The following is a 57,671-nucleotide window of genomic DNA, read 5'->3' as shown; positions in this document are numbered from 1 at the left end:
ACAGGGGGAAAACAATCACGATATATCGCGGTTTTGCATAAAAAAAGCCCGTTGCAGGAATACAACGGGCGCGGTTTTTTATAGGATACGTACAATAGATTATTTACCGTGGGTCACATCCGCCATCACGGGGAAGTGGTCAGAAGGCATGCGGGCCGTGCCCGTATCGCCATCCTTGCTTCGGTAGGTATCATCCAGGATGCCGTAACGCTGTACGGTGAAGTCCTTGGTGAGGAAGATGTGGTCAATGCGGCTGGTGGTGGCCAGGTTTGGCTTAAAGGCGTTGAAAGAACCGGTCAGCGCATAACGCAGCTTCGTGGTCTCGTACGCATCAAACAGCACATTGCTGGTGGCCAGCAATTTGTAAGACTCGCTGGTCTGGTCCACGTTGAAATCACCGGTGAGGATCACGGGGCGGCCATTGGTCATCTCCTTGATCTTTTTCAGGATCAGCTTTGCACTTTCTGCGCGGGCTTTCACACCTATGTGGTCCATGTGCAGGTTGAACATGTAGAAGGTAAAACCAGTCCTGGTCTCCTTAAACAGGCCCCAGGTGCAGATGCGCGGCAGCACGGCATCCCAGCCTTTATTAGGGCGGTCTTCCACTTCAGAGAGCCAGAAATTACCCTGCTGCATCACCTTGAATTTTTCCGTGTTATAGAAAATGGCGGAGTGCTCTCCTGCTTCCTTTCCATCATCACGCCCTACCCCGATGTAAGCAAAACCGGGCAGGCTGTCCTTCAGGTTTTCCAGTTGGTGTTTCATACCTTCCTGGGTGCCAAAAATATCGAACCCGTGAAAACGCAGCAGGTTCGTGATCACCGGGTAGCGGGTTTGCCAGCCGTTGCCGTTCGCAGCATCTTCCTTGTTGTTGTCGTTGCGCAGGTTATACGTGCCTACCGTAAAACGCTGGGCCATGGAGGCCTGCAGCCCTGCGAAAAGGCAGATCACTGCCATCCAGATATTCTTTCTCATGGTTTTCGTTTATCCGTTCAAGATACTAAAGTTTATCCCAACCTTCGTTCTGCGTCAGGTTCGTGTTCAGTTGCAGGGCTGTGAGCGGCAATGGGTACACGTACATGAAGGGCTGGAAGGTACGGGAAGTAGCATCCTGCCAGTGCAGTTCACCATAAGTATCGTTAGACAGGCGCTGGGGGTTGGCTACACCGCCCACGGTGGCGCCTACATTTACATAGGTAACACCCGCTACAGGATTAGCCGGGGCGGTATCCTTGTAGAAGCATACATCCATCACACCGTCGGCATTCAGGTCCATCGGTACATTGAGGGCCGGCACGTACATGCCATTCCATTTTTTCAGCAGCAGGTCGCCATGCGCCCAACGGGTCAGGTCCATCCAGCGGAAGCCTTCCAGGGCAAGCTCAATGGCGCGCTCACGGCGGATCTCCATAGTGGTAGCCTTGGTCACGTCCGGGTAGTAAGTAGATTGCATATACGGATCTATCACGGTAGGCATTGCATTAGCATTGGCGATGCCGGCGCGGGTGCGCAGGGCACCAATGGTCTGCTGCCAGATCGTAGCACTCATCTGGTTCAGTTCATCCATTGCTTCCGCGTAGTTCAGCAGGATCTCCGCATAGCGCATTACCGGGATACTGTTGGTATTGTTTGCACCGGCATCATAGGTCATGTCATCCAGGCACCATTTAATGGGCTGGTAAGCGGTGTAGGTATAAGAGAACACAGGCGGTGCTGCCTGTACCTTACCGCTGTTGATACGCGTGTAACCCGGGGTGCGGATGGTCTGCGCCAGGCGCAGGTCGCGGTTTTGGGTTTCATGTGCCAGGGTCATGGTGTCATGGCCGGCTATGCTGGTAAAAGGTGTACCGTCTGTCATCAGGTAAGTGTTGATGAAATCGCGGGTGAAGCTGAAACGGTTGCCATACGTAGCACTGGTGTAAAACCAGTTGGCATCATTGTACTTGCCCAGGGTGCTGCTGGCCACGTTTGCCAGCATTACTTCACTGGATACCGGCGCAGGGCTGATGAACAGGTTGCGGTAAGCCAGGGTGCCCTGGTTCAGGGAATATTTACCACCATCCATTACCGCCTTGGCAGCGGCAGCGGCCTGGGTAAGCAGGTCTGTGGAGCCGGGCAATGCATCACCGCGGTATTTGCGGAAGGTACCTTCAAACAGGCACACCCGGGATTTGAAGCCCAGGATCACGTTCTGGGTAATGGTGCTGCGGGTAGCATCTTCACCGGCAATGATGTGGCTCGCGGCCCAGTCCAGGTCAGCGATCACGGAGTCCATTACCAATACGCGGGAATCGCGTTTGGCGTACAGCAGGCTGTCGTCTACCGCCAATGGATGACTGATCCAGGGCACATCGCCATAACGTTTTACTTTTTCAAAATAGAAGAACGCGCGGAAGAAACGGGCTATCGCGGTGTAGTTATCGCGGGTAGCCTGCGGTATCGCCGGGTTTACGTTGTTCACGATGAAATAGTTCACATTGCGCAGCGGCTTCCAGTTCCAGTTATCGGCAGCTTCCGATTGCGGGGTGTACACACCGGTACGGATAAAGTCAGGCACGGTGGTCACTGCGCCAAAATCAGACAGGTTACAGTCTGTACGGAAAGGCGTGTTGATGTCCGGCAGGATATCATATAAAGAAGTCGTATACAATTTGAGGCCGGCTTCAGAACCAAATACCGCCGCATTGGTGGCGCTGGCCTGCGGCTGCTGGTCCAGGGCCTTGGTACAAGCCGCCAGCAAAGCGGCGCCAGACAACATCACAGCAGCCCATTGTTTTTTAAAGGGTATATGCATCACACTGAGTTTTAAAGGAAGGATTATAATGAAACTTGCAGGCCAAACGTAAAGCTCTTCAGGATCGGGTAGTTGTTACCATTACCATTGTTGGAAGTGCCAGTGAGCAGTACGTCAGATTTACCGATGTTCTCCACGTCAATGTTGCGGGTCAGCTTATACAGCGGGGACGCCGTCCACAGGTTTTCGCCGGAGAGGAAGAAGCGTGCGCTGCCCAGGTGTGCCCTTTCTACCATGTTGTGCGGCAGGGAGTACCCGATCTGCAGGTTCTTGAGGCGGATGTAGCGCACGTTCTGCAGGTACTTGGTCTGGGCAATAGACAGCTCGTTACCACCCTGTGCTACGTAGCCGCGGAAGCGGGGGAAATAGGCGTTCGGGTTGTCTGCTGTCCATTTGTTGCCTTCCTGGTATTTCAGTGCATAGTTGTAAGGACGGTTGTACTGGCCCCAGAATGCATCTGCTTCCCCACCGGGATACCAATCCTGTTTGCCTACGCCCTGGAAGAAAGCGTTGATGGAAAAGTTATTCCAGGAACCACCCAGGCTGATGCCGTAAGTGTAACGGGGTGTGGTGTTCCCGATCACGCGCTGGTCTCCCGGGTCTTTCAGCGTATTGGAACCATTGGTGATCTTCTGATCGCCGTTCAGGTCCTTGAATTTCAGGTCGCCAGCCAGCCAGTGGCCGGAAGTGGAAGACTTGTATTGCGTGGCCTTCATGGCGCCGCTGTTGTAAGTATCCGCGTCCTTGTCGGTCATGAAGCCATCATTCACCAGGCCCCAGATGTCACCTACGTGCTGGCCCTTGTAGTAATCCGTGAGAATACCGGAAGCATTGTTGTAACGCGTGATCACCGCGTTGTAATCAGACATCCACACGCCTACGTTATAGTTGAAAGGTTTGTTGGCCACGGTGAATTTGTCGTGCCAGTTCAGGCTCACTTCCCAGCCGCGGGTACGCAGGTCAGCATAGTTGCCCTTGGGAGGATCTGCACCGAAAACGTCCGGCAGGGTGGGCCCTACGGTAAACATGTTCAGCGTTTTGCGGGTATACACATCACCGGTTACCGCCAGGCGGTCGTTCAGCAATGACAGGTCGATACCGCCATCCGCAGTGCGCGCGGTTTCCCAGGTAAGGCCATCGGGCAGTACCACCGGGTTATTGGTCTTCTGCGGCAGCACCCCACCGATCACGCGGCCGGATTGTGAAATATTGAACAGCTCCTGGTAAGCATAGGAAGCTACGTTACCATTGCCCAGTGAACCATAGGAACCGCGGATCTTCACGTCAGACAGGATCTTCGGGTTTACATGCCAGAAAGCTTCCTGCGACAGGCGCCAGCCGGCAGATATGGAGGGGAAGAATGCATAACGCTGGTTAGCCGGGAACTTGGAAGAGCCATCGTAACGGCCGTTCACTTCCAGCAGGTAGCGCTCTTTGTAAGAATAGTTCAAACGGCCAAAACCACCGAGGATGGCCCATCTGTCCCAATAGCCTGCCGTGCTGATATTCTGGCCCAGGGCCAGGTTCAGGTTATTGGCGCCGGGGTAGGCCAGGCCATTGCGCAGGGCAGAGAAAGCGGAGTAGGAAGACTGCTCAAAGTTGTAACCTGCCAGTGCCTTGAAGTAATGATTACCAAAATGGTTCTCATATTCACCATAAATGTTGGTGGCAATGTAGTTGGTCTTGGCAGTCAGGTTCTGCAGGTCGTTGTAAGCGGAACCCACATAAGCGATCACACCGGGCGCAGTGCTGTAAGGCACCGGCACACGCTTCTGGGTTTCACCATTGTTCATGTACTGGAAGGTAAAGTCGCCTTTTACGCGGAAGTGGTCGTGTGCAAATCTGGCCACAAAACCCGTGGTGTTGCGCAGCTGCTGGTTGGTGGTATCAATACCGTTCCTGCCATAAACGAAGTCGCCCACGGTGTAAGCGGCAGAGAAGGTCAGGGTACCATCCGGGTTGAACAACATGGAGGAAGGGTGGCCTTCATCCGCCATGTTACGCCAGATGCCGCCGCCTTCCCCCACGTTCAGCGGGTTGTGATAAGTGCGGTAAGCAAAGTCGGTGCTGTTATTCAGCTGCAACCAGGGCAATACCTGGAGGCTGCCTTTAGCGCGGAAGTTGTAGTTCTTGAAGTTGTCGGAATTGTAACGGAACAACCCTTCCTGGCCAAAGTAACGGCCGGTGATGTAGTAGCTGGCCTTTTCGCTGGCGCCGGATACCGCCAGGTTCTGGTCCGTGGAGAAGCTGTGGTTCTTGTACAGCAGGTCATACCAGTTGGTATTGCCATAGTATACATAGTTACCGTTGGCGCCCACTTCCACTTTTGGCAGGGAAGGATTTGCATTGCGGTTCTTGTATTCCGCCAGGTAAGCAGCGGAGAAAGGCTGGGTTTTATTGATATTCTGCGGGGTCTGGGAATAGTCGTTCCAGGCAGACCATGCTTCATTAAACTCCGAGGCGTACTGGTAGCCATTGTCCACGATATCCGGCACGGAGGTAGGGCTTTTCAGAGAATAGTTCGAGGAATAAGTAACGGTTGTTTTACCCTTTGCAGGATTCTTGGTAGTAATGAGCACCACCCCAAATGCAGCACGGGCGCCATAGATAGCCGCGGAAGACGCATCTTTCAGTACGGTTACACTGGCCACATCGGCGGGGTTGATCAGGGAAGGATCACCCTGCACACCGTCTATCAGCACAAGGGCACTGCCACCCTGGCCAATGGAGGTAGTACCCCGCACATTGTAAGTGGGGGACTGGATGGGCTTACCATCGCCCATCACCAGGTTCAGGTTGGGAATGGTGCCCTGCAGGCCCTGGCTGATGTTGGGGATAGAGCGATTGTCCAGCACAGCGCCGGATACCTGCGACACGGCGCCGGTAAGGTTAGCCTTTTTCTGTGTGCCGTACCCCACCACCACTACGTCGTTGAGAGAGGCCACTTTGGTTTTCATTTTCACCAGGCCGTTCTCCGCCTGGATGGCAGGCACGGTGTCGGTGTTAAAACCCACATAGGTAAAGATAAGTTGCGCGCCAGGATCGGCGTTAAGGCTGAACGCTCCTTTTGCGTCGGTGCTGGTGCCAAGACTGGTACCCAATACTTTTACCGAAACGCCGGGTAATCCCTGGCCGGTTTCATCGGCAACCTTGCCTTTTATCATGCGGGACTGTGCGTGAACACTTGCCACACCGCCTGCCAGGCAAAGCATACAAAACCATTTTTTCATGGTGCGTTGGTTGTTTAAGAGATTGTTAGTGACAGAAAAATTGATGGCGCGAAATAAGGAGGCGCATCCTAATGAAGGGGATAACGGAAGATTAACGGGCGGGCGCGGCATTGTCACAGAACAGGCCATGGTAGCTGGTTACAGGTCATTAACCTTTATTAACCCCGGGCATCCGGTCACATTTCTTAAAAATTTGTTAACATTACCCGTACCCAAGCTTGGGTATTTTTGTGCCGTGAAGCGATACAGATACACAGGTTTACTAGCAATATTAATCTTGTTACTGGCACACTTTGCCCATGCTCAGGAAGGATACGGATTAGAGTTCAAGGCCAAGAACATTGTGCCTGAACAGCGCACCGCATTAGCCATCCCGGATGTGCAATTGTCTGCCGGACACGATTTTACACTCTCATTTGATCTCTCCTTTGTTCCGCAGTCTTCTACCTACTTCGGCTACGTGTTCCGCCTGATCGATAATAAGGAGCAGAACATAGACCTTATATATAATGTACATGCCCGCGCATTGCAACTGGTAACAGGCAATGAATTTTCCGGTATTAACGATTACATGGAAAATCCCGGCGCACTATCCCGGGAGTGGCGTAACATCCGGCTTAATATCGGGGTTAACGCCCGCCAGATCGAGCTTTGGAGCGGAAACCAGCTTATAGGTAAAGCCCTGCTGAAAATGACGCTGGGCCATTCCCTGAGATTATTATTCGGGGCCAACCATGATGGCAGTTTTAAAAACATAGACCTGCCTCCCATGCGCCTGCGCGATGTAAAAGTATACCGGGGCGAAAACCTGCAATATCATTTCCCGTTGGCGCAAACAGGCGGTACACAGGACACAGACCTGGTACGCGGCAAGATTGCTTATGTGAGTAACCCCGTGTGGCTGCAACCCCGCTACCACCACTGGCAGCCCGCCGGCAGCTGGACGTTGAGCGGCAATGCCAGCCTGGCTTTCAACAGTAAGCAAGGCATCGTCTATATCATGGGCCAGGATGAATTACTGCAAATGGATGTAGCGCACCGCCACCTGCAGACCATCCCCCTCACCCGGCACACTGGGGCGCCCCCCGGCAACCAGTCGCTCTACGATGAGCAGCACGGCCAGTTGTATAATTTCTTCCCGGACACTGCATCCGTAGCGGTGTTCGACAGCGCGCACCAACGCTGGAGCTATGCGCTGGACAGCAATATCACTACCCATTTCTGGCACCCGGCCCTCTTCTATTCCAACGTGGACAGCGCCATGTACGTGATAGGCGGTTATGGTGATTATCAATACAAAAACCTGCTGCGCCGGTACCATCCCGATACCCGCCGATGGGACACCCCCTCCGTGCACGGCGACCGCTTCACACCGCGTTACCTTTCTGCGGTGGGCATGAATGCGCAAAGCGACACGGCTTACATCCTGGGCGGCTATGGCAGCATCCAGGGAGAACAGCTGCTCAATCCCCACAATCTCTACGATCTAACGGTGTACGATATACGAAACCGCCGCTATAAAAAAATCTATACCCTGCCCAAACCCGCGGCACCTTTTGCCTTTGCCGGCAACCTGGTGATAGACAGCATGCAACACGCCGGCTTCGCCCTGGTGTTTGCCAATGACTGTATGCAATCATCCCTGCAGCTGGTAAAGGTAGACCTGCAACACCCGCAATACCAGCGCCTCGGCAGTGAGATCAGCTTCCCCTTTATCGATACCAAATCCGATGCAGCCCTGTACTACTGCGCACAAACGGGCGAACTGGTAGCGGTGACCTACTATGCAGCAAACAATAAAACAAGCGTAGTAAAAATGTACACCCTGCTCATGCCAGTGAATGTGCCACCACCCATTGCCGTAACATCACGCTGGTGGCGGATTTCCAGTAAATGGAGGGCGGGGGCCGCAGTATTGTTCCTGCTGGTGGCGGGATGGTGTGGCTGGCGGTTTCTGCGGACACGCAAACGTACCGGTGAGATCACTCCCGCACCGGCAATACCTGAAGCACTTCCGGAGATAGAGGCTGCGCCGTTGATGGAAACGCATATGGGGCTTGAACCAGCGCCACCCGCGCAGGCCGCACCGCTCTCGGAAATACCCCCGGTTGCGCACGCTGATACGGAAACCCCGGCAGCTGTTGATGCGTCCTTTAAACCGGTTGCCACCATCACGCCACCACCAGATACGCCGGGACCCGCGCCCACAGCCCATTCCAGTGTGCGATTATTTGGCGGCTTCCAGGTACTGGATGCCAACGGGGAAGATATCAGCCGGCAGTTCAGCCCATTAGTGAAAGAATTGTTCCTGCTTATTTTGCTCCCCAATATCATGGGCAGCCATGGCATCACCACGGAGCGGCTCACGGAACTGCTTTGGCCCAATATGACGCCCGCCGCGGCCAAGAATAACCGCTCGGTGAACATTGCCAAGCTGCGCAGCCTCCTGGAGAAACTGGGCCCTTATGCTTTGGTGAAGGAAAAAGGCAAATGGAAATTGCTGCTGGATGAAGACAACATTCACATTGACGTGCTGTCATGGCAGCGGCTGCCGCCCTTTCATGAAGACCCGGACCAGCACCTGGCCCTGCTGAAGAATGGAGCGCTACTGGACGGGCTGGATTATCCCTGGCTGGATAGCTACCGCAATGAAATAAACTCCCAGGTGATCACCGCGCTGGATACGTATTTGCAGGCCAGGCATGACCAGCTGTCGCCGGCCCTGATGATCACGTTGTGCAATTGTATGCTGCAGTTTGATGCGCTGAGTGAAGATGCGGTGATCTACAAGTGCAGGGCGCTGGTACAGCTACATCAGCATGCGTCTGCGCGGAAGATCTACCAGCGCTTCCAGGAAGAGTACCTGTCGATCTATGGGGAGAAGTTTGAGCGGGATTATGCGCAGTCTTCAGTGTGACCGGGGCCTGCCCCCCCAGGCAACATCCTCCCTCACAACACACTTTTATGCTTCTTCATTCCTTCCTCCCAGCCACTTCCCAGATAGGCTTCTTCATTCTGCACTATCCGTTTTAAAATCGCAATTCCCTGCTGCTGCACTGTCGCTGGCAAAGCGTAAAACGTAGCATCCACGCGGGTTTGCCGGCCCTCATCCAGGTCACTGTCCTGGTGGCGGATAGCGATCTTCTGTCCTTTATAGACCAAGATCAGCTTTAACCGCCCACCATTACCGTCCTCCTCTCCTTTTGTGCTGTAGGCAATGAAAACATCTGCAAGCCCGTCTCCGTCCAGGTCTGTAAAAGCGCAGCTTTTGCTCCAGAACCAAATGGAAATTTCGCCTGCCGTTTTATCGATGAAATCATTGATCTCCCAGTTCTTAGTGTATCCGTCACCGTTAGCAACAACGCAAACTGCTTTGATGGCGCGGTGCAGGGTATCCGCGTTGGGGCCATCGTGGACAATACTATCCTGCGATTCCGTAAGCAGCACATAATTACTGCCATGCCGGTCCTGGAAGGCAAAGGCTTTAAATACCGGAAACTTAATACCCAGGCGGGCTTTCACGGTCTCGGGGAATAACGTGTTCACTTCTCCTTTGGAAAGGGGCGCGGGGTCCTGTGCGCGGGCTGCCAGGCCGGCAAAGGCAAGAGCGCACCATAATAATATGCTCTTCATTGGGCTGAAAATATAAAATACCGTCTGCTGATACGTTTATGCTAAGGTACGGATGAACTGGTCCAGGTTTTCGTCTTTGTCTAATCCCAGTTTTTGTTTGATCCGGTAACGCGCCATGCGGATACTTTTTGCCTCAATGCCCAGGCGCACCCCTATCTCTTTATTAGATAACCCCATTAAAATGTAAGTGCAGTATTTCAGGTCCACGCGGGTAAGGCCGCCCTGGGCCTTTTCCTGCAACTGGATCACAAAGCTGGGGTGGATCTGGGCAAAGTCCTGTTTCAGGGATTCAAAGTCCTCGTCCAGGCGGGTGCGCTCGGTGATAATGCGGCCTACCTTGCGCAGGCGGGGATCTGTCTCTCCTATTTCCGTGATCTTTTTTTGCAGGGATTGCAGCAGGTCATTTTTCTCTTCCAGCTCCAGGGAGCCTGCCAGCAGTTCTTTTTGCAGGAATTGCTTCCGGGCCTCCAGCAGTTGCTGTTCTGCATACAGGCGGGCCGTTTCTTCCTGTTGCAGGCGGGCGCTCAGTTCTGCTTCTTTCTTTTGCAGCTCCAGTTCGCGGGTTTTGCTGGCGGCTACATCGGCCTTTAATTGCACGTCTTCTTTTTCCTTTTGCAGCAGCTTTTGTTTTTCGATGGAGGCACGCAGGCGGAAGTGATAAGCGCGGAACAGGAACAGCAGGGCCAGCAGGCAGGCAATGATGAGCACCACGTAGATCACATTCAGCTTTTTGTTAAAGGCGGCCTGTTGCTGGGCCACCAGCAGGGCGCGTTCCTTCTTTTCCGTTTCGTAGCGGGCTTCCAGCTTTTTGGCGGCGGCCAGCTGTTCCGCGTCAAAGAAGTTCTTATAATACTCCATGTAGGATTTGTAATATTCCAGGGCTTTCGTCTTATCCCCCCGCTGCTCCGCAATGTTGCCCAGGTTCTGCATGATGTGCAGGCGCACCGGCCCGTTGGCAATGGCCTGGGAATTCACTACTGCCAGGGCTTCCAGCAGGTAGCTTTCCGCGCGTTTGTAGTCGCCGTCCAGCACAGCGTAGTCGCTCAGTTGCCCAAAGCAGCTGGCCACCACGGTCTTCTGCCCGGTTTCCCGGGCGGTTTGGAGGGCAATATTAATATAATGGATGGCGCTGTCTCGGTAAGTGGGTGGGTAATAAGCGGCATATACATCGGCCATATTGAGGGCTACCACGGCAATGATGCTCGGGGTGTTCAACTTGTTGCGCAGCTGAAGCGCGGTCGTATAGGCCAGGCCGTTATACTTCATACACTCCTGGAGCAGGGCCTTGTCCGAGGAGTCTTTCCGGAAGCGGTACTCAAAACTGCTGGCCATGGTCTGGTAGCCATTGCACAGGTCATCCGGCAGGCCACTCTTCCGGGCAGCGTCCAGGCACAGGCGGGCATATTTTTCCTGGCTGGCCAGGTCACCTTCATCGCCATAAGTACCGGCCATAAAATAATAGATGCCGCCCAGCGTAGCATAGTCATTACTGCCCTCCAGCAGCTTAATGGCCTTGAGAAAACTGCTCACCGAAGCCTCGATACGGTCCTGGAAATTATCCAGCTTCCCCTTCCGGTACCATACCAGCCCTTGCATCACTTTGTCCCCGCTGCGGTCTGCAAAATAAAGGGCGCTGTCTATGTTCCGGGCCGCAAGGTCGGTGCTGTCCATAGCCAGGTATACCTGTGACAAGCTGACATAAGCACTGGCGTAAGCAAGGTCGCTCTTATCTTTTTTTGCCAGCTCCATGGCCTGGAAGGCAATGGGCAGGCCTTCCCTGGGCGCATTAATAGCCGTGATCCTGGCCAGCTGGCCCAGGGTACGGATGCGCTGGAATGTGGTTAATTCCTTTACGGCCAGTTCGCGCCGCAGGGAATCCATAGCATATTGCTGCCCCCGGGCAACCGGGGCACCTAATAACAAGAGTAATAAAAACAGTAGTGGGTACTTACGCATAGACCTGTAGTACAGTCGGGCCGCATCAATTCGTAAAAGCGGGCCGGGTAAAAGATATGGAATTGCCAGCAAATTACATCCCTTTTTGATAGGACTGTCTACCAATCCGGAAAAAAACGCCTCAGCACTCCATTGCGCAACCAAATTATTATCAATGCCTTAAATATTAAAGTAGACGTTTTGTAGACGCCTGTTTTTCCCCCGGTAGACGAATCATAGGTGCTCAAAATTAGGCGGGGGCAGAAAGCGCCGCTAAGTTTGCAGCATCGAAACCAGGCAACCTTTCCATTAACCTTCAAACATAAAAAACCCGGAATTATGAACAACAAGACTTTAGCCGCCATCTCGTATGTAACCCTTATTGGTTGGATCGTTGCTTACGTACAGTACAAGAACAGCCAGGACAAAAGCCCCCTGGTACGTTACCACCTGGCGCAGGCCCTGGGCCTGGCCATTGCTTCCATTGTGTTGAGCATTGCCATCGTGATCGTCACTTCCATAGTGCCTTCACTTGGTGTCATTTTGTCGTTCGTGACCTTTGTACCCCTCATCTTCGCGGTGCTCGGTATCATTGCGGCACTTAATGAGGCCAGCAAGCCCCTGCCCGTTATCGGCGGCATGTTTACCAACAAGTTTGCCTTTCTCAACTAATCCCTATGCCCGGCCTTTCATCCGTACAGGCAGCATGCGCCGGGGCCCCAAGGTAACTTTCTATCAGGGCCGGGATCCGTCCCGGCTTTGATGAAATACCTTTAATATCTTTTTGTTGATCAAGGCTTACCCCTGACTTACAATTGTTATCTCCCATACACGCTTCCATTTCAATATGCATTGACGGGAAACAAGCTTCAATGTGAACAAGACAAGACTATAAATGCCAAAGGCCGGATTCCTCCGGCCTTTTCCCGTGGAGGGATGTACAAAAATTCACAACGCCTCTGCCTGTTCCACCAGCGCCGCCAGGATAACCGCCGCCGGTGCGCGCAGGCTTTTATTGGCAGACTGTCCCGCCCACATGGCCACAAACTCGTTGTCGTCTGCTTTTTGGGCGGCTGCGCGGATAGGCGCCACCAGGGCGTTCTGTACCGGGTAAGGTAAAATGGGGATGCCCGCTTCTTCCACCAGCTGCATAAAATGATTGCGGATGCCCCTGGCCCAGCGGCCGCTGAAAGCGCGGGTCAGCGCGGTGTCCGTATCGCTGGCAGCCAGCAGCGCAGTCTTGTAAGAAGGAATGGCATTGCTTTCATCACTGGCTATAAAAGCGGTACCCGGCTGCACACCCTGCGCACCCAGTTGCAACGCGGCCTTTACGGTATGGCCGTTGTAAATCCCACCCGCTGCCACTACCGGTTTCCGGGTAATGCCCGCTACCGCCGGCACCAGCGACATTACGCCCACCATGGGCAGGGGCTCATGCTCCAGGAAGGTGCCGCGGTGGCCACCAGCTTCTATGCCCTGTGCCGTAATTACATCTATGCCGCGCTGATCCAGCACCATGGCCTCTTTCGTGCTGGTGGCAGTACCGATCAGCACTACACCGGCGGCTTTGAACGCGGCAATGTAATCATCGTCCGGTATGCCGAAGGTGAAGCTTACCACCGGCACCTGCTCCTCCAGCAGCACCTCCATCTGGTCGCGGTAACTGAAAAACCGCAGGCTTTGCACATCGGTACGTGCCGCGGGCAACCGGTGCTGGGATGCCATATTAAAAAGGAAGTCTGCCATGATGCCGGCATGAATGGGATCCACCGGCGCTATTTCATGCGCAAAGAAATTCACGGCAAACGGCTTGTGGGTAAGGGCCCGGGTCTGGTGGATGAGTGCCCGCACCTGCGAAGGCGGCAAACCACCAATGGCCACAGAACCCAGTCCGCCAGCGTTAGACACTGCGGCCGCCATCTCCGGCGTGCTCACCCCCAGCATGGGCGCCTGTATAATGGGATACTGTACTTTCAATAGGGTGGTCAGCTCGTTTTGCCATTCCATACAACATGGTTTTTGATAAAGTTACGTCACCCGGTAAAAACCAGGTCACAAAAAAAACAATGCGCCAGGATGAAAAACCTGCTGTGATGTACATATCCCGCCGGTTGTTGCCTGTTTGCAAACACGCCCCTTTTCCTACCGGCGCAGCACACCACTCCGCTACCGGGCAGGACCGTCTTTACGCAAAGGTTTACGATTTCTTGACATGGGCCACCACGCTCCCTGGCGGATTTACCCTAACTTTGCGCGGCATCTAACAAGTACATGAGTAACATAACAGCATACCGCAAATTATTGGGCGTTTCCAAGACCACGCCTGTACAGGAATTAAAAGTGATCTACCGCAACCTGATGAAAGAATGGCACCCCGACAAGTTTGCCACCGCTGAAGAAACAGCCCGGCTGGAAGCGGAAGCCCGCAGCAAGGAGCTCATTGAAGCCTATAATTTCCTGGTAAGCGTAGCCCCCGAAACCATCGAGGCCGCGCTGCCCCAGTACACGGAAACGATCAACGCCTCCCCCCTCTCAGACTTCAACTATTCCAAGACCACCCTCACCCTGGTATTCCAGGACGGCAGCAGCTACGAATACTTTGAAGTGCCCAAAAACGTATACGTAAAACTCATTAACTCAGATACGCCCGGCCGTTTCTGCCGCCGCCACGTATTCCATGAATATGTGTACCGCAAAGTAAGCAGGGCAATGGAGGTGTAAAATACGTACAACGTACAATGTACAACGTACAATGTACAACGTACAACGTACTTGATCCAATAATTAGGGCGTACCCGGCAGGTATGCCCTTTTTCGTTTAAGCTCCACCCGTTGGAGCCAAAGTACGTTGTACGTTGTACATTGTACGTTGTACGATTTTTTTGTACTTTAACACGGTAACCTCCAATCCACGGAACATGAAAAAATATCTTTTGCTGGCTATAGCCCTGCTCCTGTTATGCCCCTCCCCTATAAGCGCCCAAACAGGCAAGGTATACGATAACCTTTCCCTGCCCAGTAAGATACTGAAGATGGATCGTAAGTTTGCCATCTACCTGCCGCCCGATTACGAAACGTCAGACCGCAGTTACCCCGTGCTGTACCTGCTGCACGGCGCCGGCGATGATCAAACGGGCTGGGTGCAGTTTGGCGAAGTGCAACGCATTGCCGATGAGGCGATCCGCAATGGCACCGCGGCACCCATGATCATTGTAATGCCCGATGCCAATACCGGCAACCGTGGCTACATTAACCGCATTGACGGCCAATGGAACTATGAAGATTTCTTCTTCCAGGAATTGATGCCTTATGTAGAAAAGAAATACCGCATCCGCCAGGAGAAGCGCTACCGCGCCGTGGCAGGGCTTTCCATGGGTGGCTGGGGTACGTTCCTGTATGCATTGCACCACCCGGAACTGTTTGCCGCAGCCTGCCCCCTGAGTGCGGCCGTGGGCGCCTTAACGCCCGAAGAAGGTAAACGCTGGTACCTGGAAAATGGTAAATACCAGATGCCCGATTCCACGACGTACAAAAATTTCTATAATAAATACAGCGTGCTGCAACTGCTCAATGACGTGCCGGACGACCACAAGAAAGATGTGCGCTGGTACATAGACTGCGGGGACGATGATTTCCTGTTTGAAGGCAACTGCCTGGCGCACATCCTTATGCGCAAACGCGAGATTCCCCACGAGTTCAGGGCCCGTGATGGTGGCCACACCTGGACCTACTGGCGCAGTGCCTTACCCACCGTACTGGAATTTGTATCAATGAGCTTTCACCAGTATTGACAGTTGCTATTTTTCCGCGGCCGGCTGCATCCACACTACTTTCTGTACAGATGCATGCGGCGCTGCCAGCACCTTGCCATACAGTTCCGGCCTGCGCGCGTTGCGGTAGCGGAAACCGCCTGCCAATATTCAGGGCGATAAAAGCGCCGCAGCTCTTTTTGCATACAAACCAGCCTTTGCCGTGTCTCCTGCGGCAGCTGCATATTGTGATGCGTACTGGTAAAACACCGGGTCTGTATTGTATTCCAGCATTACGGCTTCGGCTATACGCTGTATTTGCCGGGCGTCATGCACCTGCTGGTAATGTTCCATCAATGCATCCATGGCATCGTTCCACGACACCCGCTTGCTCACCAGTTGCGCCGCCAGCTTACCTTCCACGCTGCCGTCTATTTTAAAACTATCCGGGATGGGCTGCAGGAAAGGCCATCCTTTTTTCAGCAGCATCACGTCATATTGTCCAAACAAGGTATCCATGTTGGTCAGGGGCATATCCACCAGCAATTGCTCAAAGCTATACGCCTTCCCTTCCATCCCCGGCAGCGCCCGGGCACGCTCCATTGCCCTGTAAAACGCATCCGACAGCAGCGCATAACCATACAGGTTGGGATGCACATGCTCCAGCAAGGTTTCCTCCCCGATGACGCCGTGCGGGCTGTGTTCCACAAACACCGCGTGTGCATCCACCAGGTGCACGCCCGAATAACGTTGTGGCAATTGCCGTAATACTGCGTTCATGGCCTCCGGCGCACGGAAGCGCAACTGATCCAGGTCTTTTGCCTGGCGGAAGGCTGCAGCGGCCCTGGTGAAATCACCGGTGGCATACCATTGCCTGCCTTGCAGGAATAAGGCTTTAGCACTATCTCCCGTAAAAGGTGGCAGGTCCTTTTCATTGCTCACCAGTGTGCTGATAAAAAGCGGTACCTTCCCACGGCTGTACACGCGCGCCAGTGCTTCCATGTTTTCGGAAAACTGGTCCACGCCGGCCTGGTACCCGCTGGAATGCAGGGCTATGGCCTGTTCTGCAGCCATGCGCTGCATCAGGTTCTGGGAAGTATCAATATGCTGCCGGGAGGCAATGCTATTTTGAATAAGCTGTGTAAGCCGCAGATCGCGCAGGCCCAGCATGACGCGAACCAGCCAGCGCTGGTTGCCTAATTTACTGGTGGATGCCACGCCCTGCGCACCATAGTATTCATTGTGCCCGGTGTATACCAGCACGGCGTCCGGCTGGTAATGCAGCACCTCCTTGCCAAATGCCAGCACCGTGTAAGAATTCACCGCTGTGAGCGATACATTGATCACCTCGATATTGCGTGAGGGAAAGGTCTGCATGAACCGGTATTGCAACCAGCGGTGAAAAGAGCCGTTATGCATATACGGGTAGCCCACGGTGGTAGACTCTCCCAGCACAAACACGCGGAAAGTGCCGGGTTGCTTCTGCGCGCGGAATAGCTCGTAATTGCCCATGGTGGCATTATCTGCCGCCGTAAAGAATTTCTCCGATGCATACCGGTTCATCACCAGGTAGCCCGGGTGTTGCGGGTCGTTGATAAACAGGGCATGGGAATGCCCATAGCCAAACAAACGCAGGCCGGCCTCCAGGAGCAGCAGTACTGCCAATGGCAGCAATAAAGCAATGAGCCGGAATGAAAAAGCACGCCAGGACCGGGCCTGGCGCGCTGAAGGGTGGGTTATTTGCATACGGTCAAAAACTTTCTATCATGGATCATGTCTGTCAGGGCGCCACTTTCACGGAGGCTACTTTAGTGGGCAGCCATACTTCCATTTCACCCTTGCCACGGTTTGCCCACGCGTAATAAGGAATAGCCGTCAGCTTTTCCTGTTGCGCCACTACCTGCTCCCCGTTGGCAGCCGGCCTGAACACCGGCACCTGTCCTTCAATGGTCATTACGCCATCCAGCAGGTCCGGGCGGTAAGCGGTGGTAAATTGTGCATCCAGGGGCAGTATCATGTTATACACGCTGCCGGCATTATCCGGGTGCTCCACGCAATACACCAGCGGGCCACGCTGCAGGGCCACACGGTTGCGGTCCTGCACAATGCTGTCATTGGCCACTACCTTGCGCACATCCATAGGCAGGTGCAGCGCTACTACGTCTCCTTTCTTCCAGGTCTGGTTCAGCACCGCATACCCCGCTTCCATATTGTACCGGGCAGGTTTGCCATTCACCGTGATGGTAAACTTCGTCGTGTCCTGGTCCGCGAAACGGTAAGCGTTGCCAGGCACCGGCTCATTCATGGCCCAGCCAGGAATGCGCACGTGCAGGGGGAACGCCATATTACGTACAGGCGTTACCGTTATCTGCACATCGCCCTGCCAGGGATATTTTGTGGCCTGGGCAATGCCTACACTGCCTTTTTTCAAAGTAAGGTCCGTGCTGCTGCCAATGAAGAGATTTACCCAGATATCATTGTCATCCTTTGCATAAATGTAATCCCCCAAAGACTCTACCAGGCGCGCAATGTTGCTGGGGCAGCAGGCCGTACCAAACCACTCGGAGCGTGCATAATTGCCTTCGTTCGCCAGCGGGTTGCCGTAAAAGAAATGATCGCCGGAGAGCGATAGTCCATCCAGTGCCCCGTTGTACAGGCTGCGCTCCAGTACATCCACATATTTGCTTTCGCCGGTAAGCAGGTTCATACGCTGGTTCCAGAACACCATGCCCACAGAGGCGCAGGTTTCGCAATAAGCGTCTTCGTTAGGCAGGTCATAATCTTTTGTAAAGCCTTCATTATGGCCGGAAGAGCCAATACCGCCAGTGAGGTACATGTTGCGGTACACTACATCCTGCCACACGGTTTTCATAGCCTTCATGTAGCCGGTATCCTGCTTTGCAGCGCCTACATCCGCAGCGCCGGTGTACAGGTACATGGCACGCACCGCATGGCCGGAGATCTCTTTCTGGTCTGCCACCGGCGTACCGTCCTGGCAGTAGTCTGCATTGCTGCCGCCTCTCCAGATGCCACCGCGCCCGTAGCCGTGGCCGCGTTGCTGCAGGTACCAGTCTGCCAGGTCCAGGTATTTCTTATTGTGGGTGGTCTTGTAAAGCTTTACCAGCGCCAGTTCTATCTCTTCATGGCCGGATACCCAGTGGCGGTTGGCCAGGCGGAAGGTACTGTCTATATGGTCTGCAAAACGGGTGGCCACGGTGAGCAACTTCGTTTTGCCGGTAGCGTTATAGTAGGCCACCGCCGCTTCGATCAAATGCCCGGCGCAGTAGTCCTCATGCCGCTCCATGTCCGTCCAGCGGTTTTGCAGGCCGCCCAGGGTGTAGTAAGTATTGAGGTAGCCGTCCGGCTGCTGTGCTTTGGCAATGATGTCCGTCCATTGGTCAAATTTGGCTTCCAGCGCGGCATCCGGGTGGTTCTTCAGAGAATAGGCCATGGCTTCCATCGCCTTGTACACGTCAGAGTCATCAAAGTAAATGCCCTCGTGTTTTTCTCCATCGTTACGGGCTACTTTTTCAAAGTTGCGGATGCGCGGTGTCTTTACCTCCGTCTGGTCTATACACACGGGGATGGTCACCTTGGTAACCGTTTCCTGGCGCGGCGTCCAGAAAGCGTCATTGATCTTTACCTGTGAAAAGCCCACCGGCTGCAGGGTATTGATCTGCGCAAAGGCAGGAGCGGTAAGGCTGAATGCGAGTGATGTAAGCAGCAAATGTTTCATGTAATGCATTTTGAAAAGCATCCGCACCGCGCCTGCGCAGCACGGATGCAGGTATAAACAAGGTCCGTTATTGTAGTTTTGGATTGGCGTTCACCACCTGTTGCGGCAGGGGGAAGATGGTCCGGTCGCCCGCATCCCCCGCATGGGAAAGCCAGCTTTTTTTCTGGAACACCCCAAAGCGGATAAGGTCCCGGCGCCGGTAAGATTCCCAGGCAAACTCCCAACCCAGTTCATCCAGGAAGCGCCCGTACGTGATCACATCCTGGTTGCCCGGGTCTGTGATCTTATAGTTCTTCACCAGCCCGTATTGATAAGCGCTGTTCTGTTTCAGCTGGGTCCCTGTCACCGTGGCTTTTGCAGGATCACCCGGGAAGTCCCGCTGGCGCACCTGTGTTACCAGTGCGGCCGCGCCGTCTGCATCACCGGCACGCAGCAGGCATTCGGCTTTCATCATCAGCACCTGTGCGTAGCGGAAGAACGGAAAGTCGTTACTGAGGTCTGTCTTGGCGCCTACTTTCACTTCAAACTTATTCATGCGGTAGCCTTCAGACTCTCCCGTATACATGCCATCAGGAATGTCCTTGGTAAAGTTCAGGGGCTTGCCGTCACTGCCATTGATAGGCTGGCCATTGTCCATTGCATATTGCTTGCCCATCAGCCAGGTGTCCGGCAGGCGCTGGTCTGCAGCATCATAAGTGTTGATGAACTGTGTTACGCCCATGGCAGAACCGCTGCCCCAGGGCGTGGTTTGCAGGTCTGCTTTAGCGCGCAGCGCACCATGCCAGCTGTACATATGGGGCTGGAAGCCACCGGCGCGGTTCTCATCAAACGGGATGGCCCAGATGATCTCCACGCTGTTTTCATTATCGGTCTTGAAAATATCCCGGTACTTCGGCTCCAGGTTATAGTGGCCTATAATATCATTGCACTGCGCCAGGCAACCGGCCCAGTCCGCGGTGCCACTGTACACGCCTGCATTCAGGTAAACGTTTGCCAGCAGCGCCTTTGCAGCCCACTTGTTAAAGCGGCCATAGGTAGATTTATCAATCTTCTCCGTAAGATCCGGCAATGCCGCGTTGATCTCGTCCACCACAAATTTATATACCGCTGCCCGCTTGGTCTTACCAGGATAGTCTGCCGGTGTGGCCAGCCCGTCCAGCGGCTCCGTTACCAACGGTACGTCGCCAAAACTATCCATCAGGATCCAGTAATAACAGGCCCTGGCCACGCGCATTTCCGCGATGAAATTTTCCTTGGTAAAGCCACCGGGTATTTTGATGGTGCCATCATCCAGTTGCTTGATCACGCGGTTCGCATCGCCCACGCCTTTGTAAATGGAGTTCCACATGTTCAGGAACTGTGGGTTCTCAGAGTTCCACGTGTGCAGGTGCATGCGTTTGTAAATGCCGCCATCGTCCCAGCCGGAGGCATTGGCCGGCATCACCAGTTCATCACTGCTGGTTTCCTGTACAATGTTCCAGGTCACGTGACCGTACAAAGAGCGGAAGTTTGCATACACAATGCCCATCGCATTGTAGGGATCATCATAGTTGTAAGTGTTCTGCGACACGCTGCTGTAGGGCTTTTCATCAAGATTATTGTTACACGCGCCCAACCCTACCGTGAGTGCCATGCCTAAATATATTGCAATGCGTTTCATGTCGTTTTGTTTAAAATGGATCAGAAGGAGAGGAAAGCGCCCAGGGTATAGGTGGATGTGGCCGGGTAGCGGTTACGGTCGTCAATGCCCGGTACCAGGGCGTTGCCGCCATAGGAAGTACTGATCTCCGGGTCAATGCCGCTGTACTTTGTGAACGTGATCAGGTTGCCACCGGATACGTACACCCGCACGCGTTTCAGGTACTTGTTCTTCAGCAGAATGTTATAGCCCAGGGTGATGTTATCTATTTTCCAGTAGTTCCCGTTTTCAATAAAATAGCTCACGTAGTTGAGCGACTGGTCATCCGCCACTGCGCGTTTGCCATACACCGGTGCATAGGTGCTGGTAAATACGTTACCACGGCCCAGGCTCACCGGTGTGGCATACCACATGGCCGGTGCATTCACGATCTGGAAACCAAAAGCGCCGCGCATGGTGACGGTCAGGTCCAGGTTCTTATAAGCAAAGCTGTTGTTGAATGCCAGGTAGCGCTTGGGCATACCATTGCCGATCACCTGCTTGTCATCTGCCTGCTGGTCATCAATGGATTTATCCTTGCCGTCCTTTCCCTGGATGATCCAGTGCCCGTTATCATCTATGCCGGTGGTCTTAAAACCCCAGAAATTGCCAATGGGCTGGCCTATCTGGATGCGGGTAAAGTTCTGCTGGATAGGCTCACTGGTAGGCCCTGCATCAAAGTAGCCGCTGGCGATGGAAAATGCATCATTGCTCAGGGATACCAGCAGGTTTTTATTGGCAGAGAAATTCACTGACGTATTCCAGCTGAAGTTCTTTGTCTGGACGGGAATAGCATTCACCTGGATCTCTATGCCCTTGTTCTGCATCACAGCCGCATTGGCCAGGATGCTGCCATACAGGTAAGGGGGCGTGGGCACCGGATAGTTGAAGAGCAGGTCACGGGTGGTACGTTTGTACAGGTCAATGGAGCCACTGATCACATTCTTGAACAGGCCAAAGTCGATGCCCACATTGCCTTCTTCCTTCTTTTCCCAGCGCAGGTCCGGGTTGGGGTTGGAGCTTTGGTTGATGGATTGCTTCCACACCCCGTTCTGGTAGTAATACGTATTAAAGTCCAGCAGCTTCAGGGAGGCGTAAGACTGGCTGGGCTCTGTGCCTGTAATGCCATAGCCGCCGCGTAATTTCAGCACGCTCACCACTTTGGAGGCTTCCAGGAAACTTTCTTTCTTGATGTTCCAGCCCACAGACACCGCGGGGAAGTTGCCCCACTTGTAGTTCTCCCCGAATTTGGAAGACGCCTCACGACGGATGCTGGCCATCAGGAGGTACTTGTCTTTGAACGCATAATTCACCCTGCCAAAGAAGCTCACCAGCTTGTTGTCTGTCTGGTAAGAATTTTCCACCGCTTCTCCCCTTTTCAGGGCCAGGCCGGTCTGCATACTGTTCCAGGTAAAGTTATCCGCCGGGAAATCCCAGTTCTGCATGTAATAATCCTCTTCATCGTAATAGCGCCAGCTGTAGCCACCCAGCACGGTGAACTGGTGGTCTTTGATGGTCCGGTCATACGTGGCGGTAAGTTCCAGCTGGTCATCCTGCTTGCGGCCTGCGCCCCGGCTCGCATAGCCGTTGCGGCTGTCATGCACCGTGGAATACTGCTTCTTGGTTTCATAGTAACCGCGGTCCGTACTCAGGATGTCCCTGGAGCCCAGCAGCCGGATGGCCAGCCCACTGACCGGGAACAAGCTAACGGTACCGTACATACGAAAATCTGTGGTCTTGTTCAGGCCCTGTGTTTCTTCCAGCAGGGATACGGGGTTCATGTAATCTGTTTTCTCCACGTGCTCCACCCAGTTGCCGGCAGAATCCCTGGGCCGGTCTGTAGGATTGTAGGTCAGTGCATTACGGTATACATCCCCCCGGAAGCTGGTGTTGGAGTTCAGGTTACTGGCGCCATCCGCACCGGAGAAGTAGGTTTGCTGGTAGCCGGTAAGGTTACCGTTGAACTTCAGCTTCCCGTCAAACATGGAATGGTTTACTTCCAGGCGGGGCGTGATGAGCTTTTGGTTAGAGCGCTTCATGATCCCATTCAGGTCGCGGTAATTGAGGTTGGCAATGTAGCTGGTGTTCTTGTTGCCGCCCTTTACGCTTACGTTGTACACTGCGCTGAAAGGTGTCTGGGTCACCAGGTCCAGCCAGTTGGTGTTGTAGCCGTAGTCCTTTGTATTAGGCTTGCCTTCTGCCACCAGCTGCCGGTACTGCGCCGCGTTCATAAAAGGCAGGCGCTTGGTGATATGCTGGGTAGTGGCGTACGTATTAATGTCCAGCGTAGGCGGCATTTCCCCGTTCACCTGTTTGGTGGTAATGAGGATCACCCCATTGGTGCCACGGGTACCGTAAATAGCGGCGGCAGAACCGTCTTTCAGTACGTCTATGGATTCAATGTCTTCCGGTGCTACCGTATTCAGGCTGCCGGGGATCCCGTCTATCAGCACCAGCGGCGATACGGCCGCCATGATGGTACTGATGCCCCGCAGGTTTACCTGGGTGGCACCGGCGGGGTTACCATCCGGTGTGGTTACGCTGAGGCCCGCTACCTTACCGCGTATGAGCGCACCAGCATCCTGCGCGGCACCTTTCACAAAATCCTTTGCTTTTACACTGGCCACCGCGGTGGTGATCTGCTCACGCTTCTGCGTGCCATAACCTACTACCACCACTTCATTGAGCCCGCCGTTATCCTGCGTAAGCGCCACGGTGAGGGATTCCTGCCCCGTGTATTTTATCTCCCGCGAGAGGAAGCCGATGTAGGTAAATACCAGCGTGGCATCTGCCGGCACCTGTAGCTCAAAGTTGCCGTCCGCGCCGGTTACCGCGCCCATAGAGGTGCCCTTTATGCGGATGCTTACGCCGGGCAAAGCCTGCCCCTGTTCGTTCACTACCTTGCCTTTCAGCCTGGTATCGCGCAGGGTTTCTTCTTTGGGTGCTATTACTACCAGACCGTTGTCCATCACTTTGTACTGCAGGCCGGGCAGGTAGTTGTCCATAATTTCTTCCAGGGTGGCATTGGTTACGTTAAGGCTTACCATTTTTTCCTTGAGCGCCTTATCATTATAGAGGAAGCGGAAGTTGCTGCCGGACTCCATGCGTTCAAACAACTTTTCCACCGCTACCTGTTCATAGTGCAGGGTAAACCGCTGTTGCCCGAAACCCGCGGCCGATACCTGCAGCAAGGCGCATAAAAGAAACGCGGTGAGGAAATTCATAATGAGGAATATTTTTTTTAACCGCCTGCGGCCAGGCCAAACCTTCTGGTTCTTTTTCATACATTTGTTTTGAGTAGTTAAAGAAGGGAGGGCAATAAACTTCCTGGCGGGCTGAGAAGCCCGCGCTTTAACGTTTTCGAGGGGAAGTGTTGCCGCACTTCCCTTCTTTTTGCCCGTTAAGCATTCATTATTAACTGTTGGTTGCTTTGTTGGACTTGGCTATGTGTTGTTTAGATGAACGTGGAATAAACCAGGATATACATTCGTTGATAAAGCTTCTTCTAAAATTTTGCATTCGGCACATTTGACCGCTATTTGCATCACTGTATGACAACCGTATCTCCCCGCATGCTGTAACGGAAGCTGGTAGTGTATTGCAGCGCTTTCAATGCCTGTGTTACCGTTTCCGTGGTGAAAGACCCGCTCACCAGCTCACTGTGCAATCCCGGCTGCTGCACTACGATGTTCACGTTGTACCAGCGCTCCAGGCGGCGCATCACATCATCAAAAGGTTCCTTCTTAAATTGCAATTCATTGCGTACCCATGCCGTGGCCGTCAGTACAGAATCCGGGAGATGAGGCGCAGCTGTAGCAGCAGGCTTTGCCACCGGCGCCACATCCGCGATGGTGGTTTGCGTACGGCCCAGCTGGTCTACGCGGAATTGCTGCAAAGGCTCCAGCACCACGGGTTTGCTGCCCGGCAGGGCTACGGATATTTTCCCATTCACCAGGGTGGCTTCTGCATACACATCTTCTTTGTAAGCCCGCACATCAAAGCGGGTACCCAGCACAGTAATGCTCATGGCAGGTGTATGCACCACCAGCGGATGCACGGGATCCGTCACTACATCAAAATAGGCCTCTCCATTGAGGTTTACCTCGCGGTGGCCGCTGGAAAAATCATCTGCATAGGTAAGCCGGCTGCCGGCATTGAGCCATACTTTAGTGCCGTCCGGTAATTCTATTTTAGACCGCGATCCATGCCGTGTACTTACTTCCGTATGCGGGGCTTTTGCCGCCAGCGCAGCATCCCGGGCACGTTGCACCCCGAAATAGGCAGCACTAACTATTATACCTATGAAAACCGCTGCCACAGCCCACTTCAGCCAGCGGCGATTGTGCGGCATTGCGATCACCGGCGCTTCCAGCTGCTGGCTTACGGCCGTCCAGCCTTTTTCCAGGAGCTGGCTGCCGCTTTCCACCTGCACAAAAGTAGGTTCCCTGGGCTCAAGCGACTGTAGCAGGGCCTGCAGGTGGCTGGCTTCCGGATACTCCGTTTCCCATTGCGCCAGCGCACGCAGCTCCTCCGGCGTAGCGTCGCCGGAAAGTTTCTTGCCGATCAATTCCAGGATATGCGTAGGTAGCATGGACATAAGTGTTCTACTATTTAAAGACACAGGTTTTTGAAAACACCCTGAAGTGGGAAAAAGATTTTTTAAATATTTTTTACGGGGGGAATTTATCTGCTCATGAGAATTTATCCGGCCACGGGTATTCATCTGCTCATGGGAATTTATCTGCTCATGAGAATTTATCTGGCCACGGGTATTCATCTGCTCATGGGATTTATCTGCTCATGAGAATTTATCCGGCCACGGGTATTCATCTGCTCATGGAAGCCCCTGGCCGCAAGGGCTCACCTGCTCACAGGAATACCGGCCTGCAATAGCAGCTCCTGCAGCCTGCGCAGGGCCAGGGTCATCTGGGTTTCCACGGTTTTTACGGAAACATCCAGCAGGGCGGCGGCTTCACGGTATTTAAGTCCGTCTTCCTTGATCAGTTTAAAAATGAGCTTACACTTGGGCGGTAGCTGGTCTATGCCGCGGCTCAATGCCTGGGCGGTTTCCCGGGAAATGGAGAGCTGCTCCGGGGAAGGAGAAAAGTGGATATGCGCGGCACTTACCTGGTCCAGGTCAATGGTGGCCGCTTGTTGCTGGCTGCGCAGGTGATTGCTGGCCCCATTGCGGCCGGCCCTCAGCAGGTAGGCCCGCAAATGGGTGATCTCCGGTAGTGATGCCCGCTGCTGCCAGAGCCTCACAAAAATGTCGTTGACAATTTCTTCCGCCGCCTGCTTTTGCCGGAGAATGGCATACACGAAATGGAACACCGGGAGGGCGTGTTGGTTGTACAACCACTCAAAAGCCTCCTGGTCTGCATAGCTGGCAATGCGTTGCAAATAGAATTGTTCGTTCATTACGTGGAATCTGACAGCCAATATAAAGGTTTTTTTGATAAGTGTAAAAAATACCCCTACACCGGTCCGGCCCCGGATTATTTTTTCACATTGACCCAAAATCTTTTGCACATCCGCCCATTGCCCCCGTTTCCCGGCTAAATTTGTTGCAGACACATTTATCCTAATACCGAAAGACCATGAAAAACTTGTGCTTGTTCCTGCTATTGCTTTGCTGCATGGCCATGAAACCCGCTTCACCCGCGCCCAGCTTTGATTTTCAAGGAAAACACACCACAAAAAGCAAAAAGCCCACTGCCCGGAAAACGGCCGCAAAACCTGCTGCAAAATCCACCACCGCTGCCGCCACGGCGCCTGCAAAAGAAGCCGTAAAAGAAGCCGTGCCGGAAGAGCTCCAAAGCTTTACGGAAGAAGGCATGCAGGTAAGCCGCTGGCAATACGGCGATCTTGATGCAGACGGCAACCGCCGGGATGCCCTGGTCCTGCTCACAGACATCCGCGAAGAAGAGGCTAACTACCGCGACTATACGCTGAAACCCCGTACCGTAAAAGTGCTCATCCGCGGCAACAATGGTAAGCTGGTAGAAAAGCTGCGCAATGATCATTGCCTGGCTGCCAAGGAAGAAAGCAATCCCGGTGCCGCAGATCCCTTCCGCCGCTTCATCATCCAGAAAGGTGATTTTATGCTGGTAGAGCAAAGCGGTTTCGGCAAGCTCCATTCCGAAGTATATACCACCTTCCACTACGACGGCACCCGCAACTGGAACCTTAACAAACGCACTGAAATAGGCTTCCGCGATACAAAACAGATCGGCAAAAAAATAACCAGCGGCAAGGACCTCGGGAAGACGGATTTTGAACATTACAGGAATGTGTAGGGAAATTGTCTTAGGTCTCAGGTCCTAAGTCTTATGTACCATTTACTATAGATAGGTATCCCTTGTAACACTGTAACTGATTGCCTAAGACCCAAGACCTAGGACCTAGGACCTAGGACCTAAGACCTAAGACCTAGGACTCAAGACCTAAGACCTAAGACAATTTTTGCCCCCACCCGGATATCCCGTAAATTAACGCATGAAAAATCAATTTCGCATTGGACTGATCCGGGAGGCGAAGATTCCACAGGATAACCGCGTGGCCTTTACGCCGCTGCAATGCCACTGGATCCAGCATCACTACCCCCACGTGCAGATGATCGTGCAGCCTTCTCCCCACCGCTGTTTTACGGATGCAGAATACCAGCAGGCCGGCATCACCGTGGCGGAGGAAATGGAAAGCTGCGACATACTGCTGGGCATTAAAGAAGTACCGGCCACACAGCTCATTCCCGGTAAAACGTACCTGTTCTTCTCCCACACCAAAAAGAAGCAACCTCAGAACCAGCGCATGTTGCAGGAGATCGCGGAGAAAAAGATCACTCTCATCGATTATGAATGCCTCACCCATGCGGATGGGCAGCGCATGCTGGGCTTTGGCTTCTTTGCCGGCGTGGTGGGCGCGCACAATGGATTAATGGCCTATGGCAACCGCACTGGCTCTTTCCAGTTTAAACGCGTACACCAATCGCACGACTTCCAGGAAATGATCGCGCACTATTTCGGGGTGATGCTGCCGCCCATGAAAATAGCGGTAACCGGCTCCGGGCGCGTTACAGCGGGCGTACTGGAGATCATGGGCCTTCTCGGTATCAAGTATGTAACGCCGGACGCACTGATCATGCAGGAGTTTGACTACCCGGTGTACACCCAGCTGAAAGCCGGGGAACTTTACCTGCACAAAACAGACAAGACCTACAACCGTCTTGACTTCCACCAGCATCCGGAAAATTATGATTGTAAATTCCGCCCCTTTGTGCGCGCGGCAGACATTCTCATCAACGGTATTTACTGGGACCACCGCATAGAACAGCTCTTTTCATGGGACGATCTGAAAGACCCGCTGTTCCGCATCCAGGTGATCGCAGACATTACAGACGATGCCAGCGGATCCATCCCCTGTAACCTGGGCGATGCCACCATTGAAGACCCGGTATACGGCGTGGACCGTCTTACCCGCGCACGCACAGCGCCGGCACAGCCTCAAAGCGTGGACATGATGTGCGTAGGCAACCTGCCCAATGAACTGCCCCGCGACGCCTCCCAATACTTCGGCGACCAGCTGATGAAATATGTGTTTACTGAATTACTTACACCAACAACAGATCTGGTGAAACGTGCCACCATCATGGATAAGGGCCAACTCACCGCGGAATTTTCTTACCTGCAGGATTACCTTGCCGGTGCATAAGCACTAGAGGTACAAATAATAGTCTTTCAAAAGATCCGTGAAGGCCGGCGAATACTGCTGGCCTTCTCCATGTATAGCCATTTCCTGCACTTCGGTCTCCACCTGGGTATCTCCAAAGATGCCTATGCTGCGGAACAGCGGATGCCCCTCGCGGTGCCGCACCTGTAGCAGCTTTTGCAGGTAAAGCCCTTGCCCTTCCGCCAGCGCTTTAAACACCCCGAACGGCGCGGCGGGTAACAACACGGAGCATTGCCCACCGGGTTTCAGGTGTTTGCGGATCACCTGCAGCAATGCCGGGAAACGCAGCTGTGTAGCATGCATAGCCTGGTTACGTTGCGCATCCCCGCTCTTCAGGTCATCTTCGTAAAAAGGGGGATTGGTGAGGATAAAATCAAACAAGGTGTTGCTTTCAAGAGCACGCGCATCCCCGCAAATGGCCGTGAGCCGGGCTTTCCAGGGCGAAGCATTGAAATTTTCCGTGGCCTGCATACAGGCCTGCCGGTCCAGCTCAATGCCTGTAAAATGCGCATTGCTCTGCTGGGCGCCCATTAAACTCAGCAATCCCGTACCGGTGCCAATGTCCAGCACCTGCTTCACATCAGTGCGCCCGCCCAGGTAATGCGCGGTGTAAGCGCCCTGCAGGCAGGCATCCGTACATACCTTCATAGCCGTACGGTCCTGGTGGATGGTGAATTGCTTGAATTTAAAATAATGGTTGCCCAAGAAAAATTGTATTTAGTAGCAGGTATTACGGGTGCGAAGATCGGTTTTTTATTGTTGTATGCAGTGGCATGCACCCGACACGATACGCACGGACACTTACTACATCATACTTAATACAATATTGGGTAGCCGCATGTCCCGGTGCACAGATACCGGTGCGTGGGGCTGCACTTTGATCATGTGGTAAGCGCCGCTGCCAGTGGCGGTTACAGCGGGCAATTGCTGGCGGTACAATTGCTGTGGAATATCAGGGTCCATGCTCCAGCGGGTATAGGCATGGAAGCGGTTCCAGTACTTTACCAGCAACTTGTTCTTCCCGGGCTGCAGGTGCAGCAGTAATACGCTGTGCTGTACCGTATCCCGGTCAGGGTTATTGTGCACATCCTGCAATGTCCCGTTCAGGAACACCTGCATGCCATCTCCACTGCGGAAGCCTACCAGCACATCCTGAGCGGCGGGAGCGGTGATATCCCGGCTTACCCACCAGCCGTCCATGGGGTGGGTACAGAAACGGTTGGTACTGTCAGCGGCATTGCCGGGGAAAGGCTGCCATGCCTGTTCTTTCATATCCGGCAGGTCATCCAGGCCACACCAGTAAGGACCGTTTATGACAGCGGGGCCCCATTGCACAGCAGATGGATTGCCGGGAAGCGGCACGGGTTGGCCTTTATCCAGTGTGATGGTTTGCGATTGTCCGTCTACGATCATGTCTATACTGCGGCCCTGCTCCTGTGCGGAATAAGTGACGGTTGGCTGCAAAGTCTTGCCAGCCGGCACCTGCAGCGTCCACGACTCCGCTACCGTACTGCGGTAAGTAGCGTTGTAGTCCGCACCGGAAAAGCTGTAGAAGGGCGTGGCATTCCGGCGGTCCAGGGTAGCAGGCAGGGAGGCCACGTGCGTGGGCAGTACCTCGTAAGGCCCGGCCATGGCCAGTTCCAGCACCTTAATATCGTTCCCCACCTGGAAGCCTGCCGGTAGTACGATGGTGATGCCGTCCTTACCTTTCGTTATTTTAGCACCCACGGGCTGGTGATTTTCCAGCAGCGTGATTTTTTTAATACTGCCATTGAAACGGGGCAGGGTAATAAAATTACCTTCCGGTTGTTGCAGCAAGTGCAGGTAGAGCTTACCGGGTTTCACCGTCACTTCCCCCCAGGGGAAACTGGTTTCAAACGGGCTGGCATTAGCGCCGTAAATGGCGTCGCCGTTGCGTTCCAGCCACTGCCCATTGCGCAGCAATACTTCTTTTTCAAACTCCACCACACTCCCGTCGCCCCGCGGGCCAATGTTCAGCAGGTAGTTGCCGCCACGGCTTACTGTTTTAATAAGGCTTTCCAGTTTTTCATGCGCCTTCTCCCCTGCATCGCCATGTTCCTGCCAGGAGCGGTAGCCCCAGGTTTCGCCATAAATAGAAGCCGGTGTTTGCCAGGGCGCTGCAATTTTATAGTCCGGGTAATCATTGTCGCCCATCACGCAAAAGTCGCCCGCATCATTGCCCAAACGCCCGCTCACCATGCATTCCGGCTGCAGGCGGTGCACCAGGTCTGCCAGTTCCCGGCTTTGCGCCGGCGTGTTGGAGCCCATGTCAAACCATAATTCGGAGATCGGCCCGTAATGGGTGAGCAGTTCCGTGATCTGTGCCTTATTGTACGCATGATGTTCCGGCGTGATCGGGTCACTGTTTGAACTGGAAATAGGAGACGCCTGCGGGTAATGCCAGTCTATTAATGAAAAATACAGCCCAAAGCGCAGCCCGTGCCGCTTACAGGCATCCGCCAGTTCTTTCACCACATCGCGCCCAAACGGGGTGGCATCCACCACGTTGTAATCCGTGGTAGCGGTATGGAACATGCAAAATCCATCATGATGCTTGGAAGTGATCACCACTGAGCGCATGCCCGCTGCTTTGGCCAGCAACGCGATGGAGTCTGCATTCCAGCGGGGCGCCTTGAACTGTTCCGCCACAGCTGCATACACGTCGCTGAACACCACCGCGTAGGCCTGGATCTGTTCACTATAGCCCCGCTTTACCGGCTGCCCTTCCCACACGCCTCCCAGGGTGGAATAAATGGCGCCAAAGTGAATGAACATGGAGTATTTCTGCGCCTGCCAGGCCGCCTGCCCGGGCTTTTCCTGTGCATGCACAATGGCGGCAAACAGGAACGCTGCAAGTAAGGTGAGTTTACGCATTGGGTGGATTTTGCGTAAATGTAACATGCGCGAAAGAATAGGTTGATACATTCTTCGCAGAGAAACATAATAAATTTCCAAAAGACTATTTCGGGGGCCCCTGGCCTAGCGCGGGCTGGGCACTACATCCAGGCCCACAAATTCTCCTGCCAGGTATTTGTAATGGGCGGTCATCGCGATCATGGCAGCGTTGTCCGTGCAGTACTCAAACTTGGGAATGAATACCTGCCAGCCTTCCCGCTCACCCGCTGCCAGCATGGCTTTGCGCAGACCACTGTTAGCGCTTACACCGCCGGCAATGCCCACCTGTGTGGCGCCGGTTTCTCTGGCAGCTTTGATGAACTTGTTCATCAAAATACTGATGATGCGCTCCTGTACACTGGCGCAGATGTCGTGCAGGTTATTTTCAATGAAGCGGGGATCTTTCTTCAGGTTATCCTGCAGGAAATAGAGTATCCCGGTTTTCAGACCACTGAAAGAGAAATCCAGTCCCGGGATCTGTGGCTCGCTGAATGTAAAGCGGTGGGGATTGCCCTGCTGGGCATATTTGTCGATCAGGGGGCCGCCGGGATAAGGCAGGCCAAGGAGCTTGGCTGTTTTGTCGAAAGCCTCACCGGCTGCGTCATCCAGCGTTTTGCCGATGATCTCCATGTGCAGGTGGCCCTTACACAGCACGATCTGTGTATGGCCCCCGGATACGGTAAGGCAGAGAAAAGGAAAAGTGGGTTGGGGATCGTCAATGAAGTTAGCCATTACGTGTGCATCCATGTGCTGCACGGCTATCAAAGGCAGGTCCAGCGCCAGGGCCATGGCTTTGGCAAAGCAACTGCCCACCAGCAGGGAGCCAATGAGGCCCGGGCTCTGGGTGAAGGCTACGGCCGTAAGGTCGTTTTGCGTGATGCCCGCTTTTTTCAGGGCCTGGTCCACCACGGGCACAATGTTCTCCTGGTGGGCACGGGAGGCCAGTTCCGGCACTACGCCACCATACTGCTCGTGCACCGTCTGGTTAGCAATAAAATTAGAATAGATCTTGCCGTCCTTGATCACGGCAGCACTGGTCTCGTCGCAGGAAGATTCTATGGCTAGTATATTGATAGACATGGGCGCAAAGGTAGGCAATTATACCGTGCGGATAGCCACCACCGGGTCCAGGCGGGACGCCACATACGCGGGGATAAAGCCAGACAGCACCCCGGTGACCACTGATACGGAAATGCCAAAGATGATATTGCCCGCGGTCATGATCAGCTCAAAGGAGGTGGTCGCATTTACGATCAGCGTAATGATCCAGATCATCAGGATGCCCATAGAGCCGCCTATCACACAAAGCAGCACGGATTCCAGGAGGAACTCCGCCAGGATATTGCCCCGCTTTGCCCCAATGGCCTTTTTGAGGCCAATGATCTTGGTGCGCTCCTTCACGGTCACAAACATGATGTTGGCAATGCCAAACCCACCCACGATCAGCGCAAATCCACCGATCATGATACCGCCGCCGTTTATGCCGGCAAACATTACGTTCAGGTCCTGGCTGATGGAAGAAATTTCATTGAGCGCAAAATCATCTTCCCGCGTTGGCTTCAGGTGGTGCCCCGCCCGCAGTACACCCCGCAGTTCATCTTTCAGCTGGTCTACCGAGGTGCCCTCCCGGGCCTTTACCATGAACAATGGATCTGAATTAATCCGCTCATCCACGATGGTGCGCCCAAAAAGATAAGGCACTACTACGGAGTTATCGAAATTGATGCCGCCCACCAGGGTGGAACCTTTCTTAACCAATGTACCCACCACGCGCACCGGCCGGCCTTCCAGCTGCACGATCTTGCCAATGGCCTGTTCCGGGCTGTTGAACAACGCGCCCCATACATTACCGCCCAGTACCGCCACATTGGCCCCGCTGCTCACTTCCGTAGGGGAAAAATAGCGGCCGGCATTGATCTTCATCTCCTGTACCCGGTCAAAATCCTGGCTCACGGCATCCATCTCTATCTGGTCCACATAGCTGTCGCCCAGCTCCAGTTTTTTGCCATTACTGCTAAACATGAAGGTAATAACCTCCGCTCCCTGCACCTTGGCCTGCAACCCTTTCAGCTCCGTGTATTTGGGCACGGGCCGGTTCACGTATTTCCACCAGGGATACTCCCCGCCCCCGCCCCAGGGCCATTTCTGTATGTACACCACGTCACTGCCCAGTGAGGCCACATCCCGGCGCACATTATATTCCAGGCTGGTGGTCACGGTCAATGCCGCCGTAATACAAAAAATACCAATGGTAACGCCCAACAGTGACAGGAAGGTCCGCAGCTTGGCGGCCCACATTTCCTGCAGGGCCATGGAAAGGCTGTTTGCTACAATTTTCAGGGAGGTGAACATGACCTAAATGTAAGGAAAAATGTACAGTGTACCGTGTACAATGTACAACGTACTGCATACCGTGATAAGATACCTCAAAACCGCTATGGACGGGGCTTTACAAGAAAAGTTTAGCAAGACAACGCTCCGTGTTCGCCATCCCGGCAAAACCCCGCTCCAGACCGGGGGGCGGTACATTGTACGTTGTACATTGTACGTTGTACAACTTTGCCTACCTTTGCACCCTATTTTGCAACAATGAAATACGACCAAGAGATAGACAAAAGGAAAACTTTTGCCATTATTGCCCACCCGGACGCCGGTAAAACCACGCTCACAGAGAAATTCCTGCTGTTTGGCGGCGCCATCCAGACGGCCGGGGCGGTGAAATCCAATAAGATCAAGAAACACACCACCTCCGACTTCATGGAGATCGAGCGCCAGAGAGGTATCTCGGTGGCCACCTCCGTGATGACCTTTGAATACCGCGACATACTGGTGAACCTGCTGGATACCCCGGGTCACAAGGACTTTGCCGAAGATACTTACCGCACCCTCACCGCGGTAGACAGCGTGGTACTGGTGATCGACTGCGTGAAAGGCGTGGAAGAGCAAACAGAACGCCTCATGGAAGTATGCCGCATGCGCGATACCCCCGTGATCATTTTCGTAAATAAAATGGACCGCGACGGTAAAAATCCCTTCGACCTGCTGGACGAACTGGAAGAAAAACTGAGCATCCGCGTACGCCCACTCTCCTGGCCCATCAACGGCGGTACCGACTTCAGAGGCGTGTACAACCTGTATGATAAAAGCTTCGTGGCATTTGCCCCCAACCGCAAGGCTACGGATGAAGACATTGTACAGCTGCCAGACCTTAGCAGTGATTTTGTAGACAAATACTTCAACACCAAAGACGCTGCCCAGCTACGCAACGACGTGGAACTGATAGAAGGCGTGTATGATGAATTTGATAAGACCCCTTACCTGGAAGGCAAGCTGGCGCCCGTATTTTTTGGCAGCGCCGTGAACAACTTCGGGGTAAAAGACCTGCTGGACGCCTTTGTAGAGATAGGCCCCGCCCCGCGTAGCCGGCCAGCCAGCACCCGCGAGATCGATGTGCATGAAGACAAATTTTCCGGCTTCGTGTTTAAGATCCACGCCAACCTGGACCCGCGCCACCGCGACCGCATCGCCTTCCTCCGCGTGTGCTCCGGCAAGTTTGAACGCAATAAGTACTTCCACCACGTGCGCCTGGACAAGGATGTGCGCTTTGCCAATCCATACAGCTTCCTGGCCCGTGAGAAAAACATCGTGGACGACGCCTATCCCGGCGATGTGGTGGGTTTGTTTGATACCGGCAACTTCAAGATCGGCGATACCCTCACCGAAGGCGAAAACTTCTACTTCACCGGCATTCCCAGCTTCTCCCCTGAACTGTTCAAGGAACTGGTGAATAAGGACCCGATGAAGACCAAGCAGCTGGAAAAAGGCATCAACCAGCTTACGGATGAGGGCGTGGCCCAGCTGTTCACCCAGCACGGGGGCAACCGCAAGATCATTGGTTGCGTGGGCGACCTGCAATTTGAGGTGATCCAATACCGCCTGCTCCAGGAATACGGCGCCTCCTGCGTGTTCAACACCCTGCCGTTCTACAAAGCCTGCTGGCTTACCGGCCCCAAAGACAAGCTGGATGAGTTCATCCGCTTCAAACAAGCGAATATTGTAACCGACAAGGACGGGCAACTGGTATACCTGGCCCAGTCAGAATGGTATCTCAACACCGAGCGTGCTAACAACCCGGATATACAGTTTCATTTTACTTCGGAGATACATAAATAAAATTGTACAACGTACAGCGTACCATGTACAACGTATTTATCTAAGCGAAAAAGGCCCGGACATCCTGCGATATCCGGGCTTTTTATTACGTTGGAAAGATTGTGTGTCCGGGCTCGGCTATTTCACATTCACGATCGCCTCTTCTCCGTACATCTGGTGCTTGTACTTCAGGCTTGGAGAGGGCCTGAACGCACCGAGCCCCAGCTTGCTCCATTTCGCATCTACGCTGGCGATGGTCTTGTCGTCTGCTACGATGATATTGGGCCAGTCACGCTGGAAATTGTCGTAGGCTTTTGTTTTGAGGGTGCCATCCAGGCCAATGCCGCTCACCACCTGGCCAGCTTCGTTGGTGAAGCGTACCACGAAGTTGTCGCGCTTGGGGTCCAGGTTATTGCAGAAGCGCCAGAGGGCAGCGGCAAGATCATTCACATCCACGGTGTGCTCTACATACAGGATCATCTTGATGCCCTGGATGGCGGGCATTTTATACAATGCTTCATTCAGCGCGGCTATGTGCCCTGCGCGGTTCTTTTCCACAGCTACCAGCAGGCAGGAAATATCGTCTTTTAACAGGCTGTCGTTGAGGCCCTTGATCTCGGGAAACGCATGTTGCACGGCAGTTGCATCCAACCCACCTTTGTAGGTCACATAGGTTTCATCCGCTGTTTCCTCTTCAAATTTGCGGGTACCGTCTATGCACATTTTACCGCCAAATCCCATCTTGGAGCAGCTGTGATCCAGCACATCCATCGGGCCCTGGCTGAAGTAAATATCGCGGGAGGGGTCCAGGTGGCGGAACATGTATTGCGCCAGCTTTTTATAATCCTGCAGGCCGCATTGTTCGTCCGTTACTGCCAGGATCTTGTTGAACATCATCTGGCCGGCGCCCCACATGGCGTTCATGGTTTTCTGTGCCTGGCCAGCGTAGTCTTTCTGGATCTGCGCTATTACCAGGTTATGGAATACCCCTTCCACCGGCATTTCCATGTCTATGATCTCCGGCACCAGCGTCATTTTAATAGGCGCCAGGAAAATGCGTTCCGTAGCCTTGCCTATCCAGGCGTCTTCCTGTGGCGGAATGCCCACGATGGTGGAAGGATATACTGCATCCTTGCGGTGGGTGATGGCGGTTACGTGGAAGCGCGGGTACCAGTCTGCCAGGGAATAGTAGCCCGTGTGATCACCAAAGGGCCCTTCCCATACCGGGGCTTCACTGGGCTCCACGTAGCCTTCTATCACAAAATCCGCATCTGCAGGCACTTCCAGCTCGGGCTGGGTAATGCATTTTACCAGCTCCACCTTCTTCTTGCGCAGGAAGCCGGCCAGCATGTATTCGTCCACGTTTTCGGGCAGGGGCGCGGTGGCGGAGTAGGTGTACGTAGGATCGCCGCCCAGTATAACGGCAACGGGCATACGCTTATTCAGTTTCTTATATTCGGAAAAATGTTTGGCAGATACTTTATGCTTGTGCCAGTGCATGCCGGTCATGTCTTTTTCAAATACCTGCATGCGGTACATGCCTACGTTGCGAGAGCCGGTGTTGGGGTCTTTGGTATGGATAACGGGCAGGGTAATGAAAGGGCCGCCATCTTTGGGCCAGCAGGTAAGCACCGGCAGTTTGCCCAGGTCCGGGTTAGTCATCACCACTTCCTGGCAGCTGCCTTTGCCGCTGATCACCTTGGGCATCCAGGAGGCAAATTGGCCCAGTTTGGGCAGCATGGAGAGTTTATCGAGGATGCTTTCCTTGGGTTTGGAAAGCATTTTAAAGAGGTTTTCAATTTCTTTGGCTACATCATCCAGTTCCTGTACGCCGAGTGCGAGGCACATCCTGCGGTAGCTGCCCATGGAGTTGATCAGTACCGGGAAGTCGTAACCTGTGTTCTCAAACAGCAGGGCCTTGCCCCCACCGGGCATTTTACTTACGCGGTCTGTGATCTCGGAGATCTCCAGGTGCGGGTCTACATATTCCTTGATCCTTACTAACTCGCCTGCTGCTTCCAGGGTATCGATAAAATGCTTGAGATGCTTGTACGCCATAATGCCGCAAAAGTACGGATTTACAGAGAAAACCGGGTTGGGTACGGGCAATAAAAAACCGGGAGGCTCACACCTCCCGGTCTATCGTATTTATCAGGAAAATTACCATCCTCTGTGACGTCCGCGGCCATAGCCATGTTCCCGGTACACCACTACCGGCGCAGGGCGGTAGTAACGGGGACGGCCGTAATAATAGGCCGGTGCAGGAGCGGCATATACCACCGGGCGCGGTGCGCAATAAGCGGGAGCCGGCGCATAGTAGGCGGGGCGTGGAGCGCAGTAAGCAGGTGCGGGTGCATATACGACCGGCGCGGGTGCTACTACTACCGGAACCGGGGGCACCGGGATGGGCACGTTCACAGATGCATGAATGAATACCTGTGCGGAACTACGGTTACTAACGGCCAAACCGGCTATAAGTGCTGCTGCAAAGAAGAGGATCTTTTTCATGGCGTAGTATTTTTAATGTTGCGTTAAGAGGATGTATCGGTTAATAGAAAATTCGGTTAAAAGGTTCTCGTACCTGCGTACGATCTAGTGGTGATAATGACGCACCGGCTTATGATGCGGGTGATGGTAATGATGATGATGATGATGCGGTACCGGCGGATGCGGGGGCCTTGGCGGATGCCCCGGGTGAGGGTGCGGCGGCAAAGGCGGATGCGGAGGTAACGGCGGGTGCGGTGGCGGCGGAGGCGGCGCGGGCAATCCCGGGGGATGCGGCGGTACCGGCGGCCTACCCTGTGCCTGGCTGGCTACGGCCCCCAGTAACAGGATACCTGCAATGATCAATAAGCGCTTCATGTTTTCAGTTTTAAAGGAATTACAACAGGATAAATGCGACGTTCTGAAAGTTGACCCTAACACTTACTATCTCCGCGATTTCTGCGCTGGTAAAGACTTTCAGCCGATCTCGCATTTCTGTTTTCCTGTCGTTGTCTAGCAATATTCCAAAAGCATGCCAATTGAAATAACGGCACTTAAATCCGGCTTAAAAGCACGTTATAAAAGGTTAAATGCTGTTAACCAGTGTTAACGAAAAAGGACCAGCTGGTGGCCGGCCCTTCCCTTATATAATATGGATAATTTGCTGTACTTCCAGGTGTTACCCGTGTTTAAAACTTAGGACAGGTGGATACCTTTTGCTTGCCCCACCTGCCGGACCCGCCTCCACCAAAACGGTAGGTAACGGTAAGGCCGGAGAAGCTGTACCAGTCCTTTTGCTTGGGATTACCACGGGGGAAGCCATCCGGTGGATAGGTGCCGGGCGTACCATTCTTCGTCAATTCATCGCCGCGGTAAGCCAGCTTCGCCGCAGTGGTGCCTCTTTCCAGGATCAGGGTGTTCTGATCCACGTAGCCCTTGCTCACATCATCAATATAATCCGTGAACGTTTTGCGCAGCCCTACTTCTATACCCATTTGAATATGGTCCGTTACATTCCATTTAAAACCTACCCCAAACGGGATAGACACCGATACCAGGTTGTACATGGAACGGTCCGGGTACTGCGGCAGGCCTTCGCCTTCGGTAGAATAACGGCGTAGCGATACCCAGTTGCCATTTGCCATGCGCGTGCTCGGGTAAAAGCTAAACAGGCCTATACCGGCAAATGCGTACGGTGTAAAACCTTTATCGTCTATATCCAGCAGGTTGCCTTCCGCGATCACCGCACCTTCCCAGATGGGAGAACGGAAACTCAGGTTGCGTGCCACCAGGTCTTTTGCTGTATTGGTACTATCGGCTCCGGATACACGCCCGTAAGTAAGCGAAGCGCGCAGTGTAAAATGCGGGTTGAAATCCCGCTTGATGAGCAGGCCCGCCGCAATACCGGTATAGCGGAAATCCACCCGCTTCTGTACCAGGTCGCCACTATAATTGGCCGCACCCAGGAATATACCGCCCTGCCAGTATTGTGCATACGTGGCGCCGGACATCATTATCAATAACAGGAGTAAAAGGGGAAACTTCTTCAAGGAGTATCAATTTAGCGTGATATGGCTGACTGCCTTAATAAACGTCTTTTTCCACAAAAAAGTATAGTAGCACAGCCCGCTGCAAAATTAAAATAATTCACGTTCAAAAACAGGATGGGCAGGAGCCGTTTTAGCGGTTTTTATAAACGGTTTGGAAATGAAGATCCCGGTTTTTGCGCCCATCGCCCCGTGGCAAGGTGGTCTCCCGGGTGCTGAAATACCGCGCTGTGGCGGTATCCGCAAAAACATTGTTATTTTATTTTATTTAATTATTATTTAATAGATTATTTTTTACTATACTTGTAATAGCGAAAAAGTTGTCCGGTTTAGCGAATTATCATTTCCCTGTAGCCAGTCGGCCTTCCGGCAGTGCCGGCAGGTCTTCCCGGGGCTAAACCGGTATCAGCAGGCCGTGGTGGCCCATTTTAGCTAAACCGGGCATAAAAAAGGATGGAATTGACAACCAGGAAACATATAAATAATGACATATAGTTACCTTGACACATATTGTTTTTGTTTTATTATTTGATTCCAATATGTTTAATTTGTAAAGGAGATTATCAAATAACCCCGGGTCCATCAACCAGTTTGTTTCGTTGCCAGGTTTCATCGGTCAAATTTATGCGCTGCAATCAACGTACGACATCACGCAAATCGAATCCATATGGGGAGCGTTAAGCCCAGTACATTACAACAGCATTGGGAGGTAGTATATAAAGCGATCTGCTATGCCGACAACCATCTGGCAGAGCCAATCACCCTGAAAGATGCGGCTTCGCACCTGTTCATGTCCTATTCTCATTTTTATCACGTATTTGAGAAACTTACAGGAGAACCTTACGGGCATTATCTCAAACGCCACCGGCTGGAAGTAGCTGCTGCCATGCTGCGTTACGGTGGATATAACATCAGCGAGGTAGGTGAACGCTGTGGCTATGCTACTAAAGCCTCTTTCTCAAAAGCATTTGCCAACCATTTTTCATCCTCCGCTACAGACTTCCGCCGCCTGCCCCAGTTACAGAACGAAAAGCGCACCCTGCACCTCACTGCCAGCAAAGTGGCGCCTACCACGCAGCCTTTTTTCGAAAACCAGATCGTGCAGGAAGTGAACCTGCCGGCTTTTATTTTATACTATGACCTGGTGCCCCGGGAAAATGATCCCATCGGGCAGCTGGTCCAGGGCGTGCCGCAGTACGACCAGCGCTTTCATGAAATGCTGGAAAAGATCCAGGTGCCCAATGCCCGTGTGATCACCGGCACGCTGGATTCCGTACCCGTGACCCACTACGAACAACTTTATATGTTCTTTGGCCTGCTGGTGCCCCTGAACGAACTGGCCGCGCACCAATACATCCTCTCCACTTACCCGGACCGCCTGTTGACCAAGGAGCTGCCAGCGGGCCGCTACCTGCAGGTAACAGTGCAAACCAATTTCGTGGTGGCCGGCATGCAGCTGTACGGGCTTATAGAGCGCATCCACACCGAAGGGTATTATAAGATGAGCAGCAACAACTTTTTCCTGGGCATTCTCCGCCCCGGCACGTACGAACTGAACGTACCGGTAGTGTAGCAACCCGGGCAAACGGCACAGATATTGTAAATCTGCCATTGGACGGTTTTCCCCGGGCCAATGGCTTTTTTATTCGTATTTTCCGTCAGTGCTGTTACAATCATTCTCCAATTACACTTTATGAACGAAGTAAGGCTCCCATTCAATGCCCGACTTACCTACACATTATTATCCATTATCCTGATCATCTTTATAGCCCATATGGGCCAGAGCATTATTGTGCCGCTGGTCTTTGCATTCCTGCTGGCCATCATGCTGCTGCCCTTTGCCAGCTTCCTGGAGCACAAAGGCTGGCCAAGGTGGCTGGCCGCCCTCGTCTCCGTGTTTGCCTTTGTGCTGTTACTGGCTGCTGTTTTTACGCTCCTGGGGGCACAGATGTCATCCTTCGCATCTGACTTCCCGCTGCTGCAAAAACAGCTTATGCGCTCCGTGTACAGCAGCCAGCAATGGGTGTGGCGGCATTTCAGGATCGATGTGGCGCGGCAGACCAACTACGTGGAAAAACTGGCCATGGGCACTTTGGGATCTGCCACTACGTTTATCAGCTCCACCGTGTTCTCCATTGGCAGCCTGCTGGTGTTCTGCGTATTTGTCATGTTGTATGCTTTCTTTTTATTGTTATACCGTACCCTCCTGCTCTCCTTCCTGGTAAAGCTGATCAAAGAGCAGCACCGCGACAAGCTGCTGGACATTGTGGCGCAAACGCGCTACATCATTAAAAGCTATGTGAGTGGCCTGATGCTGGAAATGCTGATCGTCGCCATCCTGAACTGTGCCTTGTTTGCCGTACTGGGACTGCGATACGGCCTGCTGCTGGGCATCATGGCGGCCATCTTTAACCTGGTACCTTACCTGGGCATCTTTACCGCCATCGTGATCAGCATGATCGTAACCCTTACCACCGGCAACCTTCTTGGCGCCGTGCAGGTAGGGCTGGCCCTGTTCCTGGTGCACCTGGTTGATTCCAACGTACTGCTGCCCCGCATTGTAGGCTCCAAGGTGAAGATCAATGCCCTTGTGACCATCATCGGCGTGGTGCTGGGCAACATGCTGTGGGGCATTTCCGGCATGTTCCTGGCCATTCCCCTTATTGCCATCATGAAGATCATCTTTGAGCGCATCGATTACCTGAGCGCCTGGGCCATCCTGCTGGGTGATATGCCCCATCCTAAAAAATCGCACCTGCAGCCAGTACCGGTGGACAGAACAAACCTGGAGGCAGATGGAACAATAGAAAAAACGGAGGAGATCTGAGACAATCGTGAATACTTTCAAAAACAGATTGTAAAATAAAAGAGGGCGTCCTGTGTGGGCGCCCTCTTTACATCTAACCAGTTATTTTTATTTAGCAGCAGTGGCAGGGTCATTATCCTTTACCACGTGCCGGTAGCTCCAATAAAATACGATCGGGAACACGAACAGCACAAAGATGGAGTTCGTGATCAACCCACCGATCACTACGCGGGCCAGCGGTCTTGCCGTTTCTGAACCAATGCCATGGCTGATAGCAGCCGGCAGCAACCCGATGGCAGCCATCATCGCCGTCATGATAATCGGGCGGATCAAGGCCTCCACACCCTCACGGATGGCGGTTTGCAGGTCATTGTCATCCGTCATGTGCATGGTGCGCATGTTCTCCTTAAAGCGCGACAGCAGGATCACCCCGTTCTGCACACAAATACCAAACAAGGCGATGAACCCGATACCACCGGAGATACTGAAGTTGATGCCCGTGATCCAGATGGAGAAGATACCGCCAATGATCGCAAACGGCACGTTGATCAGCACCAGGCCTGCATCTTTAAATGAGCCGAACAAAATGTAAAGGATCAGGAAGATCAGCAGCAGGGAAATGGGCACCACCTGCGTCAGGCGTTTGGTAGCGCGCTGCTGGTTTTCGAAATCGCCGGCCCACTCCAGGGAATAACCTTTGGGAATATGGATGGCCGCATTCACCTTGGACTGCGCTTCCGCAATGGTGCTACCCATATCGCGCCCACGTACGGAGAACTTGATGGCGCCATAACGTGCATGCTTATCGCGGTAGATCATGCTGGGGCCCAGCACGTGCTGGATATCCGCAATTTCTTTCAGCGGGATCTTATTGCCACGGATGGTGGGTACCATCAGGCTGCCGATCGCGTTCTCATCTTCCCGGAACGCTTCCGGGTAGCGGATGCGCAGGTCAAAATAACGCTCCCCTTCATAGATCTTGGTAGCGGATTTACCACCGATCGCCATTTCCACTACGCTGTTTGCATCTTCGGTAGTTACGCCATAGAGTGCCATCTTTTGCTGGTCCAGGTTGATGCGCAATTCGGGCTGCCCCAGGTTGCGCAGGATGCCCAGGTCTGCTATACCAGGCACTTTGGCCAGGATAGCCTGGATGGAATCTTCTTTCTCCTCGACGATCTTGAAGTCATCTCCAAACAGCTTCACCACGATGGAACCTTTTACGCCGGATACGGCTTCTTCCACGTTGTCCGTGATCGGCTGGGAGAAATTCAGGGAAATACCCGGCAGGTCAGAGAGGCGCTTGTTCATGCGGTCTATCAGTTCCTGCTTGGAGATCTTGCTTTTCCAATCGTCCTGCGGGTAGATATCTACGTGGAACTCCATGTTGTAGAAGCCGGTAGCATCGGTACCATCGTTCGGGCGGCCGGTTTGCGACATTACCTGTTTTACTTCGGGGAACTCACCCAGGCGCCTGCGGATCACGTTTGCCAGCTTCACGGATTCATCCAGGGAAGTGCTCAGCGGGCCGGTAGCGCGGATATAGATGGCGCCTTCATTGAGCTGGGGCAGGAACTCCGTACCCAGGAAGGAGAAACAGTACAGGCCAATGCCCAATACCACCATGGCCACAGGGAATACCACCTTGCGGTTGCGGAAGCTGCGGTTGAACGTGCCCAGCACCGTGCGGTGTATGAAACGGATAAAGAATGTTTCTTTTTCTTTTACATTCTTGCGCAGTAAAACGCTGGCCAGTGCCGGCACTAACGTAAACGTAAGAATGAGTGCGCCCAGCAGCGCAAAGCCCAGGGTCCATGCCAGCGGGGAGAACATCTTACCTTCTACTTTCTCAAAGGTGAAGATGGGCAGCAAACCAGTGATGATGATCATCTTGGCAAAGAAGATCCCCTTACCATTCACCAGGCTGGCCTTGCGGATCATGCCCAGTTTACTCAGCTTGTTGAATTTCTCCATGCCCTCCTTGTGTGCCCGGTGGTCCAGCATTACGAAGATGCCTTCCACCATCACCACGGCCCCGTCAATGATGATACCGAAGTCTATCGCCCCCATCGACAGCAGGTTGGCAGACATGCCCTTCAGCTTCATACACACAAACGCAAACAACAGCGCCAGCGGGATGATAAGGCCTACGATCAGCGTAGTGCGCCAGTCTGCCATGAACAGGAATACGATCACCGTCACGAAGATGATACCTTCCAGCATATTGTGGATCACCGTGTGCAATGCAAAGTGGATCAGGTCTTCGCGGTTATAGAAAGGCTTGATCTTTACATCGTCCGGCAGGATCTTTTCATTCAGCTCATTCACCTTCAGTTTCAGCGCATCGATCACGTTTGACGGGTTTTCGCCTTTACGCATAACCACGATGCCTTCCACCACGTCATTATCTTTATCACGGCCCACCTGGCCCAGGCGGGGCAGGCTGCTGATGGATACTTCCGCCACGTCCTTTACCAGGATAGGCGTGCCATTGATATTGTCTATAATTACGTTCTTGATCTCGTCTACGCTGTTCAGGATACCGATACCGCGTACCACGTAGGCCTGGCCATTCTTCACGATCACATCGCCGCCCACGTTCACGTTGCTCTTGCTCAGGGCTTCAAACATTTCCTTGGCGGAAATATTGTACTGCACCGCCTTCCCGGGATCCATGGTTACCTGGTAGGCTTTTACAGAACCACCAAAGCTCACGATGTCTGCCACACCGGGCACGGAAAGCAGGTTGCGCTCTACCACCCAGTCCTGCACGGTTTTCAGCTCCTGGGTAGACAGCTTGTTGCTGGCCAGGGTATAGCGGAAGATCTCACCGGTAGGGCCATAGGGCGGCTCAATTTCGGGGTCAGCGCCATCCGGCAGATCAGCCGAGGGCAGGTTATTATTTACCTGCACCCGCGCAAAGGCGTCGTTGATATCATCGTCAAAGATCACTTTCACCACAGACAGACCAAAGAGCGAAGAAGAGCGGATGCTGGTCTTGCCCTGGTCGCGGTTCATAGCGATCTCAATGGGGCGGGTCACAAATTTCTCCACTTCTTCCGCGGAGCGGCCCGGCCATTGGGTGATGATGGTGACAGAGGTATTGGTTACGTCCGGGAAGGCGTCTATCCCGATCTGGTTGAAGCTGATGAAGCCCCACACCGCCAGGCCTAACGCCGCCGCAAAAACGAAGTATTTATTTTTTAGCGAAAACGCCAGTACGGCTTTAATGACTTTGTTCATGTTGCATTGTTTTCTGAAGCCCGTGCGCCATGGGCGCTACAGGCATTTGCATTCCGCGCAGCGGCAAACGATTTACTTTTTCAGCGACTCATAGATGAATACCTGGCGGGAAGCGATCACCTCATCGCCTTCCTTCAGGCCACTGCTGATGTATGCGCGGTCTTCCACGGTGCGGGCCACGGTGATCTCACGGATGGCTATCTTAGGTTCTGCATGGGTGAGCACCAGCACGTATTGCTTATCGTTATCGAAGATGATACCACGGCTGGGAATGCTCACGCCTTCTGCGGCGGCGTGGCGCTGTGCCTTCACACTTACAAACATTTCAGGCTTCAGCAGGAAATCCGGGTTGTCAATGCTCACGCGGGCTTTCATCACTTTATTATCGGGATCCAGTGTGTTATACAATTTCTGCACTTTACCGTTGAAGATCTTGTCGGGGTAAGACAGCGTGGTGATGGCCACGTTATCGCCTTCCTTCACGTTGGCAATGTCAGATTCGTATACGTTGATCATGGCCCACACGGAGCGCAGGTTGGCAATCACAAAAATGGGCTCGGTGTTGTCCGGGCGCCATTGCATATGCTCTGCACCGGAACGGCTGATCACGAAACCAGTGATGGGAGATTTTACGAGGTAGTCAGATTTGGCATTGCCGCCGCCGTTGATAGACAGTACCGTGTTAGCGCGGTTCAGTTCTGCTTCGGCTTTGGCATATTCTGCGCGGGCTTCTTCCAGTTCCTTCTGCGAAGACAGGCCGCTTTTATAAAAAGATTCAGCCACATCGAGATTGCGTTTTGCCGTGGCCAGGGCGCTTTTGTTCACGCTTTGGTCTGCCGTGTAGCCGGCCATTTCCGGGGAGTGCAGCACGGCCAGGGTTTCACCGGCTTTCACCAGGTCGCCGGATTGGGCTTTCATGGAAGTAACCACGCCGCTCACCATCGGGAAGATGCGGGCCACTTCGTCTTCATTGGGCGCGATCTTACCCGTGAGGGATATTTCGCTTTCCACCGGGCGGGCGGTGGCAGTGTCAATGCGCAGGGTATGCAGCATGGAATCAGAGAGCACCCAGCCCTGCTCCTCACCGCTTTCCTCTGTTTTATGAGAGGTGCAGGCCGTGAGCGCAGCGGCCATCAGACCGATACCGAAAACAGAAGTAACAATACGTTGCTTGAAAATATATGGCATGACAATTCTTTTTAAAGTTGGTAAATGGTGGTACCGGTGGCAAAGTTCACGTTCTCCAGCGCCTGCAGCTCGTTGTAGCGGAGGTTATTGAGCTTGAGCACTGTTTCGCGGTAAGAGCCGTACAGGTCAATGAACTCCAGCAGGTTCAGGTTGTGGGCCTGGAAGTTCTTTTGCACTTCTCCCAGCAGGTGGGTGTAGTCGCTGGCAAAGGCGGGATCTACCTGCTGCAGCAGTTGCTGGGTGCGGATGGCCTGCTGGTAGCTGTCCATCACGTCATGTTCCAGCTGGTCCTGGGAGCTTTGCAGCTGCAGCTTGCTGGCTTCCAGGGTGGCGTGGGCCATCTTGATATTACCCTGGTTACGGTTCCACAGCGGGATGGGCAGGGAAACGGAAAGACCGTTGTAGTTGGGCGCAAAGTTGCCCTGGCGGTCGTATGTGAGGCCCACGGCAACATCCGGCACGGCCAGGGAGCGTTGCAGGCGCAGGTTCAGGTCATTATAATTTACATTCTCCTGTGCAATCTTCAGGTCGTACCGGTTAGCACGGGCGCTGTCCAGCAGTTGCGGATAGCTGAAGGAGGCCACATTGGGCGGGGTTTGCGCAGCATCCGGCAGCACGGGTTTTACCGGCGTGGTGGCGGGTATGCGCAGCAGTTGCTGCAGGTCGCTCAGGGTACCTTGCAGGTCCTGGTGGGCCTGGGCTTCATCGCTTTGCAGGTCATAGAGCAGGGAGCGGATGCGCAGTACGTCTTTCAGCGATACGTTGCCTTGTTTGTACTGGTCTTCAAATGCGTGCAGGATCTTTTGCAGGGAAGAGATCTGTTCCGCATAAAGGTTGATGGATTGCTCTGCGTAATAAAGGCGGTAAAAATCATCGCGCAGGGTGAAGCGCAGGGTGCGGAGCAGGTCGTAGAACTGGTACTCCGTCATGCGGGATGCGCTCTGGGCCACCTTCACGGCTTTGTTGCGCTGGCCGGCTATCTTAAACACCTGGGCCAACTGGGCCTGGCGTTCACCTTCGGAAGAAAAGTCAAGTACTTTGTGGTTGGTGGGGTTATAAAGCACATTCTCCAGATAGAGCGTGGGGTTGTCCCACAGTTTGGCGGTAACTTCCGCTGCCTTGGCAGAGTCCAGGCTGTAGCGCTGGGCCAGCAAGGGAATGTTCTTTTGCAGGAGTTGTTGTTCTGCCTCCGGCAATGTCAGGGCCAGGGTGTCGGCCTGCTGGGCACTGCTGCGGGTACAGCAAAACAACAAGGAAAAAACTAATACAAGGCGACAGGTCATACGTTATCCAATTTCGGTCGCAAAGATCATATGCAATAACTTGTGATGTATTAAAACAGGATTAAAAAGCTATTAAAAAAGCCTGTTAGGTTTTAATTAACAGCTAATTCCGAGCGGTGATGATGAATAAATCACAAGTTATGGCTACGGTACATGCGCGGTAAAAAAATGCTACAGGTGGTAAACAGTACAAAAAGAAGGCAGGCTATGCGGGAGTACGAATGTAGGGAGAATGCGGGAGATGGAAAAGCGGGGGATGTGCAACGGTCCTGGCAGGTTAACCCTGGGACCTGCCCGGGTTAGTGCGGCGTGTGGCACAGGGCAACAATTGCAAGGGAAACCGGGACTGGTCATGGTTGCCGGTATGAAGGTGCCTTAATGCGGCCCTTCCTGCCAGAAGGGCCGCTGGTGGTTTTAATGGTTTTGCCCCACTTCTTCCGCCGGCTTGGAACTGGTAAAAATGCCGATCCCGAGCGACAGGGCGATCCAGGGTTTGGCCTGGTTGGACCAGTTATAAGTATGGTTATCGAAGATCACATCCAGGCCGATGGGGATGCCGACCTGCAATTTTTTGTATTGATAGATGAAGCTCACGGACGGCGTAAAACCGGCAGTGGTCAACTTTTCTGTTCCTTCCGGCAATTTTGCATTGTAGCTGCTGAGCTGCACGGTAGATGCGCCGATGGCCCCCAGGATCGTCAGGCTTTTAACATCCCGGTGATTAAAATTGAGCTGAACACCTGCGCCACCGTTCACAGAAAATGAGGGCTCAAAGCTGCCGTCCTGCGGCCGGTATTTGAAAGGAATGGCAAATACGCCGCCGGTTACCCCCCAGGTGCTCAGCAGCGGAGCGCTCAGGTAGTCCAGCTGATCCAGGGGTATGGAGTAATATACCTGCTGGTTATCTGACGTCCGGTTATACAGGGCGTTGTTGGCACTATCAGACCAGTTGCCAAGCTTTACGATGTAGGAATCTGATGTTTTGTAAACTACCCTGAACTTGGTGCCAGTGCCCAGGGTTATTTTTTTTGTAAAATGAGTATCGTTACGAGCAAACCCGGTAGAGCCCGTGGCCGTGATCATATCCGCGGTAATGCCTTTGGCCCGCAGGTATTTTGCCACACTGTCTGCGTTTGTGGCCAGGAATGCTTTGGCCTTATCGGTTGTTAGTCTGGAAACGTCGAGGCTAGTGTCAACTTTGTTGTAAACATCGGCGCCCACAACATTTAGCATCACGCCAGGGTTGTTCTTCAGTATATTCCGCAGGGCGGCCACCTGCTGGCCACGTGGGGCTACAGCGCTGGCATGTGGATTGAACTGGTCCGGCAATTTGTTGGTGTCATCGGAAAATACCGGCATCAGGTCCGTTACTGTTGTAGTGACGCGGTTCTCATTTAATGGTGCTTGTCCACGTAAGATCATACTGAAGCACATCAGGAACAATACTGAAATGTAAGTTTTCATGTGAAAGGGGATTGGGGATTAAAAATGTTTGGGGTTCGGGCCTTGCGTGGGGCAAGGTATTTTTTGGGGTAAATACGATAACCGGGGCAAGATACAAAATGGCACGGACAAACCACCGTTATGTTTTATAGCACACAATATGTCCCGGACCAATCTATCCAGGCCAAAAGCCTTTTTTTCCTTCCCCATCCTTTACGGTTACCCGTAACCCGGATTATCGCGGCCTTTTTAACTTTGTATGGACGTAACAGCAATCAACTGTCCACGTTCCCTGGATGCTAAATAAAATTTGGGTTGTTTCATTTTTTCACTAATTTAGGTCAGCACCAAAATCGCCCGGGTTCCTACCCCTGCCTGGCGTTGATCCCTAAACCATAAAGATGTATACCCCGCTTACCATCTCTGATGCTATCCGTCCGTTGGGTAAAAGAATGCGATTTGCCGCTATTGTAGCGGGAAAGGCACTGTGGTACCTGCTTTGCCTGCGCTGGCGCCCCGGGGTGGATTATCTCTCGTATCCTACCCTCCATCGCTTCTCCAACAGTTATGTGGTCATCGCTTACTGTTTCCGGAATGCACTCTGGTACCGGCTGAAAGGCATCTGCATTACTACACGTAATGGCCCGCTGGTGCTGGACCTGCAGCATGTACGGCCACAACAGGTGTTGTTTACCGTGCAGGGACTTTTTAAACAGGAGCACTTTACCCTGGATCTTACGCCCCAGCTGAAATACCAGCATCCCTATGCATCACTTGGCCTTTCAGGCTTCGATAAGATGCCGCCTGTCCCCCCTCCTGTCAAATTAATATCTGCAAAACCGTGCATCCCAAAACAACCGCTCCGCACCAGGATACAACCGGTGACATGCAGACAGCATTCCCGAAGCATTAAATATTCCCCCTATAAACAATCTGACTTTTTATGAGAGAAAGAGACTATTACGTAACGCCAAAGTCCAACGCTATCATGCGCTTTCTTTGGAAAGCCGCCGGCGGTGACCGTTATCTGCTGGAACGCGCCACTTACAGCGACCAGGTGAAATACCTTTGCCTGGGTGGCATAGTACTGGCTACAGGCGCCATGGCAGGGCTTGCGGGCGGGTATGCGTTCTATACTATTTTTGCGCCAAAGGCTGCAGATGTGCTGGACAAAACCAGGATGGTGGGGCAGGCAGCCAACTACATTCCGTCTGACCTGCATACCGTTATCCTCTCCACGCTATTTGGTGTGATATGGGGATTGATCATCTTCAACATTGACCGCTTTATTGTAACCAGCACGGGTAAAGGTGATGGTACGGAAGCGATCACCTGGGATGAATTTAAAAGCGCCATACCTCGCCTGATCATGGGCACCATTATAGCGCTGACCATTTCCAAGCCGGTGGAGATCCGCATGTTTAAAACAGAGATTGATCTGGCCATTCAAAAACAGCAAGACAAGGAAAAGGAAAACGGCATTATACAGGCAAATGTGAATTTTGAAAAGAAGGTGGCAGAAACTAAAAACAAACTCAAAAAACTTCAGAATGATATCGATCTGAAAGAAGCGCAGGTAGCAAATCTCCGGCAAGAGATCTTAAATGAAACCATTGGGAAAAATGGAAATGGTGCGGCTTATGGCCCGCGTGCAAAAGCATTGGATGATCAAGCCCATATAATCGAAGCAGAAATAAAGAATTTAAAGAACACCCCGGAATATCTATCTGCCCTTGAAGATATCAAACGGTACCAGGGAGAAATGAAAGAGGAAATAGCCAATAGTGAGCAAAAAGCCGCTACACTCGACGGCCTCCTCATCCGTATCCAAAAAGCGCATGAAATAGCCGGTACCACTATCTCCCTTTTTATCACCTTACTGTTCCTCGCTATCGAGCTTACACCTGTCTTCTTCAAACTGATGCTGGTAAAAACACCCTATGACTACCTCGCAGAAAACCGTGATGAAATGATCCGCGCGGAAAATGGCATCGAGGTACGGTACGATTATTATAAAGACAAAAAAGGCCTGGAACGTCACCTGATCATCAACCATGAAGCACACCGGCTGGCCCATGAAAAAATAAAGTTGAGCGAGATACAGCAGGAACTTACTGATTACGCAGTAGAGCAGTATAAGCGCCGCGAAAAGCAGCATATTGATGACAACCTGGACGACTACATCCAAAAACTGGCGCCTGATGAAACAATCCCTGCGTAAGGTCCGTACCTTCCTCTGCTTTTTTTCCGGGGAAGATGCCTATATCATCGGCAAATGCAGTCTCCGTATCCAGTTTTACTTTGCCTTTATCGGGTTGTTCGTGCAGCTGATCTTTGCCGGTTGCCTTGCCAGCGCCGGCTCCTTCACCCACCACCTGTTCCCCGCGATTGGCGTAGGGAGCTACCTGATAGCGGGCTTATGGGCCGCGCTCCTGAGTTGCATTTATTTGTTGTTGCTATACACTATCTCGCCGCTGCTGCTCCCGATAGACGAAGACGCGCGGCAGCGGGTGCAGGCAATTTCCGTGCATCCGCTCCGCAGCGCCTCCATGCTGTTTCGCCTCTTGCTGATCATTTTCATCGCCGTGCTCGTAGCGCAACCGCTGAATGTGATGCTCTTTGGCGATGCCCGGATGATGAAGGATGCCTATACAAAAGCTATCCGGCTCACCATTCATCACGCGCCGGGCGCATGGGCGCTCACGTTGGCTACCTGCGCCATTTTCCTGTTGCCCATCCGGCTCAAATTCCGTATCCGCAACATTCCCCTCAGTGGCAAACGTAACGGCCACCATCAATTACAAAACATCCGGGACATGGTAAGTGACATGCAGGCACACCCTAACTACCCGGGAGCCATCCTGGACGCAGACCTTGGGGAGCTGCGCACCAACGACTACTATTTTCAGAAAACCCTGATCGAATACCGGCTGATATTAGAAGCTTACGCAGATTTCAAACAAGGCTACCAGCAGTTGCTCACTCAAAAAGTGGCAGGCTTTCACCATGAGACCATGGCAAACCTGCACCATGTCCTGCAACAGCTGAAAGCATCGCCCGCACGCTACAATGCAATGATGGAAAAGCTGCAGGCCCCTCCCCGCCCGCAAGTGCTGGAACGCTTTGAGTACTGGGCAGACCCGCCATTTCGCACGGTACGGAAACCAGCCACTTACGTTCCACTGCCGGAACAAGATTTACTCCACCACCTTTACGCCGATCCACATTGATCATCATCATCATCATCATCATCATCATCTTATTATTATTACTGGCAGGCCTTGCCTATTTTTTCCTCCGCCGGAAAAAAACGGCCACACTTGCGCCGGTACAGCCCCTTGCTGCGGTGCCGGCAACGGCTGTGCCGGAAGCACATGATATGGAAGCACATGATACGGAAGCACTTCCCGTGCTTGAAGACGAGCAGGGTGCATACCAGCTCATTGAACAGACGCGGCATGTATTACGTAAAACCGCTATTGAGGGCATACTGGAAGGAAAATATTGGGGAGAGTTGGATATGCTTACGGAGCCTGGCTTTCAGCATTGCCGCTTCTATAACTTCCGGTTATATGAGGCCCACATTTACGATTTGCGGCGTTCGCCCACCAACGCACCGCTACCCGGCACCCCTATATCGAAAGAAAAGCTACCAGACAGGCTCACCGCATCGTTGCAGGGCGATGACCGGCGTTTTAATGCAAACATTCACGAACCGCATGTTGAAGAGGGCGCAATCGTGAGCCAAATGCTTCACCAGCATGATGGGCACGAGGTATTTGGTACCATGCACGCCGTTATCCATGGCTATTTGATCGACTTCATCCCGGAAACATATGTAGAGAAGAGATACCTGCACCAGCACATCAACTTCCCGCCTGAACCCGCGGTGACAAACGCACCGCCCGTCCCTACCGGTTACAACCAGCGCAACGGAGCGTATGTACGCAGCGAACTTGTGTCCACCCATCAACGGCAATGGGGTGCCTGGGAATACAGGCCCCAGCACCACCATACAGATTGGGCTACCGGCTGTGCCGAATTATTTATAGGCATTCCGCTGGTTATGCTAAGCTTCATCCTCATCGGAGTATTAGCACCTTACTGGGGCATTGTATTACCGCTTATTTGCATTTTGCTGGCGCTTCGGCTGGTGCCGGCTGCAGTATGGGAATGGGCAAGCCGCCTGGCGCTGGTGGCAATAGCAGCCGTCATTGTTGCAGGGGTATTTCTTACATCCCATACACATGCGGTGACCGGTAAGGTGCGGCCGCACACCTGGCGCCAAACCATCCGTCCTGCACCAGCCACCGCCGATCAGCCGTCCGCCGACTTTCTCATCAGTCACTATGCTTCCTGGCAGGGTTACAACGGGCAACAGTATGCCGGCAATCTGTCCGTTTACAATAGCGCATACCAGGCTGCCCGCCAATATAAGCACGATCTCACAGTACCATCTTCTTCCCCCCGCGCCTATGATGAAGTATTGTACCGGTTGAAAGTAAAGGACGAAGGCCAGTTAGGCGGTGTCTACCAGTTATTCGATTCCATCCAGCTGCAGCAGCAGCTGTCACGCAAGGCCTTTGCAGAAATGATAGTGTGTTTTGTGCAGCAGATCCCCTATAGCCTGGTATTACCTGATTCCTGTGACCCGGCATTATACGCGGATCACTTTATCCGTGACCAATTGACCCGCCCTGATGCACAGTGCGATGGTAACGAGCGTTTCGGCATCAACACACCGGTAGAATTCATGGCTACGCTGAAAGGCGATTGCGATACGCGCGCCCTGCTGCTATACACAATGCTGGCGCATTATGACTATGACCTCTGCCTGCTGAGCAGTGAACACTACCGCCACGCTGTCATAGCTATCAATCTTCCCTACAGCGGTCAATATTTCGACTATCAGCAAACGCATTATGTATGCTGGGAAACGACCGCTCCTAATTTCCAACCGGGTGTTTTGCCCGCGGAAGTAAGTAATCCTGCATATTGGAGAATATCACTAAAATCAAAATAATTTGTCCATGTACAAGACATTTGCCCTTGCCATTGCCATTATACTACATGTCACATTCCTGCTTGCAGTACTGAAACTGCTGGTGCGTAAACTTCCCGGGCTTGGCATGGGCGAGCTGTCCCGCGCCGGCGGCACCTGGTTTGCCGCGCTGCTTGCCGCAGGCATATTGAATAGCCTGAAAGGTATTGATACACTCAGCAACGCATTCGGGAATATTTATGCCGCCGGGGGCTCCAACCTACCCATGGCAGTGCTAAAAACCTTTTGCAGCTGTACCGGGGTATCCTTGTTATGGTTCTTATTTGTCCAGCTGCTATCAGCCGAGCTATGCGCCATTTTCGTGGGCCGGAGAAAAAACCTCCATGAACTGGCGGCAGATAATTATCCCTATTTCATTATAAAGGGGGCGCTGCTGCTGGCCGTTACCCTCTGCCTGTGGCCCGTACTGGAAAGCATTTTGCTCCTGCTAACACAAGACACCCAGCTCCCCTTCTATCACTAACTACTTAAACTGCACATGAAACGTGCTCCCCTCCCCCTGCACACTCTCCACGCTGATCTTTGCGCCATGCAATTCCAGGATCTTCTGCGTTAACGCCAGCCCTATCCCATACCCATCAAACGCATACGCATTGGGCGCCCGGAACAGCGGCAGAAAAATGTTCTTCAGGTCTTCCGGGGCAATGCCAATGCCCTGGTCTTTGATCTCAATATGCAACTGGGGGGCCATCCGCAACGTAACGGTCACCGGCTTATAATGCGAAAACTTGAATGCGTTCTTCAGAATATTCTGGAAGGCCAGTTTCATCAGCGCCTCATTGCCCATCACACTCAATGCCTCCGGGTCTTCCGGCAGGTTTTCAAAATGCAGCAATACGATCCCTGGCGGCTTCTCCGTGGAAAATTCGGTTTGCAGTTCCATCAGCAATTCATCCACCCGGATAAAATACGGCGCCACGCCCGGCAGGGAAAAGTCTGTTTTGGTCAATTGCAGCAAGCCGTCTGTGATGTTCTTTAATTTCACAGATTCATCGAGTACGGAATGCAGGGTTTCCAGGTAGGCCTGGGGGTCACGGGTCTTTTGCAGGGTCACTTCAATTTCCCCGATGATGGTGGTGAGTGGTGTGCGCAATTCATGCGAAGCATTGCTCACAAAGGATCGCTGCGTGTTGAACGCTGCTTCCAGGTGGGCCAGCAGCTCGTTGAAATTACTGGCCAGTTCATCCACTTCATCATTATTGCGGCCCCTGCGCACGCGGTGATGCAGGTTCGTAGACCGGATGCGCTGCACCTGCCGGTTAATGCTGGCTATAGGCATGAGCGCCCTGGCGGCAAACCACTGGCCGGCGAAGAAAATGAGCAGCAGGCTTAACGCAAAGGTGCAGGCCAGGATCACCAGCAGGGAGTGCAACTGGCGCTTGCCCACCAGGTCTGGGGCCGTAACGATCACCACGTAATTCCCCTGGTTATCGGTATAATAAATCCCCACTGCGGGCTGCCCGTTTGCCATGAAATAAAACAGGCGGTCTCTCCGGATATTGTCCAGCAGTGTGGGTTTCCAGTTATAGTGGGTATTGTCTATGAAGACTGCATTATCCTGGTCGTCGTAAATATTGCTTACTTCGTTAGGGATGGCATTGAGGTATTTTTTCTGGATCTCCTGGAATTTGCGCTTGGCCAGTTCATCTTTTTCCAGGTACACCTGCGCCGTGATCAGTGCACGGTCCTGCAACTGCCCAAAGAAGGCGGAGTCAATGTAATGGCTCGACAAAAAATAAACCAGGCTGAAAATGGCCAGCAGCAACACTCCACAGATCAGGGCAAATTGCAGCGACAAACGGTGACGGATCTTCATACGGGGCTTGGTGTTAAGAAACGGGTCAGGCGTTGGCCGTCTTCACTTTAAGCACGTAACCCATGCCCACCACGGTATGAATGAGACGCTCGCCGCTGAAACCCTTTTCTATTTTATTACGGAGGTAATTGACATACACGTCTATTGTATTGGTCCCGCTGTCGAAGTCCAATCCCCACACGGCTTCTGCAATGAAGGCGCGCGAAAGCACCTTTTGCGGGTTGCGCATGAAAAGCTCCAGCAGCGCATATTCCTTGGCAGTGAGAATGATTTCTTTGCCCTGGCGATGACCGGTCTTGGTTTGGGTATCCAGTTGCAGGTCTTCAAACTCCAGGGTCACTTTTTCCGGGTCCTGGCGGTAGCGGCGGCGGGTGAGCGCCTGTATGCGTGCCAGCAGTTCTGAAAAGTGAAAGGGTTTTGCCAGGTAATCATCCGCTCCTGCATGCAGGCCATCCACTACATCATTGGTGGCGCTCAAAGCGGTGAGCATGAGAATGGGGGTATGGATCTCCTGGCTGCGGATCCTTTTACAAAGTTCCAGGCCGTTCATGCCAGGCAGCATTACGTCCAGGATCAGCAGATCATAAGGATGTTGGGACACCATCTTTTCTCCTGCAATTCCATCATAGGCCACTTCCACGTTGTGCTGTTGTTCCTCCAGCCCACGTTTAATAAAAGCGGCAACTTTAGGCTCGTCTTCGATCAGTAGTATTTTCATGGGTACATCTTCTGTGCTGCTATTTAAAGAACCTGCCGGCAATTTCCAAAAACGATAACGCTTTTTAACAGTTTGTGAGACAGCAATTTACCCCAATGGTTTAGTATTTCCGGTCATTGCCGGCAAATCTAATCCGGCTTTAATTCCGGGTAGCATGGCCGTTACCCCACCATTCTGTTTCAGGATCAGCACCTTGCAAATTCCTGGCAGCATCCATGGCAGGGCGCGCCAAAAACTGTATTTTGAGGATGGAAACTAAATGTGCCACCCCGATGAAAGATCTACCTGTGCTAAAGAACGGGACACTGGTTTTAAGGGCCATCCGGGACGATGACACCGACGCACTCTTCCGGCTGTTCCGGGAAGAGGCTGTAACCCGTTACATGGATATCGACAGTTTTGCCAGCATCACACAGGCCACGGAGCTGATCCGTTTCCTGCGGCAGAAATGGCGCAAGGGCCAGAGCATGCGCCTGGCCATCACCCTGCGCGGACAGGATAAACTGATCGGCACCATTGGCCTCCATCACATT

The 57,671-nt window shown here is 53.1% G+C and carries 40 protein-coding genes (1 of these 40 running past the window's edge); 15 read left to right on the top strand and 25 right to left on the bottom strand.

Going from position 1 to position 57,671, the window contains the following annotated elements; translation table 11 throughout:
* Window positions 1–99 precede the first annotated feature (99 nt).
* From DCC81_RS19025 to DCC81_RS19015, 3 genes are read right to left on the bottom strand one after another with little or no spacing between them, the layout of a single operon-like run.
* Complete coding sequence (locus DCC81_RS19025) at window positions 100–975, bottom strand: endonuclease/exonuclease/phosphatase family protein (RefSeq protein WP_108688153.1); 876 nt, start codon at window positions 973–975, stop codon at window positions 100–102.
* Between the two features lie 25 nt (window positions 976–1,000).
* On the bottom strand, window positions 1,001–2,794 hold the full coding sequence (locus DCC81_RS19020; RefSeq protein WP_205686368.1) for a RagB/SusD family nutrient uptake outer membrane protein: 1,794 nt from the start codon (window positions 2,792–2,794) through the stop codon (window positions 1,001–1,003).
* A gap of 23 nt (window positions 2,795–2,817) precedes the next feature.
* A complete protein-coding gene (locus DCC81_RS19015; RefSeq protein ID WP_205686367.1) occupies window positions 2,818–6,024 on the bottom strand; it encodes a SusC/RagA family TonB-linked outer membrane protein in 3,207 nt (1,068 codons plus the stop codon).
* A 277-nt stretch (window positions 6,025–6,301) separates the two neighbouring features.
* On the opposite strand from DCC81_RS19015, the gene DCC81_RS19010 reads away from it, so the two are divergent.
* Window positions 6,302–8,941: a hypothetical protein gene (locus tag DCC81_RS19010; RefSeq protein ID WP_108688151.1), complete on the top strand. Its 2,640-nt coding sequence runs from the start codon at window positions 6,302–6,304 to the stop codon at window positions 8,939–8,941.
* Window positions 8,942–8,973: 32 nt separating this feature from the next.
* Here the strand turns inward: DCC81_RS19010 and DCC81_RS19005 are convergent, their stop codons facing one another.
* Both DCC81_RS19005 and DCC81_RS19000 read right to left on the bottom strand, forming a co-directional pair.
* Window positions 8,974–9,657, bottom strand: coding sequence for a M949_RS01915 family surface polysaccharide biosynthesis protein (locus DCC81_RS19005; protein WP_108688150.1), 684 nt, complete (start codon window positions 9,655–9,657; stop codon window positions 8,974–8,976).
* A gap of 36 nt (window positions 9,658–9,693) precedes the next feature.
* Window positions 9,694–11,538, bottom strand: coding sequence for a transcriptional regulator (locus tag DCC81_RS19000; protein WP_165806647.1), 1,845 nt, complete (start codon window positions 11,536–11,538; stop codon window positions 9,694–9,696).
* 393 nt (window positions 11,539–11,931) lie between these two features.
* Here DCC81_RS19000 and DCC81_RS18995 point away from each other — a divergent pair, with 393 nt between their 5' ends.
* Complete coding sequence (locus DCC81_RS18995; RefSeq protein WP_108688148.1) at window positions 11,932–12,264, top strand: DUF4870 domain-containing protein; 333 nt, start codon at window positions 11,932–11,934, stop codon at window positions 12,262–12,264.
* Between the two features lie 276 nt (window positions 12,265–12,540).
* On the opposite strand, the gene DCC81_RS18985 is transcribed toward DCC81_RS18995, so the two are convergent.
* Window positions 12,541–13,599, bottom strand: a complete 1,059-nt coding sequence (locus DCC81_RS18985) for an NAD(P)H-dependent flavin oxidoreductase (protein ID WP_108688146.1) — start codon at window positions 13,597–13,599, stop codon at window positions 12,541–12,543.
* A 264-nt stretch (window positions 13,600–13,863) separates the two neighbouring features.
* Between DCC81_RS18985 and DCC81_RS18975 the strand changes: the two genes are divergently transcribed.
* Window positions 13,864–14,313 carry a KTSC domain-containing protein gene (locus DCC81_RS18975; protein ID WP_108688144.1) on the top strand — a complete coding sequence of 150 codons (450 nt, stop codon included), beginning with the start codon at window positions 13,864–13,866 and terminating at the stop codon, window positions 14,311–14,313.
* A gap of 197 nt (window positions 14,314–14,510) precedes the next feature.
* Complete coding sequence (locus DCC81_RS18970; RefSeq protein ID WP_108688143.1) at window positions 14,511–15,383, top strand: alpha/beta hydrolase; 873 nt, start codon at window positions 14,511–14,513, stop codon at window positions 15,381–15,383.
* A gap of 129 nt (window positions 15,384–15,512) precedes the next feature.
* On the opposite strand, the gene DCC81_RS18960 is transcribed toward DCC81_RS18970, so the two are convergent.
* From DCC81_RS18960 to DCC81_RS18935, 6 genes are all read right to left on the bottom strand, one after another.
* Window positions 15,513–17,087 carry an SGNH/GDSL hydrolase family protein gene (locus DCC81_RS18960; protein WP_108688142.1) on the bottom strand — a complete coding sequence of 525 codons (1,575 nt, stop codon included), beginning with the start codon at window positions 17,085–17,087 and terminating at the stop codon, window positions 15,513–15,515.
* 34 nt (window positions 17,088–17,121) lie between these two features.
* Window positions 17,122–19,077, bottom strand: a complete 1,956-nt coding sequence (locus tag DCC81_RS18955; protein ID WP_205686366.1) for a glycoside hydrolase family 127 protein — start codon at window positions 19,075–19,077, stop codon at window positions 17,122–17,124.
* Between the two features lie 67 nt (window positions 19,078–19,144).
* The gene (locus DCC81_RS18950; RefSeq protein WP_108688140.1) at window positions 19,145–20,737 is read right to left on the bottom strand and encodes a RagB/SusD family nutrient uptake outer membrane protein; all 1,593 of its coding nucleotides are present in this window, start codon (window positions 20,735–20,737) and stop codon (window positions 19,145–19,147) included.
* Between the two features lie 20 nt (window positions 20,738–20,757).
* A complete protein-coding gene (locus DCC81_RS18945; protein WP_205686365.1) occupies window positions 20,758–23,979 on the bottom strand; it encodes a SusC/RagA family TonB-linked outer membrane protein in 3,222 nt (1,073 codons plus the stop codon).
* 320 nt (window positions 23,980–24,299) lie between these two features.
* Window positions 24,300–25,346, bottom strand: a complete 1,047-nt coding sequence (locus DCC81_RS18940) for a FecR family protein (protein WP_165806646.1) — start codon at window positions 25,344–25,346, stop codon at window positions 24,300–24,302.
* A 269-nt stretch (window positions 25,347–25,615) separates the two neighbouring features.
* Complete coding sequence (locus DCC81_RS18935) at window positions 25,616–26,194, bottom strand: RNA polymerase sigma factor (RefSeq protein ID WP_133177721.1); 579 nt, start codon at window positions 26,192–26,194, stop codon at window positions 25,616–25,618.
* 158 nt (window positions 26,195–26,352) lie between these two features.
* Between DCC81_RS18935 and DCC81_RS18930 the strand changes: the two genes are divergently transcribed.
* Both DCC81_RS18930 and DCC81_RS18925 read left to right on the top strand, forming a co-directional pair.
* Window positions 26,353–27,051, top strand: a complete 699-nt coding sequence (locus DCC81_RS18930) for a hypothetical protein (RefSeq protein ID WP_133177720.1) — start codon at window positions 26,353–26,355, stop codon at window positions 27,049–27,051.
* Between the two features lie 199 nt (window positions 27,052–27,250).
* Window positions 27,251–28,462: an NAD(P)-dependent oxidoreductase gene (locus DCC81_RS18925; RefSeq protein ID WP_108688135.1), complete on the top strand. Its 1,212-nt coding sequence runs from the start codon at window positions 27,251–27,253 to the stop codon at window positions 28,460–28,462.
* A 3-nt stretch (window positions 28,463–28,465) separates the two neighbouring features.
* Here DCC81_RS18925 and DCC81_RS18920 read toward each other — a convergent pair whose 3' ends face one another.
* The 4 genes from DCC81_RS18920 to DCC81_RS18905 all read right to left on the bottom strand — a co-directional run bounded on the left by DCC81_RS18920 (window position 28,466) and on the right by DCC81_RS18905 (window position 33,748).
* A complete protein-coding gene (locus tag DCC81_RS18920; RefSeq protein WP_108688134.1) occupies window positions 28,466–29,185 on the bottom strand; it encodes a tRNA1(Val) (adenine(37)-N6)-methyltransferase in 720 nt (239 codons plus the stop codon).
* A 99-nt stretch (window positions 29,186–29,284) separates the two neighbouring features.
* Entirely contained in the window at window positions 29,285–31,375 is a 2,091-nt protein-coding gene (locus DCC81_RS18915) for an alpha-L-fucosidase (protein ID WP_165806645.1), read from the bottom strand.
* Between the two features lie 105 nt (window positions 31,376–31,480).
* A complete protein-coding gene (tsaD, locus tag DCC81_RS18910) occupies window positions 31,481–32,476 on the bottom strand; it encodes a tRNA (adenosine(37)-N6)-threonylcarbamoyltransferase complex transferase subunit TsaD (RefSeq protein WP_108688132.1) in 996 nt (331 codons plus the stop codon).
* 18 nt (window positions 32,477–32,494) lie between these two features.
* The gene (locus DCC81_RS18905; protein ID WP_108688131.1) at window positions 32,495–33,748 is read right to left on the bottom strand and encodes an ABC transporter permease; all 1,254 of its coding nucleotides are present in this window, start codon (window positions 33,746–33,748) and stop codon (window positions 32,495–32,497) included.
* Between the two features lie 237 nt (window positions 33,749–33,985).
* Here DCC81_RS18905 and DCC81_RS18900 point away from each other — a divergent pair, with 237 nt between their 5' ends.
* On the top strand, window positions 33,986–35,569 hold the full coding sequence (locus tag DCC81_RS18900; RefSeq protein WP_108688130.1) for a peptide chain release factor 3: 1,584 nt from the start codon (window positions 33,986–33,988) through the stop codon (window positions 35,567–35,569).
* A 117-nt stretch (window positions 35,570–35,686) separates the two neighbouring features.
* Here DCC81_RS18900 and DCC81_RS18895 read toward each other — a convergent pair whose 3' ends face one another.
* The 3 genes from DCC81_RS18895 to porG form a co-directional block, all read right to left on the bottom strand.
* The gene (locus DCC81_RS18895; protein WP_108688323.1) at window positions 35,687–37,606 is read right to left on the bottom strand and encodes a menaquinone biosynthesis decarboxylase; all 1,920 of its coding nucleotides are present in this window, start codon (window positions 37,604–37,606) and stop codon (window positions 35,687–35,689) included.
* Between the two features lie 102 nt (window positions 37,607–37,708).
* On the bottom strand, window positions 37,709–38,056 hold the full coding sequence (locus DCC81_RS18890) for a virulence factor (protein WP_108688129.1): 348 nt from the start codon (window positions 38,054–38,056) through the stop codon (window positions 37,709–37,711).
* A gap of 665 nt (window positions 38,057–38,721) precedes the next feature.
* The gene (gene porG / locus DCC81_RS18885; protein WP_133177719.1) at window positions 38,722–39,582 is read right to left on the bottom strand and encodes a type IX secretion system protein PorG; all 861 of its coding nucleotides are present in this window, start codon (window positions 39,580–39,582) and stop codon (window positions 38,722–38,724) included.
* Window positions 39,583–40,246: 664 nt separating this feature from the next.
* Here porG and DCC81_RS18880 point away from each other — a divergent pair.
* Together DCC81_RS18880 and DCC81_RS18875 are read left to right on the top strand one after the other, a co-directional pair.
* Entirely contained in the window at window positions 40,247–41,152 is a 906-nt protein-coding gene (locus DCC81_RS18880; RefSeq protein WP_108688127.1) for an AraC family transcriptional regulator, read from the top strand.
* A 120-nt stretch (window positions 41,153–41,272) separates the two neighbouring features.
* On the top strand, window positions 41,273–42,406 hold the full coding sequence (locus tag DCC81_RS18875) for an AI-2E family transporter (protein ID WP_165806644.1): 1,134 nt from the start codon (window positions 41,273–41,275) through the stop codon (window positions 42,404–42,406).
* 87 nt (window positions 42,407–42,493) lie between these two features.
* Here the strand turns inward: DCC81_RS18875 and DCC81_RS18870 are convergent, their stop codons facing one another.
* The 4 genes from DCC81_RS18870 to DCC81_RS18855 form a co-directional block, all read right to left on the bottom strand.
* Window positions 42,494–45,628: an efflux RND transporter permease subunit gene (locus DCC81_RS18870; protein ID WP_108688125.1), complete on the bottom strand. Its 3,135-nt coding sequence runs from the start codon at window positions 45,626–45,628 to the stop codon at window positions 42,494–42,496.
* A gap of 72 nt (window positions 45,629–45,700) precedes the next feature.
* Window positions 45,701–46,816, bottom strand: a complete 1,116-nt coding sequence (locus tag DCC81_RS18865; RefSeq protein WP_108688124.1) for an efflux RND transporter periplasmic adaptor subunit — start codon at window positions 46,814–46,816, stop codon at window positions 45,701–45,703.
* An 11-nt stretch (window positions 46,817–46,827) separates the two neighbouring features.
* The gene (locus tag DCC81_RS18860; RefSeq protein ID WP_108688123.1) at window positions 46,828–48,099 is read right to left on the bottom strand and encodes a TolC family protein; all 1,272 of its coding nucleotides are present in this window, start codon (window positions 48,097–48,099) and stop codon (window positions 46,828–46,830) included.
* Window positions 48,100–48,513: 414 nt separating this feature from the next.
* A complete protein-coding gene (locus tag DCC81_RS18855) occupies window positions 48,514–49,563 on the bottom strand; it encodes an OmpA family protein (RefSeq protein ID WP_108688122.1) in 1,050 nt (349 codons plus the stop codon).
* A 380-nt stretch (window positions 49,564–49,943) separates the two neighbouring features.
* Here DCC81_RS18855 and DCC81_RS25405 point away from each other — a divergent pair, with 380 nt between their 5' ends.
* Genes DCC81_RS25405 through DCC81_RS18830 form a run of 5 tightly spaced genes read left to right on the top strand, consistent with a single transcriptional unit; the run spans window position 49,944 to window position 55,067 of the window.
* Window positions 49,944–50,489 (top strand): hypothetical protein, encoded by a 546-nt coding sequence (locus DCC81_RS25405; protein WP_133177718.1) that lies wholly within the window; start codon window positions 49,944–49,946, stop codon window positions 50,487–50,489.
* Window positions 50,486–51,763, top strand: coding sequence for a DUF4407 domain-containing protein (locus DCC81_RS18845; RefSeq protein ID WP_205686364.1), 1,278 nt, complete (start codon window positions 50,486–50,488; stop codon window positions 51,761–51,763). The genes DCC81_RS25405 and DCC81_RS18845 overlap by 4 nt, the downstream gene beginning before the upstream one ends.
* A complete protein-coding gene (locus DCC81_RS18840; RefSeq protein WP_108688119.1) occupies window positions 51,744–52,772 on the top strand; it encodes a hypothetical protein in 1,029 nt (342 codons plus the stop codon). The genes DCC81_RS18845 and DCC81_RS18840 overlap by 20 nt, the downstream gene beginning before the upstream one ends.
* A complete protein-coding gene (locus DCC81_RS18835; protein ID WP_108688118.1) occupies window positions 52,769–54,565 on the top strand; it encodes a hypothetical protein in 1,797 nt (598 codons plus the stop codon). Before DCC81_RS18840 ends, DCC81_RS18835 begins: the two co-directional genes overlap by 4 nt.
* A 7-nt stretch (window positions 54,566–54,572) precedes the next feature.
* Window positions 54,573–55,067 (top strand): hypothetical protein, encoded by a 495-nt coding sequence (locus DCC81_RS18830; RefSeq protein WP_108688117.1) that lies wholly within the window; start codon window positions 54,573–54,575, stop codon window positions 55,065–55,067.
* On the opposite strand, the gene DCC81_RS18825 is transcribed toward DCC81_RS18830, so the two are convergent.
* Together DCC81_RS18825 and DCC81_RS18820 are read right to left on the bottom strand one after the other, a co-directional pair.
* Entirely contained in the window at window positions 55,068–56,420 is a 1,353-nt protein-coding gene (locus tag DCC81_RS18825) for a sensor histidine kinase (protein ID WP_108688116.1), read from the bottom strand.
* Window positions 56,421–56,445: 25 nt separating this feature from the next.
* The gene (locus DCC81_RS18820; RefSeq protein WP_108688322.1) at window positions 56,446–57,138 is read right to left on the bottom strand and encodes a response regulator transcription factor; all 693 of its coding nucleotides are present in this window, start codon (window positions 57,136–57,138) and stop codon (window positions 56,446–56,448) included.
* A 272-nt stretch (window positions 57,139–57,410) separates the two neighbouring features.
* Here DCC81_RS18820 and DCC81_RS18815 point away from each other — a divergent pair, with 272 nt between their 5' ends.
* On the top strand, window positions 57,411–57,671 hold the 5' portion of the coding sequence (locus DCC81_RS18815) for a GNAT family N-acetyltransferase (protein WP_165806643.1). The gene runs 300 nt beyond the window's last position; only the first 261 of its 561 coding nucleotides appear in the window; the start codon lies at window positions 57,411–57,413; its stop codon lies beyond the right edge, outside the window.

The organism is Chitinophaga parva (assembly GCF_003071345.1).
Taxonomy (GTDB): domain Bacteria; phylum Bacteroidota; class Bacteroidia; order Chitinophagales; family Chitinophagaceae; genus Chitinophaga; species Chitinophaga parva.
The sequence above is the reverse complement of the archived record's forward strand: the minus strand, read 5'-3'. Positions and strand labels throughout refer to the sequence as shown.

Excerpts from the sequence above, each read along its gene's own strand:
- DCC81_RS19025 (WP_108688153.1), bottom strand. The coding sequence starts at position 975 with ATGAGAAAGAATATCTGGATGGCAGTGATCTGCCTTTTCGCAGGGCTG.
- DCC81_RS19020 (WP_205686368.1), bottom strand. The coding sequence starts at position 2,794 with ATGCATATACCCTTTAAAAAACAATGGGCTGCTGTGATGTTGTCTGGC.
- DCC81_RS19015 (WP_205686367.1), bottom strand. The coding sequence starts at position 6,024 with ATGAAAAAATGGTTTTGTATGCTTTGCCTGGCAGGCGGTGTGGCAAGT.
- DCC81_RS19005 (WP_108688150.1), bottom strand. The coding sequence starts at position 9,657 with ATGAAGAGCATATTATTATGGTGCGCTCTTGCCTTTGCCGGCCTGGCA.
- DCC81_RS19000 (WP_165806647.1), bottom strand. The coding sequence starts at position 11,538 with ATGGATTCCCTGCGGCGCGAACTGGCCGTAAAGGAATTAACCACATTC.
- DCC81_RS18995 (WP_108688148.1), top strand. The coding sequence starts at position 11,932 with ATGAACAACAAGACTTTAGCCGCCATCTCGTATGTAACCCTTATTGGT.
- DCC81_RS18985 (WP_108688146.1), bottom strand. The coding sequence starts at position 13,599 with ATGGAATGGCAAAACGAGCTGACCACCCTATTGAAAGTACAGTATCCC.
- DCC81_RS18975 (WP_108688144.1), top strand. The coding sequence starts at position 13,864 with ATGAGTAACATAACAGCATACCGCAAATTATTGGGCGTTTCCAAGACC.
- DCC81_RS18970 (WP_108688143.1), top strand. The coding sequence starts at position 14,511 with ATGAAAAAATATCTTTTGCTGGCTATAGCCCTGCTCCTGTTATGCCCC.
- DCC81_RS18960 (WP_108688142.1), bottom strand. The coding sequence starts at position 17,087 with ATGCAAATAACCCACCCTTCAGCGCGCCAGGCCCGGTCCTGGCGTGCT.
- DCC81_RS18955 (WP_205686366.1), bottom strand. The coding sequence starts at position 19,077 with ATGAAACATTTGCTGCTTACATCACTCGCATTCAGCCTTACCGCTCCT.
- DCC81_RS18950 (WP_108688140.1), bottom strand. The coding sequence starts at position 20,737 with ATGAAACGCATTGCAATATATTTAGGCATGGCACTCACGGTAGGGTTG.
- DCC81_RS18945 (WP_205686365.1), bottom strand. The coding sequence starts at position 23,979 with ATGAATTTCCTCACCGCGTTTCTTTTATGCGCCTTGCTGCAGGTATCG.
- DCC81_RS18940 (WP_165806646.1), bottom strand. The coding sequence starts at position 25,346 with ATGCTACCTACGCATATCCTGGAATTGATCGGCAAGAAACTTTCCGGC.
- DCC81_RS18930 (WP_133177720.1), top strand. The coding sequence starts at position 26,353 with ATGAAAAACTTGTGCTTGTTCCTGCTATTGCTTTGCTGCATGGCCATG.
- DCC81_RS18925 (WP_108688135.1), top strand. The coding sequence starts at position 27,251 with ATGAAAAATCAATTTCGCATTGGACTGATCCGGGAGGCGAAGATTCCA.
- DCC81_RS18915 (WP_165806645.1), bottom strand. The coding sequence starts at position 31,375 with ATGCGTAAACTCACCTTACTTGCAGCGTTCCTGTTTGCCGCCATTGTG.
- tsaD (WP_108688132.1), bottom strand. The coding sequence starts at position 32,476 with ATGTCTATCAATATACTAGCCATAGAATCTTCCTGCGACGAGACCAGT.
- DCC81_RS18905 (WP_108688131.1), bottom strand. The coding sequence starts at position 33,748 with ATGTTCACCTCCCTGAAAATTGTAGCAAACAGCCTTTCCATGGCCCTG.
- DCC81_RS18900 (WP_108688130.1), top strand. The coding sequence starts at position 33,986 with ATGAAATACGACCAAGAGATAGACAAAAGGAAAACTTTTGCCATTATT.
- DCC81_RS18895 (WP_108688323.1), bottom strand. The coding sequence starts at position 37,606 with ATGGCGTACAAGCATCTCAAGCATTTTATCGATACCCTGGAAGCAGCA.
- DCC81_RS18890 (WP_108688129.1), bottom strand. The coding sequence starts at position 38,056 with ATGAAAAAGATCCTCTTCTTTGCAGCAGCACTTATAGCCGGTTTGGCC.
- DCC81_RS18880 (WP_108688127.1), top strand. The coding sequence starts at position 40,247 with ATGGGGAGCGTTAAGCCCAGTACATTACAACAGCATTGGGAGGTAGTA.
- DCC81_RS18875 (WP_165806644.1), top strand. The coding sequence starts at position 41,273 with ATGAACGAAGTAAGGCTCCCATTCAATGCCCGACTTACCTACACATTA.
- DCC81_RS18870 (WP_108688125.1), bottom strand. The coding sequence starts at position 45,628 with ATGAACAAAGTCATTAAAGCCGTACTGGCGTTTTCGCTAAAAAATAAA.
- DCC81_RS18865 (WP_108688124.1), bottom strand. The coding sequence starts at position 46,816 with ATGCCATATATTTTCAAGCAACGTATTGTTACTTCTGTTTTCGGTATC.
- DCC81_RS18860 (WP_108688123.1), bottom strand. The coding sequence starts at position 48,099 with ATGACCTGTCGCCTTGTATTAGTTTTTTCCTTGTTGTTTTGCTGTACC.
- DCC81_RS18855 (WP_108688122.1), bottom strand. The coding sequence starts at position 49,563 with ATGAAAACTTACATTTCAGTATTGTTCCTGATGTGCTTCAGTATGATC.
- DCC81_RS25405 (WP_133177718.1), top strand. The coding sequence starts at position 49,944 with ATGTATACCCCGCTTACCATCTCTGATGCTATCCGTCCGTTGGGTAAA.
- DCC81_RS18845 (WP_205686364.1), top strand. The coding sequence starts at position 50,486 with ATGAGAGAAAGAGACTATTACGTAACGCCAAAGTCCAACGCTATCATG.
- DCC81_RS18840 (WP_108688119.1), top strand. The coding sequence starts at position 51,744 with ATGAAACAATCCCTGCGTAAGGTCCGTACCTTCCTCTGCTTTTTTTCC.
- DCC81_RS18830 (WP_108688117.1), top strand. The coding sequence starts at position 54,573 with ATGTACAAGACATTTGCCCTTGCCATTGCCATTATACTACATGTCACA.
- DCC81_RS18825 (WP_108688116.1), bottom strand. The coding sequence starts at position 56,420 with ATGAAGATCCGTCACCGTTTGTCGCTGCAATTTGCCCTGATCTGTGGA.
- DCC81_RS18820 (WP_108688322.1), bottom strand. The coding sequence starts at position 57,138 with ATGAAAATACTACTGATCGAAGACGAGCCTAAAGTTGCCGCTTTTATT.